General features: G+C 59.7%; 46 protein-coding genes and 1 pseudogene. 15 read left to right on the top strand and 32 right to left on the bottom strand.

The annotated features are described in order from the left end of the window. The coding region (locus F8N62_RS24235; protein WP_150713036.1) for a TonB-dependent receptor at window positions 1-1101 on the top strand (1101 nt) is incomplete at its 5' end. A gap of 57 nt (window positions 1102-1158) precedes the next feature. On the opposite strand, the gene F8N62_RS24230 is transcribed toward F8N62_RS24235, so the two are convergent. From F8N62_RS24230 to F8N62_RS24215, 3 genes are all read right to left on the bottom strand, one after another. Further along, window positions 1159-2088 (bottom strand): SdiA-regulated domain-containing protein, encoded by a 930-nt coding sequence (locus F8N62_RS24230; RefSeq protein WP_150711347.1) that lies wholly within the window; start codon window positions 2086-2088, stop codon window positions 1159-1161. A gap of 267 nt (window positions 2089-2355) precedes the next feature. After that, window positions 2356-3021 (bottom strand): fumarylacetoacetate hydrolase family protein, encoded by a 666-nt coding sequence (locus F8N62_RS24220; RefSeq protein ID WP_150713034.1) that lies wholly within the window; start codon window positions 3019-3021, stop codon window positions 2356-2358. Between the two features lie 37 nt (window positions 3022-3058). Further along, window positions 3059-4453: an FAD-binding oxidoreductase gene (locus F8N62_RS24215; protein ID WP_150713041.1), complete on the bottom strand. Its 1395-nt coding sequence runs from the start codon at window positions 4451-4453 to the stop codon at window positions 3059-3061. A gap of 203 nt (window positions 4454-4656) precedes the next feature. Here F8N62_RS24215 and serA point away from each other — a divergent pair, with 203 nt between their 5' ends. Beyond that, window positions 4657-5886: a phosphoglycerate dehydrogenase gene (gene serA, locus F8N62_RS24210; RefSeq protein ID WP_150713033.1), complete on the top strand. Its 1230-nt coding sequence runs from the start codon at window positions 4657-4659 to the stop codon at window positions 5884-5886. A 63-nt stretch (window positions 5887-5949) separates the two neighbouring features. Here serA and F8N62_RS24205 read toward each other — a convergent pair whose 3' ends face one another. Beyond that, entirely contained in the window at window positions 5950-6375 is a 426-nt protein-coding gene (locus F8N62_RS24205; RefSeq protein WP_150713032.1) for a DUF4399 domain-containing protein, read from the bottom strand. 136 nt (window positions 6376-6511) lie between these two features. Between F8N62_RS24205 and F8N62_RS24200 the strand changes: the two genes are divergently transcribed. After that, window positions 6512-7099 (top strand): transporter substrate-binding domain-containing protein, encoded by a 588-nt coding sequence (locus tag F8N62_RS24200; RefSeq protein WP_150713031.1) that lies wholly within the window; start codon window positions 6512-6514, stop codon window positions 7097-7099. 144 nt (window positions 7100-7243) lie between these two features. Here the strand turns inward: F8N62_RS24200 and F8N62_RS24195 are convergent, their stop codons facing one another. Beyond that, entirely contained in the window at window positions 7244-7729 is a 486-nt protein-coding gene (locus tag F8N62_RS24195; RefSeq protein WP_150713030.1) for a DUF523 domain-containing protein, read from the bottom strand. Between the two features lie 2 nt (window positions 7730-7731). Beyond that, window positions 7732-8364 carry a 2OG-Fe(II) oxygenase gene (locus F8N62_RS24190; RefSeq protein ID WP_150713029.1) on the bottom strand — a complete coding sequence of 211 codons (633 nt, stop codon included), beginning with the start codon at window positions 8362-8364 and terminating at the stop codon, window positions 7732-7734. A 108-nt stretch (window positions 8365-8472) separates the two neighbouring features. Here F8N62_RS24190 and F8N62_RS24185 point away from each other — a divergent pair, with 108 nt between their 5' ends. Then, window positions 8473-9225 (top strand): DUF2059 domain-containing protein, encoded by a 753-nt coding sequence (locus F8N62_RS24185; RefSeq protein WP_150713028.1) that lies wholly within the window; start codon window positions 8473-8475, stop codon window positions 9223-9225. Between the two features lie 130 nt (window positions 9226-9355). On the opposite strand, the gene F8N62_RS24180 is transcribed toward F8N62_RS24185, so the two are convergent. Next, window positions 9356-10303: an alpha/beta hydrolase gene (locus F8N62_RS24180; RefSeq protein WP_150713027.1), complete on the bottom strand. Its 948-nt coding sequence runs from the start codon at window positions 10301-10303 to the stop codon at window positions 9356-9358. 97 nt (window positions 10304-10400) lie between these two features. Here F8N62_RS24180 and F8N62_RS24175 point away from each other — a divergent pair, with 97 nt between their 5' ends. Beyond that, a complete protein-coding gene (locus tag F8N62_RS24175; RefSeq protein ID WP_150713026.1) occupies window positions 10401-10982 on the top strand; it encodes a DUF6436 domain-containing protein in 582 nt (193 codons plus the stop codon). Window positions 10983-11096: 114 nt separating this feature from the next. Then, window positions 11097-13508, top strand: coding sequence for a penicillin acylase family protein (locus F8N62_RS24170; protein ID WP_150713025.1), 2412 nt, complete (start codon window positions 11097-11099; stop codon window positions 13506-13508). Window positions 13509-13666: 158 nt separating this feature from the next. Here F8N62_RS24170 and F8N62_RS24165 read toward each other — a convergent pair whose 3' ends face one another. Next, window positions 13667-14632, bottom strand: coding sequence for a GlxA family transcriptional regulator (locus tag F8N62_RS24165; protein ID WP_150713024.1), 966 nt, complete (start codon window positions 14630-14632; stop codon window positions 13667-13669). A gap of 270 nt (window positions 14633-14902) precedes the next feature. Here F8N62_RS24165 and F8N62_RS24155 point away from each other — a divergent pair, with 270 nt between their 5' ends. Then, window positions 14903-15544 (top strand): HD domain-containing protein, encoded by a 642-nt coding sequence (locus F8N62_RS24155; RefSeq protein ID WP_150713022.1) that lies wholly within the window; start codon window positions 14903-14905, stop codon window positions 15542-15544. Between the two features lie 91 nt (window positions 15545-15635). Here F8N62_RS24155 and F8N62_RS24150 read toward each other — a convergent pair whose 3' ends face one another. From F8N62_RS24150 to F8N62_RS24135, 4 genes are all read right to left on the bottom strand, one after another. After that, window positions 15636-16529 carry an ABC transporter permease subunit gene (locus tag F8N62_RS24150; RefSeq protein ID WP_150713021.1) on the bottom strand — a complete coding sequence of 298 codons (894 nt, stop codon included), beginning with the start codon at window positions 16527-16529 and terminating at the stop codon, window positions 15636-15638. Continuing rightward, window positions 16526-17446 (bottom strand): ABC transporter permease subunit, encoded by a 921-nt coding sequence (locus F8N62_RS24145; RefSeq protein ID WP_150713020.1) that lies wholly within the window; start codon window positions 17444-17446, stop codon window positions 16526-16528. Before F8N62_RS24145 ends, F8N62_RS24150 begins: the two co-directional genes overlap by 4 nt. Next, window positions 17443-18585 carry an ABC transporter ATP-binding protein gene (locus tag F8N62_RS24140; RefSeq protein WP_150713019.1) on the bottom strand — a complete coding sequence of 381 codons (1143 nt, stop codon included), beginning with the start codon at window positions 18583-18585 and terminating at the stop codon, window positions 17443-17445. Before F8N62_RS24140 ends, F8N62_RS24145 begins: the two co-directional genes overlap by 4 nt. 72 nt (window positions 18586-18657) lie before the next feature. Beyond that, window positions 18658-19755: a polyamine ABC transporter substrate-binding protein gene (locus tag F8N62_RS24135; RefSeq protein WP_150713018.1), complete on the bottom strand. Its 1098-nt coding sequence runs from the start codon at window positions 19753-19755 to the stop codon at window positions 18658-18660. Here F8N62_RS24135 and F8N62_RS24130 point away from each other — a divergent pair. Next, on the top strand, window positions 19730-20008 hold the full coding sequence (locus F8N62_RS24130; RefSeq protein WP_150713017.1) for a hypothetical protein: 279 nt from the start codon (window positions 19730-19732) through the stop codon (window positions 20006-20008). The genes F8N62_RS24135 and F8N62_RS24130 overlap by 26 nt on opposite strands. Here F8N62_RS24130 and F8N62_RS24125 read toward each other — a convergent pair. The 4 genes and pseudogenes from F8N62_RS24125 to F8N62_RS24110 all read right to left on the bottom strand — a co-directional run. After that, window positions 19992-21089: a polyamine ABC transporter substrate-binding protein gene (locus F8N62_RS24125; protein WP_150713040.1), complete on the bottom strand. Its 1098-nt coding sequence runs from the start codon at window positions 21087-21089 to the stop codon at window positions 19992-19994. The genes F8N62_RS24130 and F8N62_RS24125 overlap by 17 nt on opposite strands. Before the next feature lie 181 nt (window positions 21090-21270). Then, the gene (locus F8N62_RS24120; RefSeq protein ID WP_150713016.1) at window positions 21271-22635 is read right to left on the bottom strand and encodes an aspartate aminotransferase family protein; all 1365 of its coding nucleotides are present in this window, start codon (window positions 22633-22635) and stop codon (window positions 21271-21273) included. A 58-nt stretch (window positions 22636-22693) separates the two neighbouring features. After that, window positions 22694-24052, bottom strand: a complete 1359-nt coding sequence (locus tag F8N62_RS24115; protein WP_150713015.1) for a glutamine synthetase family protein — start codon at window positions 24050-24052, stop codon at window positions 22694-22696. 144 nt (window positions 24053-24196) lie between these two features. After that, window positions 24197-24469, bottom strand: a pseudogene (locus tag F8N62_RS24110) (glutamine amidotransferase); the annotation flags it as partial. A gap of 278 nt (window positions 24470-24747) precedes the next feature. Here F8N62_RS24110 and F8N62_RS24105 point away from each other — a divergent pair. Both F8N62_RS24105 and F8N62_RS24100 read left to right on the top strand, forming a co-directional pair. Further along, window positions 24748-26124, top strand: coding sequence for a glutamine synthetase family protein (locus F8N62_RS24105; protein ID WP_150713014.1), 1377 nt, complete (start codon window positions 24748-24750; stop codon window positions 26122-26124). Window positions 26125-26351: 227 nt separating this feature from the next. Further along, window positions 26352-26987, top strand: a complete 636-nt coding sequence (locus tag F8N62_RS24100) for a TetR/AcrR family transcriptional regulator (protein WP_150713013.1) — start codon at window positions 26352-26354, stop codon at window positions 26985-26987. 84 nt (window positions 26988-27071) lie between these two features. Here the strand turns inward: F8N62_RS24100 and F8N62_RS24095 are convergent, their stop codons facing one another. The 9 genes from F8N62_RS24095 to F8N62_RS24055 form a co-directional block, all read right to left on the bottom strand. Further along, window positions 27072-27287, bottom strand: a complete 216-nt coding sequence (locus tag F8N62_RS24095) for a TOBE domain-containing protein (protein ID WP_003229256.1) — start codon at window positions 27285-27287, stop codon at window positions 27072-27074. Between the two features lie 33 nt (window positions 27288-27320). Beyond that, the gene (gene ssuB, locus F8N62_RS24090) at window positions 27321-28127 is read right to left on the bottom strand and encodes an aliphatic sulfonates ABC transporter ATP-binding protein (RefSeq protein ID WP_150713012.1); all 807 of its coding nucleotides are present in this window, start codon (window positions 28125-28127) and stop codon (window positions 27321-27323) included. Further along, a complete protein-coding gene (gene ssuC, locus F8N62_RS24085; RefSeq protein WP_150713011.1) occupies window positions 28124-28906 on the bottom strand; it encodes an aliphatic sulfonate ABC transporter permease SsuC in 783 nt (260 codons plus the stop codon). The genes ssuB and ssuC overlap by 4 nt, the downstream gene beginning before the upstream one ends. 8 nt (window positions 28907-28914) lie before the next feature. Then, on the bottom strand, window positions 28915-30063 hold the full coding sequence (gene ssuD, locus F8N62_RS24080) for an FMNH2-dependent alkanesulfonate monooxygenase (protein ID WP_150713010.1): 1149 nt from the start codon (window positions 30061-30063) through the stop codon (window positions 28915-28917). Between the two features lie 25 nt (window positions 30064-30088). Then, window positions 30089-31054, bottom strand: coding sequence for a sulfonate ABC transporter substrate-binding protein (locus tag F8N62_RS24075; protein WP_150713009.1), 966 nt, complete (start codon window positions 31052-31054; stop codon window positions 30089-30091). Window positions 31055-31137: 83 nt separating this feature from the next. Next, window positions 31138-31731 carry an NADPH-dependent FMN reductase gene (ssuE, locus tag F8N62_RS24070; protein ID WP_150713008.1) on the bottom strand — a complete coding sequence of 198 codons (594 nt, stop codon included), beginning with the start codon at window positions 31729-31731 and terminating at the stop codon, window positions 31138-31140. 274 nt (window positions 31732-32005) lie between these two features. Further along, complete coding sequence (locus tag F8N62_RS24065; RefSeq protein WP_150713007.1) at window positions 32006-32644, bottom strand: peroxiredoxin; 639 nt, start codon at window positions 32642-32644, stop codon at window positions 32006-32008. A gap of 190 nt (window positions 32645-32834) precedes the next feature. After that, a complete protein-coding gene (locus tag F8N62_RS24060; RefSeq protein ID WP_150713006.1) occupies window positions 32835-34193 on the bottom strand; it encodes an OprD family porin in 1359 nt (452 codons plus the stop codon). Between the two features lie 378 nt (window positions 34194-34571). Continuing rightward, window positions 34572-35939, bottom strand: coding sequence for an OprD family porin (locus tag F8N62_RS24055; protein ID WP_150713005.1), 1368 nt, complete (start codon window positions 35937-35939; stop codon window positions 34572-34574). Between the two features lie 348 nt (window positions 35940-36287). Between F8N62_RS24055 and tauA the strand changes: the two genes are divergently transcribed. Continuing rightward, window positions 36288-37277: a taurine ABC transporter substrate-binding protein gene (tauA, locus tag F8N62_RS24050; protein ID WP_150713004.1), complete on the top strand. Its 990-nt coding sequence runs from the start codon at window positions 36288-36290 to the stop codon at window positions 37275-37277. Between the two features lie 122 nt (window positions 37278-37399). On the opposite strand, the gene argA is transcribed toward tauA, so the two are convergent. After that, complete coding sequence (gene argA, locus F8N62_RS24045; protein ID WP_150713003.1) at window positions 37400-38698, bottom strand: amino-acid N-acetyltransferase; 1299 nt, start codon at window positions 38696-38698, stop codon at window positions 37400-37402. A gap of 223 nt (window positions 38699-38921) precedes the next feature. Further along, window positions 38922-40094 (bottom strand): acetylornithine deacetylase, encoded by a 1173-nt coding sequence (gene argE / locus F8N62_RS24040; protein WP_150713002.1) that lies wholly within the window; start codon window positions 40092-40094, stop codon window positions 38922-38924. A gap of 156 nt (window positions 40095-40250) precedes the next feature. On the opposite strand from argE, the gene F8N62_RS24035 reads away from it, so the two are divergent. Continuing rightward, window positions 40251-41618 (top strand): inorganic triphosphatase, encoded by a 1368-nt coding sequence (locus F8N62_RS24035; protein ID WP_150713001.1) that lies wholly within the window; start codon window positions 40251-40253, stop codon window positions 41616-41618. A gap of 84 nt (window positions 41619-41702) precedes the next feature. Here the strand turns inward: F8N62_RS24035 and F8N62_RS24030 are convergent, their stop codons facing one another. Then, window positions 41703-42173: an Lrp/AsnC family transcriptional regulator gene (locus tag F8N62_RS24030; protein WP_150713000.1), complete on the bottom strand. Its 471-nt coding sequence runs from the start codon at window positions 42171-42173 to the stop codon at window positions 41703-41705. A gap of 126 nt (window positions 42174-42299) precedes the next feature. Between F8N62_RS24030 and F8N62_RS24025 the strand changes: the two genes are divergently transcribed. The 3 genes from F8N62_RS24025 (at window position 42300) to F8N62_RS24015 (ending at window position 44912) form a co-directional block, all read left to right on the top strand. Further along, the gene (locus F8N62_RS24025; RefSeq protein ID WP_150712999.1) at window positions 42300-42638 is read left to right on the top strand and encodes a hypothetical protein; all 339 of its coding nucleotides are present in this window, start codon (window positions 42300-42302) and stop codon (window positions 42636-42638) included. 90 nt (window positions 42639-42728) lie between these two features. Further along, window positions 42729-44513 carry a GspE/PulE family protein gene (locus tag F8N62_RS24020; protein WP_150712998.1) on the top strand — a complete coding sequence of 595 codons (1785 nt, stop codon included), beginning with the start codon at window positions 42729-42731 and terminating at the stop codon, window positions 44511-44513. 81 nt (window positions 44514-44594) lie between these two features. Beyond that, window positions 44595-44912: a DUF2388 domain-containing protein gene (locus tag F8N62_RS24015; protein WP_150712997.1), complete on the top strand. Its 318-nt coding sequence runs from the start codon at window positions 44595-44597 to the stop codon at window positions 44910-44912. Between the two features lie 141 nt (window positions 44913-45053). On the opposite strand, the gene gcvP is transcribed toward F8N62_RS24015, so the two are convergent. The 4 genes from gcvP to F8N62_RS23990 all read right to left on the bottom strand — a co-directional run bounded on the left by gcvP (window position 45054) and on the right by F8N62_RS23990 (window position 51461). Beyond that, a complete protein-coding gene (gene gcvP, locus F8N62_RS24010) occupies window positions 45054-47927 on the bottom strand; it encodes an aminomethyl-transferring glycine dehydrogenase (RefSeq protein WP_150712996.1) in 2874 nt (957 codons plus the stop codon). Between the two features lie 244 nt (window positions 47928-48171). Beyond that, a complete protein-coding gene (gene gcvH / locus F8N62_RS24000) occupies window positions 48172-48555 on the bottom strand; it encodes a glycine cleavage system protein GcvH (protein WP_150712995.1) in 384 nt (127 codons plus the stop codon). 50 nt (window positions 48556-48605) lie between these two features. Continuing rightward, window positions 48606-49688: a glycine cleavage system aminomethyltransferase GcvT gene (gene gcvT, locus F8N62_RS23995; RefSeq protein ID WP_150712994.1), complete on the bottom strand. Its 1083-nt coding sequence runs from the start codon at window positions 49686-49688 to the stop codon at window positions 48606-48608. A 156-nt stretch (window positions 49689-49844) separates the two neighbouring features. Then, on the bottom strand, window positions 49845-51461 hold the full coding sequence (locus F8N62_RS23990) for an ABC transporter permease (protein ID WP_150712993.1): 1617 nt from the start codon (window positions 51459-51461) through the stop codon (window positions 49845-49847). Between the last annotated feature and the right edge of the window lie 48 nt (window positions 51462-51509).

Here is a 51509-nt window from a genome sequence, read left to right as displayed (position 1 = left end):
ATCGAACACAGCCTGGTGACCGGTATCGAGTTTTCTTATCAGGACACGCATAACCGCCCGTACGTCCTGACCTCGGCGGCCAGCGGTACCACCTGCAACCCCGCACTCTTCGGCTCGGGCGATTGCACCAGTCTGTACAACCCGACGCCTGGGGATAACTGGAACGGCTCAATCACCGACAGCGTCGCGTTCACCGACACCGATACGAAAACCGGCGCCGCGTACGTCTTCGACACGTTGAAGTTCAACGAACAATGGTCCCTGAACCTGGGCCTGCGTTATGACAACTACAAGACCAAGTCCAGCGGTTACAGTACGGGTGGTCGTGGTGCCGTCGCGGGTAATTTTTCCCGGGAGAACACCAGCGATCTGGTCAACTACCAGGTCGGTGTGGTCTACAACCCATTGCCGAACGGCAGCATCTACGCGGCCTACTCGACCTCGAGCAACCCGGCGGGCGAATCCAGCGGTAACGGCAGCCTGGAACTGGCAGCCAACAACAGCGATCTCGATCCGGAAAAGAACCGCAACTACGAAATCGGCACCAAGTGGGACTTCTTCGGTGACGACCTGTCGTTGACCGCCGCGCTGTTCCGCACCGAAAAAACCAACGCCCGTATCGATGATCCCGACGGCGCCACCACGCAAGTGCTGGATGGCGAGCAGCAGGTCAATGGCCTGGAACTGACGTACACCGGCAAGCTGACCCGTAACTGGAAGGTCTATGGTGGCTACACCTACATGGAAAGCGAAGTGGTCAAAACCACTCTCTCCGCCGATGAAGGCAACCATATGCCGAGCACTCCCCGGAACAACTTCACCCTGTGGTCGACCTATGACCTGGTACCCGACAAGTTGACGATTGGCGCCGGAGCCACCTTCGTTGACTCGCAGTTCGGCAACGTCGCCAACTCGGTGGAGATCCCGTCCTACTGGCGTTACGACGCGATGGCGAGCTATCGCCTGACCAAGAATGTCGACCTGCAACTCAACGTGCAAAACCTGACCGACAAGCGTTACTTCGACCAGGTGTTTCAGACGCACTACGCCCACGTGGCGGCGGGTCGTACCGCGCTGTTGAGCACCAACTTCCACTTCTGACCTGGCCCTGTAGGAGCTGCCGAAGGCTGCGATCTTTTCCGTTCGCGAGCGCGCTGATCACGGCTGCTTTTCAAAACGATAGAACAGGTTCGGTTCGCTCACCATGTACACCGTCCCCGCGTCGTCCATGGTCACGCCTTCAGCGCGAGGAATGGTTTTCTTCAGCCCGTTGAAGCCGCCAAGCAAAGTCATGAAACTCACCTGCTCGCCCTTCTCGTCGAGTTCGAGCAACAAGTGGGAATCAGCGGACAACACCAGGGTATGGCCGGTTCGAGGATCGATGGCCAGGGCCGAGAGGTTACGGATATCCAGTTCATCACTGGCCAGCTTCTGCTTGTCGCCGGTGAGGGTCTGACTGTCGGTGCTCTTCCAGGTAAACAACGCCGGCGGACGTTCTTCACCCAACAGCATCTGCTTGTTGCGCGAATCCCAGACGATGGCTTCGAACGCCTTGTTCTGGTCTTTCGACGGACCGAGGTCGTATTTCGGGAAGTTGGCGATGTTCAGCTCTCGGGTATCGGCATCAACCTTGACGATAGAAAGCACGTGTTCGCGCTCATCTACGATGGCCAGAAGACCGTTGCCCATGACCGTCACGCCTTCCGGGTTGCTCCAGCCCACCAGCGGCATCTTGCGCAATACGTCGCCCTGCAAACTCAGCTCGACCAGGAACGGATTCTTGCCCATGACCGAGAACAGGGTTTTGGTTTCAGCACTGTAGGCGAGGTCGGACGCTTCGTCCTTTTCCATTCCCGGCAATGGCTTGGCGTCGATCACTGCCCGGTAATCCGGTAGCCATATGCTCTCCTGGCGTTCGGTCGGGCTTTCGAAACGTTCCAGCACCCAGAGCGCACCCCGGTCATCCCAATGCATGACGAACGCGAGGCCATACGCGGCGGCCACCGCCAGCAAAAGCCATGAATACCAACGCATGTACACGCGCGGGCGACGGGCAGTTTTTAGCGTGGGCAGCGGTTGATTGGCCATCGAGGGATGTGTTCCAGAAATTCAGGCTATGGGTAATAGCACAATTGGGACCGGCTCAGACGCCGGAATCCGCGGAATTATCCAGACAAGATGTGAAAAAAACGGGAAATGGCGGGATTGCCCTGCATCGGCGCAGAGCTTTGAGACCACCCAATACCCTGTGGGAGCGAGCTTGCTCGCGATGGCGGCGCAACAGGCAACACAGATGTTGAATGTAACGGCCTCATCGCGAGCAAGCTCGCTCCCACAGGGTTAGCGGTGTTCCGACTAGCGCACGCTGCTGGTGAAGCTGCTAGCGCCTGGCAGTTCCAGGACGATCTCATCGCCGACATTCAGCGGACCCACGCCAACCGGCGTACCCGTGAGGATCACGTCACCGGCCTGCAGCGAAAAGCAGCCGGCCATGTGCTGGATCATTGGCACGATCGGGTTGAGCATCGCGTTGCTGTTGCCGTCCTGGCGCACTTGGCCGTTGATGGTCAGGCGAATGCCGATGTCGGTCAGATCAGCAAAGGTGCTGCCGACCACGAACGGTGCAATCACCGCCGCACCGTCGAACGACTTGGCGATTTCCCACGGCAGGCCCTTGGATTTCAGCTCGGCCTGCTTGTCGCGCAAGGTCAGGTCCAGCGCCGGTGCGAAACCGGAAATCGCATCAAGCACTTCTTCGCGGCTCGGTTTGGTGGACAACGGCTTGCCGATCAACACGGCGATTTCCGCCTCATAATGCACCGAGCCGCGTTCGGTCGGAATACTGAAACCGCCTTCAAGCGGCACTACGCAACTGCCTGGCTTGATGAACAGCAGGGGTTCGGTTGGGACCGGGTTGTCCAGCTCCTTGGCGTGTTCGGCGTAATTGCGGCCGATGCACACCACTTTGCCCAGCGGGAAGTGGATACGCGTACCGTCGACATACTGGTGCTGATAGCTCATTGACCGACTCCTGGTTCGTAGCGCTTTAATTCGAAAGTCAAACAGCGAAAATTTTGCCTGGGTTCATGATGCCGTTCGGGTCGAACACCGCCTTGACCGCTTTCATGTACTCGATCTCAACCGGGGAACGGCTGTAGGTCAGGTAATCACGCTTGGTCATGCCCACGCCGTGTTCGGCGGAGATCGAGCCGTTGTACTTCTCGACGGTTTCGAACACCCACTTGTTAACGGTCGCGCACTTGGCGAAGAACTCGTCTTTGCTCAGGTTATCCGGCTTGAGAATGTTCAAATGCAGGTTGCCGTCGCCGATGTGGCCGAACCAGACGATTTCGAAGTCCGGGTAGTGTTCGCCAACGATTGCATCGATTTCCTTCAGGAACGCCGGGACTTTCGACACAGTGACCGAGATGTCGTTCTTGTACGGCGTCCAGTGGGAGATGGTTTCGGAGATGTACTCGCGCAGCTTCCAGAGGTTTTGCAGCTGGCTTTCGCTCTGGCTCATCACGCCGTCCAGCACCCAGCCCTGCTCGACGCAATGCTCGAAGGTTTCCAGGGCGTGGTTGGCCACTTCTTCAGTGGTCGCTTCGAATTCCAGCAGTGCGTAGAACGGGCACTCCGTTTCGAACGGCACCGGCACGTCGCCACGCCCCATGACTTTGGCCAGGGCCTTGTCGGAGAAAAACTCGAAGGCCGTCAGGTCCAGCTTGCTCTGGAAAGCATGCAGCACCGGCATGATCGAATCGAAATCGGCAGTACCGAGGACCATCGCGGTGAGGTTTTTCGGCGCCCGGTCCAGACGCATCGTCGCTTCGACGACAAAACCGAGGGTGCCTTCAGCGCCAATGAACAGCTGACGCAGGTCGTAACCGGTGGCGTTCTTGATCAGGTCGCGATTGAGTTCCAGCACGTCACCCTTGCCGGTGACGACTTTCATGCCGGCCACCCAGTTGCGGGTCATGCCGTAGCGAATCACCTTGATCCCGCCGGCATTGGTGCCGATATTGCCGCCAATCTGGCTCGAACCGGCCGAGGCAAAATCCACCGGGTAATACAGACCTTTTTCTTCGGCGACGTTTTGCAAGTGCTCGGTGACCACGCCCGGCTGGCATACGGCGGTTCGGTCGGTGAGGTTCACGTCGAGGATCTGGTTCATATAGTCGAAGGACACAACGACTTCACCATTGGCGGCCACCGCTGCGGCGGACAGGCCGGTGCGACCGCCGGACGGGACCAACGCCACCTTGTGTTTATTGGCCCACAGGACGATGGCCTGCACCTGCTCGGTGGTCTTGGGAAACACGATGGCCGTCGGCGCCGGAGCGAAATGCTTGGTCCAATCCTTGCCGTAAGCGTTCAGGGAGTCGGCATCGGTCAGCACCTTGCCAGGCTCAACCAGGGTCTTCAGCTCATCAATCAGCGCAGGATTGGTCATCGACAGAACTCTCGAACAATTCATGGTCATCCTGAGAACGCTTCACGTCGCAGGAATGAGTGTTTAGCGGGGCGCCTATGCTAGCATACCGACCCCGCAGGGTAGTGCCGAAAGGCTGTTCTGCGGCGACGGCTTCTTGCCGCCCGGGTCAGCATCTGTTGACCATTTCCTGCCATTTTTCTCCGGGATACAGGTTTACGCAGATGAGCAAGACTTCTCTCGATAAGAGCAAGATCAAGTTCCTTCTTCTCGAAGGCGTCCACCAATCGGCTGTCGACGTTCTCAAGTCGGCGGGCTACACCAGCATCGAGTACCTCACCGGTTCTCTGCCGGAAGCCCAGCTGAAGGAAAAGATCGCCGACGCTCACTTCATCGGCATTCGCTCCCGCACTCAACTGACCGAAGAGATCTTCGATCACGCGAAGAAGCTCGTGGCTGTAGGGTGTTTCTGCATCGGCACCAACCAGGTCGATCTGAACGCAGCGCGCGAACGCGGCATCGCCGTATTCAACGCTCCGTACTCCAACACCCGTTCCGTCGCGGAGCTGGTGCTGGCTGAAGCGATCCTGTTGCTGCGCGGCATCCCTGAGAAAAACGCTTCCTGCCACCGTGGCGGCTGGATCAAGAGCGCGGCCAACTCCTTCGAGATCCGCGGCAAGAAGCTGGGCATCGTCGGTTACGGCTCGATCGGTACGCAACTGTCGGTTCTGGCCGAAGGCCTGGGCATGCAGGTGTACTTCTATGACACCGTGACCAAACTGCCACTGGGCAACGCGACCCAGGTCGGCAAGTTGCACGATCTGCTCGGCATGTCCGACATCGTTACCCTGCACGTTCCGGAAACCGCGGCCACCCAGTGGATGATCGGCGAGAAGGAAATCCGCGCCATCAAGAAGGGCGGCATCCTGATCAACGCGGCTCGCGGCACGGTCGTTGAACTGCAAGCCCTGGCAGACGCGATCAAGGACAAGCACCTGATCGGCGCGGCCATCGACGTGTTCCCGGTGGAGCCTCGCTCCAACGACGAAGAGTTCGAAAGCCCGTTGCGTGGCCTGGACAACGTGATCCTGACCCCGCACATCGGTGGTTCCACAGCTGAAGCGCAAGCCAACATCGGCCTGGAAGTGGCGGAAAAACTGGTCAAGTACAGCGACAACGGTACGTCGGTGTCCTCGGTCAACTTCCCGGAAGTGGCCCTGCCGGCTCACCCGGGCAAGCACCGTCTGCTGCACATCCACGAAAACATTCCGGGTGTGATGAGCGAGATCAACAAGGTCTTCGCCGAAAACGGCATCAACATCTCCGGTCAGTTCCTGCAGACCAACGAGAAAGTCGGCTACGTGGTGATCGACGTCGACGCCGATTACTCGGAAATCGCCCAAGAGAAGCTGCAACACATCAACGGCACCATTCGTTGCCGCGTGTTGTTCTGATCGCGATTTGAGCGACAAAAAAAGGAGACCTTCGGGTCTCCTTTTTCATGGGCGCTGCTAACGTTACTTGACGTTGACGGTAATTTTCTTCGAAACGATTGGCGGATCGAACGGGATGTGGCCACTGTCGCCGAGTTCCAGCTGCAAGGTGTGCTTGCCTGGCGGCAGCTTGATGGTGGCTTCGGTTTGCGCCTTGCCGAAGTGCATGTGGTTGGCATCTGTCGGAATCGGTTGCCCGGCAGCAGGAAGCTCCTTCACGTCGATCAGCAGGTGGTGGTGACCCGTGTGCTTGGTGACATCGCCCGCCGGGGCCAATGAGATGTCCTTCACGCCAAATTTGACCTTGAATTCCTGTGGCACCGTGGCACCGTCTTCCGGGGAAACAATAAACGCTTCTGCCCCCTCGGGAGCTGGCGTCGCCGCCGTCGCCATCATCGAAGCACTCAGCAACAGACCCGCCAATGCTGCTCGTGACATAAAGGTTTTCATTCTCTTCTCCAGTTTTTTCGTAAAATCCGCGTGACCATGACAACTTCACGGCCATTCGTTGTCGAAGGTTCACGACAACCATAGCAAAGCGAGCCTGAACCAGCGCATCGCGATAAATGTATTCAAAGGAGTGACCATGCGCTTTTTGCCTGGCCTGATCTGCCTGCTACCCCTTTTGAGCCCGTTGGCTCATGCCGAATTGATTGACGATGTAAACGACCGTGGCGAACTGCGCATTGCCCTTGAGGCTAATACACCGCGCTTCAATTTCAAGGACGACGGCCAGCTCGCAGGCTTCGAAGTGGAATTGGGCCACCTGCTGGCCCACGAGCTGGATGTGCGGGCCGACTTCGTCGTCACCGATTCCGGCGATCTGTTGAGCGGCGTTGAAACCGGCAAGTACGACGTCGCCATCAACCACATAGCAGTGACCCCGGAACTCAAGGATCGTTTCGACTTCAGCGAACCTTACATTCAGACCAATGCGCAATTGATCGCGCAGAAAGAAGAAGAGCCGCGTTCGATCCTGCTGGTGCAATCGCTGACGCAAGACAAGCCCAAAGACGCGCCACCGGTGAGCCTGGCGATTCCGTTTCAGAAGGGTAATCCGGCGTTCCACGCCAGCCTGGAGAATGCGTTGCAGCGGATCAAGGCGGATGGGCGGATGGCGGCGCTGGAGAAGAAGTGGTTTGGGGCGGATTCGGACGTTGCGCCCAAGCCCTGAAGGGAGTCTCCTTTTGGGAGCGAGCGTAGGAGCTGTCGAGTAAAACGAGGCTGCGATCTTTTGACTTTGCCTTTTAAAAACAAGATCAAAAGATCGCAGCCTCGTTTTACTCGGCAGCGCCTACAGGGGGTTTGTGCGGGTCCGTTAGTCTTGTGCGGCTAACGCTGCCGCCGCTTGCGGTAACTCCAGTTCACTGAACACTTGAACGCCGTGGCGCTTGAGCAACGCAGCTGTCACGCCCTCACCGCTGACCTTCACGCCACTGAAAGTGCCGTCATAAGTCTGCAGATTTCCGCATGACGGGCTGTTGGCCTTGAGCACGGCGATGCGGATGTCGTGTTTGCGCACCAGCTCCAACGCCTGACAGGCACCGCTCAGAAACTGCGCGCTGACATCTTCGCCCTCGGTAGTGATCACCGCCGCCCAACCATCCAGTACGTCACCGCCCTGCCCGCCCGGAATCTCCGCCGCCGCCCTGGGCGTCGGCAATCCGCCGGCCACCTCCGGGCACAACGGCACGACGCGACCTTCGTCGAGCCATTGCTGAAGCTGATCGAATGGCCCGCTGGCCCCGCCGTCGTAACGCACGCGGTGGCCGAGCAGACAGCGGCTTACCAGAATTTTCTGCATGGTCAGAACGGCTCGTTGCCACGGCGCCGGAACCACCCGGTCAACGACAGGCGATCGCGGGTCGCGGGCAGGACTTCGTGGGGCACTTCGCCCGACAGGAACACCACCAGGCATCCGCCGGTAGGCACTACATCGTATTCGACGCCATCCTTGAGGTACATGCGCAACTGACCGCCGTGCTCCGGCAACCAGGCGTCGTTGAGGTAGACCACCGCCGACACCGTGCGCCGGTCGTCATCGCGAAACCGGTCGACATGCTTGAGGTAGAACGCCCCGGGCGGGTACATAGCGAAATGGCTCTCGAAGTCTTCGAGCCCCAGAAACAACCCGCGATTCATCGCCTCGCGCAGGCTGTCCATCAGTTGCAGATAACTGTCGCACGCCAACGCCTGACCCGGCTCAATCCACTGGATGTGGTCGCCGCGAATCCCTTCACGCACTTCCGATGTCGGCCCGCGCCCTACGGCGGCCGGGGCCAGTTCACCCTCGGCAGCACGTTTATGGCACTCAGCCGCCAGTTCCCGGGTCAGACCCAGAGGCAGGAAGATATTCTGCTGCGACCAGCCGTGTTCGGCCAGGTCGTCGACGATACGTAACAGCAGCGGGTGATCGGAGGATATTGGCATGGCGCGCATAGTATTCCTGTGCCCGAAAAACCGACAGAGCCGTGCAGCGGCTTGATACGAATTCTCGACAAGTCCGTATGCCGCACGGAGAATAGTCGCCTGCTGACAGGAGTCCCTATGCGTCGCTTGCTTTTCTCACTGCTGATGTTCTGCGCTTTGCCCGCCTGGGCAGACGGCCACGACCAGTTGTACAAGGTCGCCGGCTGGCCAGAACAACGTGCGCATTTCAGCGATGCCCTGTCCGCCGCTCAGCAGCGCTACCAGAACAGCTTGCCGCCCGCCGTGTTTCAGGCGCTGGTGAACAACAGCAACCAGCGTTTTGCACCGCAGGCCGTGGACCAGCGCGCTGAAGCGCAGCTGCGCAAAACCCTCGCCGATCCAAACCCGGCACTGGCGTTTTTCCAATCGCCTTTGGGCAAGAAGATCGTAGCGGCCGAGTTGCTGGCGACCCGTCGTGACCAGTTGGCGAAAAACGCCAAAGGCCTGCCGAAGATTCAGGCGAGTGACACTCGCATGCTGATCATTGGTCACCTGGCTCAGGCCCTGCCTGCACGTGAGGCCGGTGCGGAAGTCAGTCTGGCGATTGCCGGCGTTGCGGCCGACAGCCTGAGTTCGATGATCCCCGGCCTGCTGGGCGGCGGTCAGGCACAAGGCTTGTTGAACGGCCAGCGCCAGCGCTTGATGGACCAGATCGGCAGCGATCTGAACAACACGTTGCTGTATGTCTATCGCGACCTGTCGGATAACGAGCTCGAGGAGTTTGCTACGTTTGCCGAATCGGCTGAGGGCAAGGCTTATTACCAGGCGGCGCTGGCGGCGATTCGGGCGGGGTTGGCGGTGGGGCAGAATCCTGCGAGCCCGACCCAATAAACTTCAGCGTGAGTTAGATCGCCATCGCGGGCAAGCCCGCTCCCACAGGTTTTTGTGTCAATCACAAAATAATGGGTTAACACCAGTCACTGTGGGAGCGGGCTTGCCCGCGATGGGGCGACAACTGCCGCTACAAATTCCTGCCCTTAATCCGCTTCGTCAAAAACCCGAAATACTCTCTACGCATCTCCAGCGTCTCATTCGCCAAATGATGCCGCCCCTGCGGCAACATCAACACCTGTGGCCGATCAAACTTGGCCTTCAACACTTCAAGGTTGTGCTGCCAGTCCACCGTCATATCCGCCTGCCCCTGCACAATCAGCGGCTGGCGCGTGCTGCCCGGCGCAGCTTCTATGCGCTTGATCCACCGCGACAACGCGCCCACCCACGCCGTGGGCAATCGCAGCGGCTGCAACGGATCGGCTTGCAGGAACGGCAAGAAATCCGGGTCGTTGGAGTTCTCGCTGAACCGCCGGGCAATGGCTTTGACGAATGGCTTGAGCAGGTAATAACTGAGCTGCGACCAGCCCCACGCTCGCGGCCTCACCAGCGGAGACAGCAGGATCACCTGGCCCTGGGCCGGACTGTTCGCGCCATGGTTGAGCACATGATCGATCACAATCGCGCCGCCGGTACTCTGCCCGCACAAGTGCCACGGCTGCGGCAGGCCCAGCGATTGCGCTTCGGCGAACAAGCCTTGCAGCGTGTCCTGATACTCGGCGAAATCCCTGATGCTCGCCTGTTCGCCGCTGGACAGACCGTGCCCCGGCAAATCGCAGGCGATCACCACAAAACCCTGATCCAGCGCCCACTCGATCACATGCCGGTAAAGGCCGGTGTGATCGTAGAAACCGTGAAACATAAACAGCGTCGCCTTGGCCCCCTCCGGCCACCAGACCTGGCTGACCAGCTCATAACCGCCCACCTCGAAACGCCCCAGGGCACTGCGCAGCTGACGCGCCGGAAAATCCAGCCCGTAGAACCGCCGGTACGCCAGCCCTTCCACGGACAGCGGCTGCCATTCGGCCAGTGGCCGCAGGCTGGCACGCAGATGATCGGGGTCGAAAGGGGTGGACATAAGCGATTCCAGAGCAAGAAGCGGACTTAATAAGCCTGCGATATTCATCTGTCGCGGCAAGCATGGCAAGCTGGGCGACCTTCGAGGATCGACACCCATGCGTTCGCCTTACCGCATCCCACTGCTTGCCACTCTGCTCGTCCTCGTGTGTGCCGGTGTTTTATGGGCGGCTTACGACTGGTTTCAGGGACGCTACTTGCGTGCCTTCAGCGACCACACGGCGCTGTTCTCCGGCGACCCGTTGCGCCTGCCCGACGACCTCGCCGGCCCCGGCGCGATTCGGCTCGTGCATTTCTGGGACCCCACCTGCCCGTGCAACGTCGGCAATCAGCAACACCTGAGCGAACTCGTCGAGCACTACGGCGCGCAAGGCGTCGAGTTTTACGCGGTACAAAAACCCGGCAGCCACGGCCAGTTGCCAAGCACGCTGAGCAGCCTGAAAACCCTCAGCGTCCTCCCAGGGGCCGAACAGATCCCGGCCAGCCCCGCCGTGGCGATCTGGGACCGTCGCGGCAAACTGGCGTATTTCGGCCCTTACAGCGAAGGCCTGACCTGCAATTCGAACAACAGCTTTATCGAGCCGATCCTGCAGGCGTTAAACGAGGGTCGCGCGGTGAATGCCACCCACACACTGGCGGTCGGGTGTTACTGCCCGTGGCCGGTCGATACACCGAAGTAGGGACAAACATCGCAACAAGAATCCCTCCTACGGGTGATGGGCCGATCCGACAGGTCGTGTTAAACAGTGTCGCCAGGGAATTGCTGCCACTCATAACAAGAACAAGGAATCACCATGAAACGTCTCCTGACTGCGCTCGTCCTGCTGATCGTCGTGCTCGCCGCCGGTGTCGGCTGGTACGTCTACAGCAAGCAGCCGACACGCCAGGGCATGGTTGAACTGCAACACCTGCAAGGTTCCGTCACCGTTCGCTACGACGAGCGCGGCATTCCGCACATCCGCGCCGACAACGAAACCGACCTGTATCGCGCCCTTGGCTACGTGCACGCCCAGGACCGGCTGTTCCAGATGGAAGTCCTGCGACGCCTCGCCCGGGGTGAACTGGCCGAAGTGCTCGGCCCGAAACTGCTCGACACCGACAAACTGATGCGCAGCCTGCGCATTCGCGAACGCGCCGAAACCTATCTGGCCGGCCTGGACAAACAGTCGCCAACGTTCATCGCCCTGCAAGCCTACCTGGACGGCATCAACCAGTATCAGGACAGCCACGCCAAGCCTGCGGAATTCGATGCACTGGGCATTTCAAAACGCCCGTTTACCGCTCAGGACACCATCAGCATCGCCGGTTACATGGCCTACAGTTTTGCCGCGGCATTTCGCACCGAACCGCTGCTGACTTATGTGCGCGATCAACTGGGCACCGACTATCTGAACGTCTTCGATCTCGACTGGCAGCCCAAGGGCGTGCTGGCGAAAAACCCGAGCGGCCCCATGCTGCCCCTCGCCAGCGCCGACTGGAAGGACCTCAATGCCCTCGCTCGCCTGAGTGAACAGGCTCTGGCCGAGAACGGCCTGCCGCAGTTCGAGGGCAGCAACGCCTGGGTCGTTTCCGGCAGTCGCACCAAAAGCGGCAAGCCACTGCTGGCGGGTGACCCGCATATCCGCTTTTCCGCGCCGTCGGTGTGGTACGAAGCCCATCTCTCGTCACCCGGTTTTGAACTCTACGGTCACTATCAGGCGTTGATGCCCTTCGCCTCGCTGGGAATGAACCGCGACTTCGGCTGGAGCATCACCATGTTCCAGAACGACGACCTCGACCTGATCGCCGAGAAGGTCAACCCGGACAACCCGAATCAAATCTGGTATCGCGGCCAATGGGTGGACATGGTCACCAGCGAACAGCAGATCGCGGTCAAGGGTCAGGCGCCGGTGACGCTGGTGCTGCGCCAGTCACCGCACGGTCCGATCGTCAACGATGCGTTGGGCACCAGCGCCGGCAAAACGCCGATCGCCATGTGGTGGGGTTTCCTCGAAAGCCAGAACCCGATCCTCGAAGGCTTCTACCAGCTCAACCGCGCCGACACCCTGGCCAAGGCGCGCAGTGCCGCCGCAAAAGTCCAGGCACCGGGCCTGAACATTGTCTGGGCCAACGCCAAGGGTGACATCGGCTGGTGGGCGGCGGCGCAGTTGCCGAAACGCCCGGCGGGTGTGCGTCCGTGGTTCATTCTTGACGGCGGCAGCGCTGAAGCGGACAAGGACGGTTTCTACCCGTTCAGCGCCAACCCGCAGGAAGAAAACCCGGCTCGCGGTTACATCGTCTCGGCCAACTTCCAGCCCGTGTCGCCGGTCGGTATCGAGATCCCGGGTTACTACAATCTGGCGGATCGGGGCCAGCAGCTCAATCGCCAGCTCAGCGACAAAACCGTCAAATGGGATCTGGAGGCCAGTCAGAAACTGCAATTGGGCACCACCACCGCCTACGGCCCGCGCTTGCTGGCGCCGCTGTTGCCAGTTCTGCGTGAAGTGGTGAGTGATCCAGCGGAACTGAAACTGGTGGAGCAACTGGCCCAGTGGACAGGCGACTACCCGCTGGATTCCACCAGCGCCACGCTGTTCAACCAGTTCCTGTTCAACCTGGCTGACGCAACGATGCGCGATGAACTGGGCAACGACTTTTTCGAAACGCTGCTCTCGACCCGAGTGATCGACGCTGCGTTACCGCGGCTGGCGGCGAACGCCGACTCGCCGTGGTGGGACAACCGCAACACCCCGGCCAAGGAAAGTCGTGCGCAGACGGTCAACGTGGCGTGGCAAGCGAGCCTCGCTCACCTCAAGACCACGCTGGGTGCGGATTTTGCGCAGTGGCAGTGGGGCAAGGCGCACACCCTGACCCATGGTCATCCACTGGGGCAGCAAAAGCCGCTGGATCGGGTGTTCAATGTCGGGCCGTTCGCGGCGCCGGGCAGTCACGAAGTGCCGAACAACCTGTCAGCGAAGATCGGGCCGGCGCCGTGGCCGGTGACTTACGGGCCGTCGACCCGACGCCTGATCGACTTCGCCGACCCGGCCCACAGCTTGACCGTGAATCCGGTGGGCCAGAGTGGCGTGCCATTTGACCGGCATTTTGACGACCAGGCTGAGGCGTATGTCGAAGGGGTGTACTTCCAGGCGTATCTGAATGAAGAGGAAGTGGCGGCGAATACGCGCAGTACGTTGAAGCTGTTGCCGGCGCGGGCTGCGCAGTAGATCTTTGTTGTCTTGGCTGCCGCCATCGCGAGCAAGCTCGCTCCCACAGGGGGACGCATTCCAATGTGGGAGCGAGCTTGCTCCCATAGGGGGACGCATTCCAATGTGGGAGCGAGCTTGCTCGCGATGGCGGCCTGACAGGGAACATCAATGCATGTTCAAACCATCGCCGCAAAATTCAACCTGAACTGCTGCGGCGTCACCCCCAGCCGCCGGTTGAACACGCTACGCATGTGCTGGGCATCACGGAACCCGCACTGATAGGCCACGGTCTTCAGCGGCGCACGGGTGCTTTCCAGCATCACCCGCGCCGCATCCACCCTCGCCCGCTCGACAAATTCTGCCGGAGTGATTTTCGCCTCTTTGGCAAACACTCTGGAAAAGTTGCGGGCGCTCATGTTGGCGGCGTTGGCCAGATCAGCAATGCTCAGATCGCCCGTGAGATTGGCCAGCACATAAAGCTGAACCAGTGCCACCGCCGATGTCGGTTCGGCATGGGGCGTAAGGAACGGGCTGAACTGCGATTGCCCGCCTGAGCGTTGCGTGAACACCACCAGTCGCTTGGCCACGCTCAATGCCACTTCCGGCCCGTGATCGCGCGCCAGCAGGTACAACGACAAATCAATCCCCGCCGTCACCCCCGCCGAGGTGTAGAGCTCGCCGTCCTGCACGTACAAGCGATCCGCGTCGACCTGCGTCGTCGGGCACAACGCCGCCAGCGCGGCTGCATCGCCCCAGTGAGTCGTCACCGTCCGCCCTTCGAGCAAACCGGCGCGGGCGAGCATGAACGCGCCGTTGCAGATCGAGCCAAAACGTTGCGCCAACGCGCTCGCATCGCGCAACCAGGCATCGAACGCCGCACCGAAATCCATGAACGGCAACTGCGGTCCCCCGGGCACCAGCAACAAATCGTAGGCCTCCAATGCCTCGCTGTAATGTCGATGGGCATTGAGCGACAAACCGTTGGAGCACGGCATCATCCCGCGCTCCACGCCGATCACTTCCAGCCGATAGTGATCCTGGGGTGCCAGGAAACGATTGGCCTCGGAAAACACATCCATGGGACCGGTCACGTCCAGCGACTGGACGCCGGCGAAGACCACGATGGCGACGGTTTTTTGCATGGTTCAAATTCCGACCTTGAATGTGAAAAAGATCGCAGCCTTCGGCAGCTCCTACATTGGATCGCGTGCCTTTGTAGGAGCTACCGAAGGCTGCGATCTTTTTGGGCCGCGCATCGCCACCCTAGCCAATCCGCACCCAACAAGCGAGGTTGGCGCGATATGCATCCTCATTGGCAAGGATCGCAGCCATGCAGCGATTGTCCGGTGTCGGGGCCGGGAACAGACTGGTTCCATCAGCGCCGCCACGGCGTTCCCCACGAGGACAGCACCATGAGCAGCACCATCGCCGGTATCAAAATTCCCGACAGCGCACTGGCCCGTGCCACCACGGAATACATCCGCGACGTCGAATCCGACCTGCTTTACCACCACTCGCGCCGGGTGTTTCTGTTCGGCGCGTTGAGCGGCGAACGCAAGCAACTGGCGTACAACCCGGAGCTGCTGTACGTCGGTGCGATGTTCCATGACGTGGGCCTGGTGGAAGGTTATCGCAGCGACGCTGAGCGTTTTGAAGTCGATGGTGCCAACGCAGCGGCAGCGTTCCTCAAGCCTTACGGGCTGAGCGATGATGATATCGAGCAAGTCTGGTTATCGATTGCCCTGCACACCACGCCGGGTGTCCCGCAACACCTGCGGCCCACCGTCGCGCTGGTGACTGCCGGGGTTGAAATGGACGTGCTGGGCATGGATTACGCGGCTTTTTCCAACGTGCAGCGTGAAGCGGTGGTGCATGCGCATCCACGGGGTGAAGGGTTCAAGGAGTGCATCATCTGCGCCTTTGCCGACGGCCTGCGCCATCGCCCGCAAACCACGTTTGGCAACGTGAAGACCGATGTGCTGATGGATCAGGAGCCAGGGTTCAAACCGATGAACTTCGTCGAGGTCATCCGCAAATCCCCTTGGGCAGCGTAGGCCCAAAAATCAAAAGATCGCAGCCTGCGGCAGCTCCTACAGGAGAATTCATTTCTCTGTAGGAGCTGCCGCAGGCTGCGATCTTTTGCAGTCAAGCCGCTTCCGGCGCCTGCTGTGCGCGACGCACGTCCGGTTGCTTCCATGAGTCGGCAGCGCTTTCTTCGATGGCCTGCTGGATCGCGCGTTTGCGCGCTTCTTCGGCGCGGCGGCTGAAGAACCAGACGAGGAAGGTCATCAGCGACACCGCCAGCAGAATCAAACTGGCCACGGCGTTGATCTCAGGCTTCACGCCCAGGCGCACCGCCGAGAACACTTCCATCGGCAGGGTCGTCGATCCCGGCCCCGACACGAAGCTGGCCAACACCAGATCATCCAGCGACAGCGCGAACGACATCATGCCGCCCGCACCGAGCGAGGGCGCGATCATCGGGATGGTGATCAAAAAGAACACCTTCCACGGCCGCGCGCCAAGGTCCATGGCCGCCTCTTCGATGGACAGGTCCAGCTCACGCAAGCGCGCCGAGACCACCACCGCCACATACGCCGCACAGAACGTGGTGTGGGCGATCCAGATGGTGACGATGCCGCGTTCCTGTGGCCAGCCGATCATCTGCGCCATCGCCACGAACAGCAGCAACAGCGACAGACCGGTGATCACTTCGGGCATGACCAGCGGCGCCGTGACCAGACCACCGAACAGCGTGCGACCCTTGAAGTGGGTGATGCGAGTCAGGACGAACGCCGCCAATGTGCCCAACGCCACCGCTGCCACCGCCGTGTAGCAGGCGATTTCCAGCGAGCGCACCACCGAGCCCATCAATTGCGTGTTGTCCATCAAGCCGACGTACCACTTGATCGACCAGCCGCCCCACACCGTCACCAGTTTCGAGGCGTTGAACGAGTAGATCACCAGGATCAGCATCGGCGCGTAGATGAACAGCAGCCCCACTACCAGCATAAAACTCGAGAAACGGAAGCGCTTCATTCCTTGCCCTCCATTTCTTTGGCCTGGCTACGGTTGAACAGGATGATCGGCACGATCAGGATCAGCAGCATCACTACGGCGAGAGCGGACGCCACCGGCCAGTCACGGTTATTGAAGAATTCTTGCCAGAGCACTTTACCGATCATCAGGGTTTCCGGACCGCCAAGCAGTTCCGGGATCACGAACTCCCCCACCACCGGGATGAACACCAGCATGCAACCCGCGACGATGCCGTTCTTGGACAGGGGAATGGTGATTTTCCAGAAGCTGTTGAAGGTACTCGAACCCAGGTCCGACGCGGCTTCCAGCAGGCTGTTGTCGTGCTTCACCAGGTTGGCGTAGAGCGGCAGGATCATGAACGGCAAGTACGAATACACAACACCGATGTACACCGCGAGGTTGGTGTTGAGGATTTGCAGCGGTTCGTCGATCCAGCCCATGGTCATCAGGAAACCGTTGAGCAGGCCGTTGTTGCTGAGGATGCCCATCCACGCGTACACGCGGATCAGAATCGCGGTCCAGGTCGGCATCATGATCAACAGCACCAGCACCGTTTGCATCTCTTTACGGGCGCTGGCGATGGCGTAGGCCATCGGGTAGCCGATCAGCAGGCACAGGACGGTGCTGATCAGCGCCATCTTCAGCGAGCCGAGGTAGGCGGCGATGTACAACTCATCGTCACCGAGCATGGCGTAGTTGCCGAGGTTGAGCAGCACCTGCAGCTTCTGGTCAACGAAGGTGTAGATCTCGGTGTACGGTGGAATGGCCACATCGGCTTCGGCGAAGCTGATCTTCAGGACGATGAAGAACGGCAGCATGAAGAACAGGAACAGCCAGATGAACGGAACCCCGATGACCAACTGGCGGCCACCGGGAATTATTCGGTTGAGACGGCGTTTGAATTTGCGCATGTTCATGAGCGCAGTACCACGCCGCTGTCGTCTTCCCAGTACACGTAAACCTGGTCGCCCCAGGTCGGGCGCTGGCCACGGCGTTCGGCGTTGGCCACGAACGACTGAACGATCTTGCCGCTCGGCAACTCGACGTAAAACACCGAGTGACCACCGAGGTAGGCGATGTCATGCACCTTGCCGCTGGACCAGTTGTATTGGCAGGTCGGCATGGTCGGAGTGACCAGCAGTTTTTCCGGACGAATCGCGTAAGTCACGGATTTGTCCTGCACCGACGTGCTGATGCCGTGGCCGACGTAGATCTGCCGGTCGAGGTCCTTGCAGGTGATGATTGCGTGGCCTTCGGCGTCGTCGATCACTTCGCCGTCGAAGATGTTGACGTTGCCGATGAATTCACAGACCAGGCGGCTGGTCGGGGTTTCGTAGATGTCGATCGGGCTGCCGATCTGGGCGATCCAGCCCAGGTGCATGATCGCGATGCGCTCGGCCATGGTCATGGCCTCTTCCTGGTCGTGGGTCACCATGACGCAGGTCACGCCGACGCGCTCGATGATCTCGACCAGCTCCAGCTGCATTTGCGAGCGCAGCTTTTTGTCCAGCGCGCCCATTGGCTCGTCGAGCAGCAACAGCTTCGGACGCTTGGCCAGGGAGCGCGCCAGCGCCACACGCTGGCGCTGGCCACCGGACAATTGATGCGGCTTGCGCTTGGCGTACTGCGACATCTGCACCAGCTTGAGCATGTCTGCGACACGGGCATCGACCTCAGCCGCGGGCAGCTTATCCTGCTTGAGGCCGAAGGCGATGTTCTGCGCCACAGTCATGTGCGGGAACAAGGCGTACGACTGGAACATCATGTTGATCGGACGCTCGTACGGCGGCATGTCGGTGATGTCGACGCCATCGAGGAAAATGCGCCCCTCCGTGGGCCGTTCGAAGCCTGCGAGCATGCGCAGCAACGTGGACTTGCCCGATCCCGAACCGCCGAGCAGGGCGAAGATCTCGCCTTTCTTGATTTCCAGGGACACATCGTCCACGGCAATCGTCTCGTCGAACTTCTTCGTGACCCGGTCGATTTTGACCAACACCTGTTTCGGTGTCTGGTCGCCCTCGAGGGCTTTCTTATAGGCGCCGGAGGCAACTGCCATTTACGAAACTCCCAACAAAAAGAGTGCAGTTCGCTCAAGGTGAGCCAACCTTGGATAGTTTGAGCCTTGAAGCTATTTCCCCGACTTGACCTTGGTCCAGCTGCGGGTCATCAAACGTTGAATGTTTGGTGGTAACTCGATCGACACGTAAGTCTTGTCGAGGACTGCTTGCGGTGGATAAACCGACTCGTCGGTGCGGATGGACTGGTCCATCAGTTTGTCCGAGGCAGGGTTGGGGTTCGCATAGCCAACCGAATCACTGACCTGTGCGATCACCTCGGGTTTCAACAGATAGTTGATGAACGCGTGGGCCTCTTTGACGTTGCTCGAATCCTTCGGAATCGCCAGCATGTCGAACCACAGCGCACCGCCCTCTTTGGGAATGCTGTAGGCCACGTCCACGCCTTTGCCGGCTTCGGCCGCGCGCGCCTTGGCCTGGAACATGTCGCCGGAAAAACCGATGGCGATGCAGATGTCGCCATTGGCCAGGTCGGCGATGTATTTGGAAGAATGGAAGTACGTCACGTAAGGCCGCACTGCGAGCAACTTGGCTTCGGCCTTTTTGTAATCTTCGGGGTTGGTGCTGTTGGCGTTGAGGCCCATGTAGTTGAGGACGGTGGGCATCATTTCATCGGCGGAATCGAGGAACGCGACACCGCAGCTGTGCAGCTTTTTGATATTTTCCGGCTCGAACACCGTCGCCCAGGAATCGATCTTGTCGACGCCCAGCACAGCCTTGATTTTCTCGACGTTGTAACCGATGCCGTTAGTGCCCCACAGGTACGGCACGGCGTACAGGTTACCCGGATCGTTTTGCTCCAGACGCTTGAGCAGCACCGGATCGAGGTTGGAATAATTCGGCAACTTCGACTTGTCGAGCTTCTGGAACGCGCCCGCCTTGATCTGCTTGCCAAGGAAGTGGTTGGACGGCACGACCACGTCGTAACCGGTACGCCCGGCCAGCAACTTGCCTTCCAGGGTTTCGTTGGAATCGAAGACGTCATAGACCGGCTTGATGCCCGTCTCTTTCTGGAAGTCGGCCAGGGTGGTCGAACCGATGTAATCCGACCAGTTATAAATATGCACGGTACCCGCGGCCTGGACACTGACAGCCATTGTCAGCCCGGCGCCCGCCAGGAATGCATTGCGCAACAAAGAAGAAATAGGCAAGTGGAGGTCCTCTAAAATTAGTTGGGCCCAAGTTGCCCCGCGTTACATGACAGTCGTAGCTGCCCAGCAACAAACCGGCGCGCAACTTACCCTCGAAAAACCGATCCAGCAAAACTTTTATGCATTTGTATCTGTAGGAGCGAGCTTGCTCGCGATGGTCGTCAACGTTAACGCGGGGAACCTGATGCCCCGCGTCGCTCTTGAGTTCTTCGCGAGCAAGCTCGCTCCTACAAAGGTTATTTACCCGATTTGATCTTGGTCCAGCTGCGCGTCAGGATGCGTTGGGTTGCGGCCGGCAAATCGGCAATCGCGTACAGCTTGGCCAACACGTCCGCAGGTGGGTAGATGCCCGGGTCGCCGGTAATGTCTTTAGCAACCAGCGGGGTGGCCGCCGCGTTACCGTTCGGGAAGCGCACGGCGTCGGTGATTTCAGCCATGATTTCCGGCTTCATCAGGAAGGTCATGAACTTGTAGGCGCCTTCGACGTTTTCGGCATCTTTAGGGATGGCGACCATGTCGTAGAAGCTGCCGGCACCTTCCTTCGGAATGTTGTAGCTGACTTTCACCTTGTCACCGGCTTCAGCCGCGCGGGACTTGGCCTGGTAGATGTCACCCGAGTAACCGATGGCCACGCAGATGTTGCCGTTGGCCAGGTCGGAGATGTACTTGGACGAGTGAAAGTAACCGATCGAAGGACGAACTTTCAGGAACAGCGCTTCGGCTTCGGCCAGTTGTTTTTTGTCCTGGCTGTCGGTTGGATAGCCCAGGTAATGCAACGCCACCGGAATCATCTCGGTTGGCGAATCGAGGACGCTGATCCCGCACGATTTCAACTTCGCGGCGTTTTCAGGTTTGAAGATCAGGTCCCAGGAATTGGTCGGTGCATCGGCACCCAGTGCAGCCTTGACCTTCTCGGCGTTGAAACCGATACCGATCGAACCCCACATGTACGGGAACGCATGTTCGTTGCCCGGGTCACTCACCGACACCGCTTTGAGCAGGTCTGTGTTCAGGTTTTTCCAGTTAGGCAGCTTGGACTTGTCGAGCTTCTGGTAAACGCCGGCCTTGATCTGCTTGGCCAGGAAGTTGTTCGACGGTACGACGATGTCGTAGCCGGACTTGCCTGCCAGCAACTTGGCTTCCAGGGTTTCGTTGCTGTCGAATACGTCGTAGACAACCTTGATCCCCGACTCGGCTTCGAACTTCTTGACGGTGTCCGGTGCGATGTAATCGGACCAGTTGTACACGTGAAGAACCTTGTCATCCGCCTGAACTGCGCCCGCCATCACGCCCATCAGGGACATGGCGAGGAGGGTCTTGCCAGCTATCTTCATACCTAATGCCTTCATGGGTAATGCTCCGATTATTCTTTTTAACCACGTGCCGGCGGCCACTTCCCGGGCTTCCGAACGGTGGGTAGTCTGGCAAGATCCAAGGCAGGCTTTCAAGGAAAGTCCGATCCTTTATTTGCCCCGAGCGACATGCAAACTTCACACCCCGCTCAGAGCCTAGCACTTAGCCCTGCAATGCACTCAGGGTCAGGTCCAGACACTTGCGTGCCTTGGTCACCAGCTCATCGATTTCAGCCTTGGTAATCACCAGCGGCGGAGCAATGATCATGGTGTCGCCCACGGCACGCATGATCAGGCCGTTGTCGAAGCAGAACGTGCGGCAAATCATGCCGACGCCCTTGCCTTCATAACGCTTGCGCGTGGCCTTGTCCTGAACCAGTTCGATGGCCCCCAACAGACCGACCCCACGCACTTCCCCCACCAACGGGTGATCGCTCAGCTCCCGCAGACGCTTTTGCAAATAGGGTGCCGTTTCCGCATGAACGCGCTCGATAATTTTTTCTTCGCGCAGGATGCGGATATTTTCCAGCGCCACCGCAGCGGCCACCGGGTGCCCGGAATAGGTGAAGCCATGGTTGAAATCGCCGCCCTCGTTGAGCACTGCGACCACCTCATCACGCACGATCAACCCACCCATCGGGATGTAGCCGGACGTCAGGCCTTTGGCGATGGTCATCATGTCGGGCTTGAGGCCGTAGAAATCAGTACCGAACCACTCGCCGGTGCGGCCGAAGCCACAGATCACTTCGTCCGCCACGAACAGGATGTCGTACTTGGCGAGGATTTCCTTGATGCGCGGCCAGTAGGTCTCTGGCGGAATGATCACGCCGCCGGCGCCCTGAATCGGCTCGGCAATAAACGCACCGACGTTGTCCACGCCGACTTCGAGAATTTTTTCTTCCAGCTGATTCGCCGCCCACACACCGAACTCTTCCGGTGTCATGTCGCCGCCTTCACTGAACCAGTAAGGCTGGGCAATGTGGACGATGCCCGGGATCGGCAAGTCGCCCTGTTCGTGCATGTAAGTCATGCCACCCAGGCTCGCGCCGGCCACGGTGGAACCGTGATAGCCGTTCTTGCGGCTGATGATGACTTTCTTGTTCGGCTGACCCTTGATCGCCCAATAATGGCGGACCATGCGCAGCATGGTGTCGTTGCCTTCGGAACCGGAACCGGTGAAGAACACATGGTTCATGCCCTCTGGCGCGATATCGGCAATGGCTTTGGCCAGTTCCAGCACCGGCGGGTGAGCGGTCTGGAAGAACAGGTTGTAGTAAGGCAGTTCGCGCATCTGTTTGCTGGCAGCATCCGCCAGTTCATCGCGACCGTAGCCAATCGCTACGCACCACAGGCCGGCCATGCCGTCGAGGATCTTGTTGCCTTCGCTGTCCCAGAGGTAAACGCCTTTGGCGCTGGTGATGATCCGCGGGCCTTTCTCTTTCAGCTGCTTGAAGTCGCTGAACGGCGCCAGGTGATGATCATTGCTCAGGGCTTGCCATTCACGGGTTTGCGGGTTGTTGCTGGTCATGCGAATTCTCCTAAAGATTTCGGTGAAAGCGCCGCTAGCGTCAGCGGCGCCCGGCGCATCAGACGGCGAAGAGCAGGAATTCCCGCTCCCATGAGCTGATGACGCGCTTGAAGTTTTCATGCTCGGCCCGCTTGACCGCGACGTAGCCAGTGATGAATTTCTTGCCCAGGTACTTCTCGATGGTCGCGCTGTTTTCCATGCGTTCCAGCGCGTCTTCGATGGTCAGTGGCAGGCGCAGGTTGCGGCGTTCATAGCCGCGCCCCACCACCGGCGCACTCGGGTTCAGGCCTTCGACCATGCCGATATAGCCGCACAGCAGGCTCGCGGCAATCGCCAGGTAAGGGTTGGCGTCGGCACCCGGCAGGCGGTTTTCCACCCGACGGTTTTGCGGCCCGGCATCCGGAACCCGCAGGCCCACGGTGCGGTTCTCTTCGCCCCACTCCACGTTCACCGGCGCCGAGGTATCCGGCAGGAAGCGGCGGAACGAGTTCACGTTCGGGGCGAACAGCGGCAACAGTTCGGGGATCAGTTTCTGCAAGCCACCGATGTGGTGCAGGAACAACTGGCTCATGGTCCCGTCTTCATTGGAGAACACGTTTTTGCCGGTCTCCATGTCGATGATGCTCTGGTGCAAGTGCATCGCACTGCCGGGCTCGCCGGTCATGGGCTTGGCCATGAAGGTCGCCGCCACATCGTGCTTGAGCGCAGCTTCGCGCATGGTGCGCTTGAAGATCAGAATCTGGTCGGCCAACGACAGGGCATCGCCGTGACGGAAGTTGATTTCCATCTGCGCCGTGCCGTCCTCGTGGATCAGCGTGTCGAGGTCCAGCTCCTGCAATTCGCACCAGTCGTAGACGTCTTCGAACAGCGGATCGAATTCGTTGGCCGCTTCAATGGAGAACGACTGACGGCCGGTTTCCGGGCGCCCGGAACGGCCAATCGGCGGTTGCAACGGGTAGTCCGGGTCGTCGCTGCGCTTGGTCAGGTAAAACTCCATTTCCGGCGCCACGATCGGCTGCCAGCCCTTGTCGGCATAGAGTTTCAAGACTTTCTTGAGCACGTTGCGCGGCGACAGCTCAATCGGGTTGCCTTGCTTGTCGTAGGTGTCGTGGATCACCTGAGCGGTCGGCTCGATGGACCACGGCACCACGTACACTGCGTTCTGGTCGGGGCGGCAGATCATGTCGATGTCGGCCGGGTCGAGCAGTTCGTAATAGATGTCGTCTTCGACATAGTCGCCGGTCACGGTCTGCAGCAGAACGCTCTCGGGCAGGCGCATGCCCTTTTCAGCAATGAACTTGTTGGTCGGCGAAATCTTGCCCCGGGTGATCCCGGTCAAGTCGGCGATCATGCATTCGACTTCTGTGATCTTGTGGTCTTTCAACCAATCGGTGAGCTGGTCGAGGTTGTTACTCATAAATGCCTCTTAGGCTGAGTTTCCTGACTCTTATAAGTCAGGCGTTGTTTGACGCATCGGCGTCGCTTGGTACAGATTGACACTGCAACTGCCGCGTACCAATACCCGTCAGGGCAGCGGCGCAGCGAGCGAAAATTTAGTCGTGCGTGCAGAATCATGAGCAGCCGCCGACGCGTTGGTCGGGCTGCCAAGGTAAAACAGTTCTATATTGGAAGGATGAGCCGTAAACAGATTGTCGTGCAGACCGTCCAGAATATCGGACGGAGCCAGCAGGAACGCCGGGGAAGGCAGAGTCGACGGCACGCCTTGGGCAATACGGGCCTTGGCGTGAGCGTTACGATCGCCACTGATGTGATAAGCATGCAGACCGATCTGCCTGGAGCAGATGGCGACGCCGATTAACGGCAGGCGAGACATGAAGCACCCCGGTATTATTGCTGTTATGGGTTTGAATCGAGCTTAGCCTTGTTCATTTTTTTACACAACACCCCCGTAAAAAATACAACACGGCCCGCTCAAGCCCGCGGACGGCAAAGCGCTCAATGGCATAAAAACGCCCCAAAGTGCCTCAAAAAAGCCTCACGGGCGCTTTTTTAGGGCAAAAAAGGCCTCGCTTGACTTCGGCATGCCGTTCGGGTTGACTGAAACCCGAAGAGATCAATGATTGATATTTTTAACAACAAAGGTGTTGCATCATGTCGGTACCCCCGCGTGCCGTTCAGCTTAACGAAGCGAACGCGTTCCTTAAGGAACATCCTGAGGTTCTGTACGTTGACCTTCTGATTGCGGATATGAATGGTGTGGTGCGCGGCAAGCGCATTGAACGCACCAGTCTCCACAAGGTTTACGAGAAAGGCATCAACCTGCCGGCCTCTCTATTTGCTCTGGATATCAACGGTTCGACGGTGGAAAGCACCGGCCTGGGCCTGGACATCGGCGATGCTGACCGAATCTGCTATCCAATCCCTGACACCCTGTGCAATGAGCCCTGGCAGAAGCGCCCGACCGCGCAACTGTTGATGACCATGCACGAGCTCGAAGGCCAGCCGTTCTTTGCCGACCCGCGAGAAGTGCTGGCCAATGTCGTGCGCAAGTTCGACGAAATGGGCCTGACCATCTGCGCCGCATTCGAACTGGAGTTCTACCTGATCGACCAGGAGAACGTGAACGGTCGTCCGCAGCCGCCACGCTCGCCAGTGTCCGGTAAGCGCCCGCATTCGACACAGGTCTACCTGATCGACGACCTCGACGAATACGTCGACTGCCTCCAGGACATTCTGGAAGGTGCGAAAGAGCAAGGCATCCCGGCCGACGCGATCGTCAAGGAAAGTGCCCCGGCGCAGTTTGAAGTGAACCTGCACCACGTGGCCGACCCGATCAAGGCGTGCGACTACGCAGTCCTGCTCAAGCGCCTGATCAAAAACATCGCCTACGACCATGAAATGGACACCACGTTCATGGCCAAGCCTTACCCGGGCCAGGCGGGCAATGGTCTGCACGTGCACATCTCGATTCTTGATAAAGATGGCAAAAACATTTTTGCCAGCGAGGATCCCGAGCAGAACGCCGCACTGCGTCACGCGATCGGCGGTGTGCTCGAGACCCTGCCCGCGCAGATGGCTTTCCTCTGCCCGAACGTCAACTCCTACCGTCGTTTCGGCGCACAGTTCTACGTGCCGAACTCGCCGTGCTGGGGCCTGGACAACCGCACCGTGGCGATCCGCGTGCCGACCGGTTCCTCCGATGCCGTGCGTATCGAGCATCGCGTGGCCGGCGCCGACGCCAACCCGTACCTGTTGATGGCTTCGGTGCTGGCGGGCGTGCACCACGGCCTGACCAACAAGATCGAGCCGGGCGCGCCCGTGGAAGGCAACTCCTACGAGCAGAACGAGCAAAGCCTGCCGAACAACCTGCGCGATGCACTGCGCGAGCTGGACGACAGCGAAGTCATGGCCAGGTACATCGATCCGAAATACATCGATATCTTCGTGGCCTGCAAGGAAAGTGAGCTGGAAGAGTTCGAACACTCCATCTCCGACCTTGAGTACAACTGGTATCTGCATACCGTTTAACGCGATTGCAGTAAAAAAGAACGCCGTCGGCTGATAAGGCCGACGGCGTTTTTTTATGGCCGCCTGCGGCGGATCGCGAGCAAGCTCGCTCCCACAAGGACTTCCTGCTTACTCAAATTTCATTTCGCTGAAGATCAACTGTGGGAGCGAGCTTGCTCGCGATGGCGGCCAGGCAGACAACACAGGTGCCTGCTCGTACAATGCCCGCTGCCCCGCAGGAGACTTCAATGACCCGACTCGCCACCGTTCGCAAACCCCGCGCCCGCAGCCAGGCCCGGATCGATTCGATACTCGATGCCGCCCGCACGCTGCTGGCCGCCGAGGGCGTGGCCAGTCTGTCGATCTACAGCGTCGCCGAGCGCGCGGAGATTCCGCCCTCCTCCGTCTACCACTTCTTCGCCAGTGTCCCGGCCCTGCTCGAAGCGCTGACCGCCGACGTCCATGCCGCCTTCCGCGCTTGCCTGCAAGCGCCCATCGACCACCACGCGCTAAGCGGTTGGCGCGACCTCTCGCGGCTGGTGGAACAACGCATGCTCGACATCTACGACCAGGACGCCGCCGCCCGCCAACTGATCCTCGCGCAACACGGCCTGACCGAAGTCACCCAGGCCGACCGCCAGCACGACATTGAACTGGGCGACCTGATGCACAAACTGTTCGATCATCATTTCGAACTGCCGAAGCTGCCGACCGATGTCGATGTGTTTGCGCTGGCCATGGAGTTGGGTGATCGGGTGTATGCGCGCTCGGTGCAACAGCATGGGCAAATCACGCCGCGCATGGCCGAGGAAGGGATGCGTGTGTTTGATGCTTATCTGGGGCTGTATCTGCCCCCGTATCTGCACAAGCGCGGCGCGCTTTGAAAGATCGCAGCCTTCGGCAGCTCCTACAGGTGTAAGCATCCTCTGTAGGCGCTGCCGAAGGCTGCGATCTTTTGACTGACGCCCTTACAACTTGGCGATCGATACCTCGGTGGATTTCACAAACGCGATCACTTCGCTGCCGACGACCAGCTCCAGCTCTTTCACCGAACGAGTGGTAATCACCGAAGTGACGATGCCGGAAGCGGTCTGCACGTCGATTTCCGACAGCACGTCACCCAATACGATTTCCTTGATCGAGCCTTTGAACTGGTTACGAACGTTGATGGCTTTGATAGTCATGATGTTGATTCCTGTCGTTGGATGAGGCTTGAGTTATTGAGCCCAGCGCAATTGCGTAGGCAAGGGTGAAACGGGTTCCGGTTCCGGCGGTTGGCCGGGTAACGCGAGGACGCGATTGAGGACTTCGGTCTCCAGCGCCGCCAGCCGATGGGAGCCACGAACCCGAGGGCGCGGCAGCTCCACGTGCAGGTCGAGGCCAACTTCGCCCTCTTCGATCAGGATCACCCGGTCGGCAATCGCCACCGCTTCACTGACGTCGTGGGTCACCAGCAGCACGGTGAAACCATGCTTCTGCCAGAGCCGCTCGATCAGTTGCTGCATTTCAATCCGGGTCAGGGCATCCAGCGCGCCCAGTGGCTCGTCGAGCAACAGCAGACGCGGCTGATGGATCAGCGCGCGGGCCAGGGCCACGCGTTGCTTCTGCCCACCGGACAGCGCCGCCGGCCACTCATTGGCGCGGTCCGCCAGGCCAACCGATTCCAGCGCGTCCAGCGCTTGCGGACGCCAGTTGCCCTTGAGCCCGAGACCGACGTTGTCGATGACTTTTTTCCACGGCAGCAGACGCGCTTCCTGAAACATCAATCGCGTGTCTTGTCGCGCATCGCCCAGCGGCGCGGAGCCGGCCAGCAGCTCACCACCGGTGGGTTTATCGAGACCGGCGAGCAAGCGCAACAGGGTGCTTTTACCGCAACCGCTGCGCCCTACCACGGCAACGAATTGACCGGCCGGAATGTGCAGATCGATCTCGCGCAACACCTGCCGCGAGCCGAAGGTCTTTTGCAGTTTGCGCACCACCAGCGGTATCCCGCGCAGCAGGCGTGGAGGTTGTTGAGCGGTCATGCGGCACCTCCTTTGGCAACCTGGTACGCCGGATGCCAACGCAGCCAGACACGTTCCAGTCCACGGGCCGCAAGGTCGGCAAGCTTGCCAAGCACTGCGTACAACAGGATCGCCAGCACCACCACGTCGGTCTGCAAAAACTCTCGGGCATTCATGGCCAGGTAGCCGATACCGGAGCTGGCAGAGATGGTTTCGGCGACGATCAAGGTCAGCCACATGAAGCCCAGGGCGAAGCGCACGCCGACCAGAATCGAAGGCAACGCACCCGGCAGGATCACCTGACGGAACAGGCTGAAACCGGACAAGCCATAACTGCGCGCCATCTCCACCAGCGCCGGATCGACGTTGCGGATGCCGTGATAGGTGTTGAGGTAAATCGGGAACAACGTGCCCAATGCCACCAGAAAAATCTTCGCCGATTCGTCGATGCCGAACCATAGGATCACCAGCGGAATCAGCGCCAGGTGCGGCACGTTGCGGATCATCTGCACCGAGCTGTCGAGCAGGCGTTCGCCCCATTTCGACAGGCCGGTGATGAACCCCAGCACCAGACCAATACTGCCGCCGATCGTGAATCCCAGCGCCGCGCGCCAGCCGCTGATTGCCAGGTGCGTCCAGATTTCGCCGCTGCGCACCAGGCTCACGCCGGCTTCGATGACCGCGATTGGCGCCGGCAGAATCCGCGTCGACAACCAGCCCGCCGACACCGACAACTGCCACACCGCCAACAGCAGAATCGGCAACGCCCATGGCGCCAGAGTGTGAATGGTTTTCTTCATGGCGCGCCTCAGCTTTGGGACGCGGCTTTGGGAAGAATGTCGTTGGCGACCATCTCGCCGAACGGGCTGACGTAGTTGGCGCCCTGAGGCAGCTGCGGACGCTCGATGTCCAGATGCGGAAACAGCAGCTCGGCGACCCGATACGACTCTTCAAGGTGTGGATAACCGGAGAAGATGAAGGTGTCGATGCCCAGGTCCGCGTATTCCTTCACGCGGGCAGCCACGGTCGGACCGTCGCCGACCAATGCCGTACCGGCACCGCCACGCACCAGACCCACACCGGCCCACAGATTGGGGCTGACTTCGAGGTTGTCGCGACTGCCGCCATGCAGCGCTGCCATGCGTTGCTGACCGACGGAATCGAAACGCGCCAGAGACGCCTGGGCGGGAGCGATGGTGTCATCGTCCAGGTGCGAGATCAGTCGATCCGCTGCTTGCCAGGCTTCGGCATTGGTTTCACGCACGATCACATGCAGACGAATGCCGAAGCGCACGGTGCGCCCGAGTTTCGCGGCTTTGGCGCGCACTTGCTCGATCTTCTCGGCCACCGCTGCCGGCGGTTCGCCCCAGGTCAGGACCATTTCCACTTGCTCGGCAGCCAAGTCCTGCGCCGCCTCCGACGAGCCACCGAAGTACAGCGGCGGACGCGGTTGCTGGATCGGCGGATAGAGCAGCTTGGCGCCTTTGACGCTGATGTGCTGACCGTCGTAATCAACGGTCTCGCCTTCCAGCACGCGGCGCCAGATGCGGGTGAATTCCACCGAGGCCTGATAGCGTTCTTCGTGGCTGAGGAACAAGCCGTCGCCAGCCAGTTCCTCCGGATCACCGCCGGTGACCAGGTTAAACAGCGCCCGCCCGCCGGACAAGCGATCGAGTGTTGCCGCCTGACGTGCTGCCACTGTCGGGGAAATGATCCCGGGGCGCAGGGCGACGAGGAATTTCAGGCGCTGGGTCACCGGGATCAGCGACGCCGCCACCAACCACGAGTCTTCGCAGGAGCGGCCGGTGGGAATCAACACCCCGCCGAAGCCCAGACGATCCGCCGCTTGCGCGACTTGTTGCAGGTAACCGTGATCGACGGCGCGAGCGCCTTCGCTGGTGCCAAGGTAATGGCCGTCGCCGTGGGTGGGCAGGAACCAGAAGATGTTGAGGCTCATGGAGTGGTCTCCTTGGGGGTTCGAATTAGTGCGCTTTGGCAACGGCTGCCGGCGGCGTCCAGATCACGTCTTTGATGCTCAACGGTTTCGGAATCAGCTTGAGCTGATAGAAGCTGTCGGCAATTTTCTGTTGCGCGGCGACCACTTCCGGGGTCAGGAACAGCGCTCCATAGCCTTGGCGTTTCATCGAGGTCAGGGTGATGTCTGCCGGCAGGCCGAGCAGTGGCGAAACCTGTCTGGTTACGTCTTCCGGGTTGGCCTTGGCCCATTCGCCAACCGCGCGCACTTCTTCCACGAGGGTCTTGATCACCTCGGGATTTTTCTGTGCATAGGGCTTGGTGGCGAGGTAGAACTGGTGGTTATCGACAATGTCCTGGCCATCGCGCAGGGTGCGCGCTTGCAGTTGCTGTTCGGCGGCCGCCTGGTATGGATCCCAGATCACCCAGGCATCGACACTGCCACGCTCGAAGGCGGCGCGGGCATCGGCCGGCGGTAGGAATACGGTCTGGATGTCGGTGTATTTGAGGCCGGCGTCTTCCAGAGCGCGAACCAGCAGGTAGTGCACGTTGGAGCCTTTGTTCAAGACGACTTTCTTGCCCTTGAGCTCCTTCACCGATTGGATCGACGAGTCCTTCGGCACGAGGATCGCTTCGCTGTGCGGCGCTGGCGGTTCGTAGGCCACGTAGAGCAGATCGGCGCCGGCGGCCTGAGCAAATACCGGAGGCGTTTCGCCGGTGACACCGAAGTCGATGGAGCCGACGTTCAGGCCTTCAAGCAGTTGCGGGCCGCCGGGGAATTCAGTCCATTGCACGTCCACGCCTTGGGCGGCGAGGCGTTTTTCCAGGGTGCCTTTGGCTTTGAGCAGCACCAGCGTGCCGTACTTTTGATAACCGATCCGTAGGGTCTCGGCCTGAGCTTGAGTAATGGCGCCGAAGGACACAGCCGCAGCAAACAGAGCGACCAGACCACGACGCAAAATGACAGTGCGCATAGCGCTCTCCTTTTTGCAGTTGGGTTTTGGCTGCACCTGCTTGCCCGTTAGCGGGCCAGTAAGGTGAGTACATCAATTCGGGCTTAAATGCTCCAGCGAGCACTCAACAAACGTTCGTTCAACAGGTTCGGATCAATCGGCTTTGGCCGTCGCGCCATGGCGCTGAAAAACAGCTCCAGTGATTCGTTCAGTCGTTCTTCCAGCTCCGGCGCCAGCTGTGCCTTGGCGCTGCCCTCACCGTAGCTGATCTGGCTGTCGACGGCGAAAATCCCGTGGAGCATTTCCTGCGCTTTCAAGGCCGACAGCACCGGCTTGAGCGCGTAATCCACCGCCAGCATGTGCGCGATGCTGCCACCGGTGGCCATCGGCAATACCACTTTGTGGGCCAGGGCGCGTTCAGGCAGCAAATCCAGCACGGTCTTCAGTGCGCCGGAGAACGAGGCCTTGTAAATCGGGGTGGCGATCAGCAGGCCGTCGGCGTTTTCAATCTGTTGCAGCAGGTCGATGACCTTCGGGCTATCGAAGCGGGCGTGCAGCAAGTCTTCAGCCGGGAAGTCCCGCACCTGGTAACTCACCACTTCCACACCTTGCTCCTGCAACCAGCGCTGGGAGCGTTCCAGCAGCACCCCGGAGCGGGAGCGTTGGCTGGGACTGCCACCGAGTGAGACAACCAGCATTCAGGCGATTCCTTGAACGGTGTTGGCGATTCGCGGTTTGCGATCTCGCTGAGGTGGATGTGACCTTAACAGGTGATTTATATATCTATAAATCATATTTATTCATTTGGTTATGCGTTTAAGAGATATAAAAAATTTTATTCCAGGCAAAAAAAGGGCCATCTAAATGGCCTGAAATTTCCCTGCTTTGGTGGATGCCTTAAAGATCGCAGCCTTCGGCAGCTCCTACCTGGATCGGTGCGTAGGAGCTGCCGAAGGCTGCGATCTTTTGATCTTAACGATTCGGCTGGGGCGTCAAACGCAGGTACGGCTTCACTGCGCGATAGCCCTTGGGAAAGCGTTTCTCGATTTCCTCCGGATCCTGGAGCGACGGCACGATCACCACTTCATCGCCGTCCTTCCAGTTGGCCGGGGTCGCTACTTTGTAGTTGTCGGTGAGTTGCAGCGAGTCGATCACCCGCAGGATTTCATGGAAGTTACGCCCGGTGCTCGCCGGGTAGGTAATGGTCAAACGAACCTTTTTGTTCGGGTCGATCACGAACAGCGAACGCACGGTCAGGGTGTCGTTGGCGTTAGGGTGAATCAGGTCGTACAGGTCCGAAACCTTGCGATCAGCGTCGGCCAGGATCGGGAAGTTGACGACAGTGTTCTGGGTTTCGTTGATGTCCTCGATCCACTTGTGGTGCGAGTCCACCGGGTCCACGGACAGCGCGATGGCCTTGACCCCGCGCTGGGCGAATTCATCCTTGAGCTTGGCGGTGAAGCCCAGCTCGGTGGTGCACACCGGGGTGAAGTCCGCAGGGTGGGAAAACAGCACGCCCCAGCTGTCGCCCAGCCACTCATGGAAACGGATTGTGCCAGCGCTGGATTCCTGCTCGAAGTCGGGGGCGATGTCGCCGAGTCTGATGCTCATGGTGGGCTCCTGAGGAGTGGGTGGTAGGAATCAACTGTAGCTTGGCTTTCAGATTTTATAAAAAGAATAAATAAAGAGTTTATTAGATCGATAAGAAATATAAACATCGATTCACCCAACCCCGAAAACGCAAAAGCCCCGCCCGGCGTGATGCCGGGCGGGGCTTTTTTCAGCGATTACGCGAGCGCTGTTACAACAGCGGGATCGAGTAGCTGAGGATCAGGCGGTTTTCATCCTGGGAGCGAACGCCCGGGATGTTGGTCCGCCAGGTAGCGTTTTTCCACATGAAGCCAACGTTTTTCAGCGGGCCTTCCGGGACGACGTAACCGACAGTCAGGTCGCGTTCCCATTCAGTGCTGTTGTTACCTGCAGGCACTGTGGCGCTGACACGGTTGGTATCGATATCGTCGCCGCGCAAGTAAACCAGGCCGGCGGTCAGGCCAGGCACGCCTACTTTGGCGAAGTCATACGAATAGCGTGCTTGCCAAGTGCGCTCGCCGGCACGGCCGAACTTCTGGATTTGCATGTCGGTGATGGTGTAGTTCGACGAACCGTCGCCCTGGTTCAGCCAAGGGAAGTCGCTGCTGCCGTTGCTGACCTGATAACCGCCACCGAAGGTGTGACCGGCCACGGAGTACAGGAACAGGCCGCTGTACAGGTTGTTGTCGACCTTGCCTTTACCAGTTGAAGTGTTGCTGTAGTTGCCCGAGCTGAAGTACAGCGGGTCGTGACCGTTGGCACCGTCATCCGAACTGTTGAAGTAACGCAGGTCAGACTTCAATACGCCTGGACCGATTGCCCAGTTGTGCACCAGACCCAGGAAGTGTTGCTTGTAGAAGTCTTCCAGGTTGCCGTAGTAGTACTGGGCGGTCAGGTCTTTGGTGATTTTGTAGTCACCACCGGCGTAGATGAACTTGTTGCTGTTGGTGATACGCGGTGACGCACCATTGATCGACAGATTTTCGTTGTTGCTGGAGTTGCGACCTTTCACAGCCTCAATCTGACCGCCAACCAGGGTCAGGTCCTTGATTTCGCCAGAGGTGATCTGACCACCCTGCCAGGTTTGTGGCAGCAGACGACCGTCGTTGGTCACGATTACCGGGTTCTTCGGCTGCAGCGTACCCAGCTTCAGTTCGGTCTGCGAGATCTTGGCTTTGGCGGTCAGGCCCAGGCTGGAGAAGTTATCCACCGCTTGGCCGTTAGACTCGCTCGGAAACACAGTGCCACCGTAAGCGGTGCCAGGGTTGCCATTCGCGGCAACGTTGCCGTTAGTGCCGCCGCCGGAGTCCAGCCGTACACCCAGCAGGCCGATGGCGTCGATACCGAAACCGACAGTGCCTTGGGTATAGCCGGAAATGAAACGCAGATCGAAGCCTTGGCCCCACTCTTCGTTTCGACTTGGTTGGGCAGTACCGTCACGGTTATCCGTGTTGATGTAGAAGTTACGCAGCCCCAATGTTGCCTTGCTGTCTTCGATGAAACCGGCGGCGCTTGCCTGCTGCGCCAAAACCCCAACGGCCACAGCCATGGCCAAGGTGGACTTGTTCATTGTTTCGCTCCTCTCGTTTCTAATTTTTTCGGTCCTGAGTCGAATGCTCCGGATCCTGAAATGTGCAGTCAAAGCAAAATCGTGCCCCATGGTCCATCCCTTCCGATGCGTCTAGATCAAGGGTCTGGCCACGGTGTTATGGGCCCGCATGGTAAACCTATAACAATTTATTTCACTGCTTTTTCATGCCATTTGGAAATAAAAACCGGCACTTATATCGCTAGGGACACAGGGTATCGGCCCCGATGGCATGCACTTTAGGGGTTTTGATTAAAAGCTAAAAAGAATAATAAATTCCTATGTAAGGTCGAATTGGAATATTAAAAAAAGAATGAAAAAAAGCCCCGCCCGCCGGCGAGGCTCTCTCGGTGAAGCGTGTTACAGGAAGCTGTAGGTGTAGTTGAAGATCAGGCGGGTTTGGTCCTGGGAGTTGATGCGGGAAGAGTCTGTAAGCGCGTTCGGAGTGTCACCACGGTAAGTGCCGTGACGCAGCGTGGCACCGAAGCCTTTCAATGAACCCGTCTGGATCACGTAATCCACTCGCAGATCTCGCTCCCACTCGGTCAAGTCTTTACCCACGCCATTGGCCGCTTTGATGTTCTCGCCGCGCAGATAGGCAGCCGAGGCCTTCAGGCCTGGAATCCCCAGCGAAGCGAAGTCGTACGTGTACTGACCGAAAGTGGTGTTCTCGCCAGCACGGACGAAGCCGTTGATCATGGCGTCTGTAAATAGATAGAAGCTCGAGCCGCCCGCGCCTTCATTGCGGCCATTGCCGTCGACTACGTTGCCCTGGTTCAGATATACGAAGCCACCGTCATCGCTGACGCGTTGGTGACCGACCAGGAAGGCGTTGCCACCCAAGGTGTAGGTGAACATGGCGCTCCAGGTGGTGTTATCAACCTCGCCCGGGGTCTTGGCGTAACCATTGTTGTTGTTGAAGCGATAACCAGCATCACCATTCTTGCCGTCGGAGCTGCTGTCAAAGTAGCGCAGGTCGGTCTTGAAAGACTGGGTAGCGCTGATCGGGAACACATGCACCAGGCCAAAGAAGTTTTGCTTGTAATAGTCTTCCAGGTTGGCGTGGTAGTACTGCAGCGTCAGGTCTTTGGTCACTTTCCAGTCGGCACCGGCATAACGGAACTGGTTGCTTTCTTTCGCAGTGCCAAGGGTAGAGATGGCCAGCCCGGTGGTGTTGGACGAGGCACGGCCCTCGGCATGTTCGAGTTGACCGACGTTGAACGTAAAATTGTCGATCTCTTTCGAGGTGATGGTGCCACCTTCGAAAGTCTGAGGCAGCAGACGGCTGTCGTTCGCAACCAGGATCGGCATGTTCGGTTGCAGCGCGCCACCCAGGTGGGCCTCGGTCTTCGAGATGCGTGCCTTGACGTTACCGGCTACGCGGCTCCACGGGTCGGAGGCCGAACCGTCGCTGTCGCTTGGGAAGAACGTGTTGTTATCCGGGTGATGGCCCTTGCCACCGTCCAGATGGATCCCGACCAGCGCCTGGGCGTCAAAACCAAAACCGACTACGCCCTGGGTGAAACCCGACAGGAAATCGAACTTGAAGCCCTGCGCGGTCTCTCGCTGATTGTTCGCAGGAGTAGAAGGACCTTCGCGGGAATCGGCGTTGTAATACATCGTGCGAGAACTGACGGAAGCCTTACTGTCTTCGATGAAACCTGCGGCGCCTGCCTGCTGCGCCAAAACCCCTACGGCCACGGCCAAGGCCAAGGTGGACTTGTTCATTGTTAAGCTCCTCTCGTTTCTAATTCTTGTGTTCCTGGCCCTGAGTCAAGTGCCCGGGATCCTAGGATTTGCGATTAGCGCCGGACCGTGACCTTCAAGTCAATCGTAACCTTGTGTGTCTACGACCATGGTCTAACCCCCATCAATTCGGTCCTTGCAGGGCTATGAACGCCTCATAAACCTAAAAAGAAGCACTCCACTTTTTTTCATTCCATTTCGGTATTGCGCCAAGCGATGCCTCATCACAAGAGCCGCTCATAAGCTAATTCCCAAAAGGTATTTATTGGCCGTTTTTTAGATCGATTAGATTCAATGCACCCCGCATCTCATCTCATCGAAGGCTCCGCCATGACGACCAAGCGCGCACTATCCAGCCCAATTGTTACAGTTTGTGTATCGGTTTTATTTTCTTTGAGCGCTCAGGCAGCGGACCTCACAGTCGGCTACCAGACCGGCATCGACCCGAGCAAAGTCCCGCAGGCGGATGGACTGTACGAGAAAACCATTGGCCAGAAAATTGACTGGCGTCGTTTCAATAGCGGTCCTGAAGTGGTTACGGCGATTGCCTCTGGCGACGTGCAGATCGGCAACCTCGGCTCAAGTCCGCTGGCCGCAGCGGCCTCGCGCAATCTGCCGATTGTCGCGTTCATTGTTTCTGCGCAGATCAATGCCGCCGAAGCTTTGGTGGTGCGCAATGGCAGCGGGATTGATAAACCGCAAGATCTGATCGGCAAGACCATCGCCACGCCTTTCGTTTCGACCTCTCACTACAGCTTGCTGGGCGCGCTGAAGCACTGGGGCCTGGATGCCTCGAAAGTCAAAGTGGTGAATTTGCAGCCGGCGGAAATCGCCGCGGCCTGGAAGCGCGGCGACATTGATGGCGCGTTCGTCTGGTCACCGGCGCTGGGGGAAATTCGCAAGACCGGCAAGACCTTGACCGACGCTGCACAGGTCGGCCAATGGGGTGCACCGACGTTCGAAGTCTGGGTAGCGCGCAAGGATTACGCCGAGAAGCACCCGGACGTCGTGGCGAAATTCGCCAAGGTCACCCTGGATTCGTTCGCCGAATACGCCGCGCACAAAGACAGCTGGACCGCCGATTCGGTACCGGTGCAGAAAATCGCCAAACTGACCGGTGCCAATGCCGCCGATGTGCCGGAGCTGCTGGCCGGTTCTGCCTTCCCGGACGCCAAGGCCCAGCAAACCACCGCACTGCTGGACGGCGGCACGGCGAAAGCGATTGGGGAAACGGCGAAGTTTTTGAAGGAACAAGGCAAGGTTGAAACGGTGCTGGCGGATTACTCGCCGTATGTCAGTGCGAAGTTCGTCACCGAGTAACACACCGACCTGTAGGAGCGAGCTTGCTCGCGATGGTCGTCAACGATAACGCTGGAAACCTGACACCCCGCGGCGTTCTCAAGTTTTTCGCGAGCAAGCTCGCTCCTACAGGGTCCGTGTGATTACAGGGTTTTTTCGAAGATCTTCGAATTACGCTGATAGTTGTACAGCGAAGCCCGCGCCGACGGCAGGCGCTCGACGCTGCTCGGCACAAACCCGCGCTCACGGAACCAGTGGGCAGTGCGGGTGGTGAGGACGAACAAGGTGTTCAAACCCTGCGCCCGGGCGCGGGTTTCGATTCGCTCCAGCAACTCGTCCCCACGACCACCATGACGGTACTCCGGGTTTACCGCCAGGCACGCCAACTCTCCAGCATCCGAATCGGCAATCTGATACAGCGCTGCGCAGGCGATGATCATGCCTTCGCGTTCGACCACGCTGAATTGCTCGATCTCGCGCTCCAGCACCTCGCGCGAACGACGCACCAGAATCCCCTGCTCTTCCAGCGGGCTGATCAAATCCAGCAAACCGCCGACGTCCTCGATCGCCGCTTCGCGTACGATCTCGAATTGCTCCTGCGCCACCAGCGTCCCGCCACCGTCGCGGGTGAACAGTTCGGTGAGCAGCGCGCCATCTTCGGCGTAACTGACGATATGACTGCGCGCCACACCGCCCCGGCAAGCCTCGGCCGCGGCATCCAGCAGTTCGCCCTGATAGTTGCTGCCCAGACGCTGCAAATGCGCCGGCACTTGTTGCGGACGCAGCTCACGCACCAGGCGCCCGTTCTCATCGATCAAGCCCGGGTCGGCGCCAAACAGGAGCAACTTATCTGCACCCAGATCGATGGCCGCGCGGGTGGCCACGTCTTCACAGGCGAGGTTGAAGATCTCACCGGTCGGCGAGTAGCCCAGCGGCGACAGCAGCACAATCGAGCGCTCGTCCAGCAGACGGTTGATGCCCTTGCGGTCGACCCGGCGCACTTCGCCGGTGTGGTGATAGTCGACGCCTTCGAGCACGCCGATCGGCCGAGCGGTGACCAGATTGCCGCCCGCCACCCGCAGGCGCGAGCCCTGCATCGGCGACGAGGCCATGTCCATCGACAGCCGCGCTTCGATGGCGATGCGCAACTGGCCGACCGCATCGATCACACATTCAAGGGTCGCGGCATCGGTGATGCGCATCCCGTGGTGGTAATGCGGGGTCAGGCCACGTGCGGCGAGGCGGGTTTCAATTTGCGGACGGGAACCGTGAACCAGCACCAGTCGCACCCCCAGACTGTGCAACAACACCAGGTCGTGGACGATATTGCCGAAGTTCGGATGCTCCACGCCGTCGCCGGGCAGCATGACGACGAAGGTGCAATCGCGGTGGGCATTGATGTAAGGCGAAGCGTGACGAAGCCAATTAACGTATTCGGGCATGAACCTGGGCCTGTAATAAATAGCAGCCAAAAAATGGGCGAAGCGGAAAACGCACAACGGGCTGATGGTTATCGTCGGAACAGGCTTGGCGACACGCGCGCTCTCCTCATGGATACGGGTTTGAACACCGGCAATTTAAACGCGACCCCGGTAGGAGCTGCCGAAGGCTGCGATCTTTTGATCTTGAGAATAAAAGTCAAAAGATCGCAGCCTTCGGCAGCTCCTACGGGGCTTGCGTTCGATCAACAGAGGCCGGGGTCAGGCAGTAATGTTCAATCAACTGTCGTAATAGATGCACGGTAGGCTGCAAACGTGACATTTCGAGGTATTCCCCCGGTTGGTGAGCGCAGGCGATGTCGCCCGGGCCAAGCACCAGTGTCTCGCAGCCAAGTTGCTGAAGATAAGGCGCTTCGGTGCCGAACGCTACTGCTTCGGCGCGATGGCCGGTGAGCTTTTCCGCGATGCGCACCAATTCGGCGTCTTCGGCCTGCTCGAAGGGCGGCACTTCGGGAAACAGCGGCGCGTAATCGATCTTCACCTGATGCCGTTCGGCTACCGGTTTGAGTCTCTGCAGAATCTCCGCGCGCAGCGCCTTGGGGTCCATGCCGGGCAACGGACGCAGATCGAACTCGAGCGAGCACTGCCCGCAAATCCGGTTGGGGTTGTCGCCACCATGAATGCAACCGAAATTCATGGTCGGCATCGGCACCCCAAATTGCGGATTGCGAAATTCGCGCTGCCACAACAGGCGCAAGCCGCGCAGTTCACCGATGGCATCGTGCATGGCTTCGAGGGCGCTATGACCCAGGCGCGGGTCCGAGGAATGGCCGCTCTGACCGAGAATGTCGATGCGCTCCATCATGATGCCCTTGTGCATGCGGATCGGCTTCAGGCCAGTCGGCTCGCCGATCACCGCTGCCCGGCCCAGCGGACGGCCGGCTTGGGCCAAGGCGCGCGCGCCGGACATCGAGCTTTCTTCATCGCAGGTGGCGAGGATCAGCAACGGCTGCTTGAACGGCTGGTCGAGCAAGGGCAAGACGGCTTCGATGGCGAGGGCGAAAAAGCCTTTCATGTCGCAACTGCCCAAACCGACCCAGCGGCCATCGACCTCGGTCAGTTTCAGCGGATCGGTCTGCCACAACGCTCCATCGAACGGCACGGTGTCGCTATGCCCGGCCAGCACCAGACCACCCGGGCCGGAACCGAAGCTGGCCAGCAGGTTGAATTTGCCAGGGCTGACCTGCTGGATGTCGCAGGCAAAACCCAGATCGCCGAGCCAGGTCGCCAGCAAGTCGATCACCGGGCGGTTGGTTTGATCGAGGCTGGCCTGGGTACAGCTGACAGACGGTGCGGCGATCAGCGCAGCGAACTGATCTTTCATGGAAGGCAAAGGCATCGCTGACTCCAACTCCGAATTGAAGTCCATCATAGAGCCATCCAGTGACAGGAATAAACCGTCGCGCCGCATAGGGCCTGTTGAGTCCTGTACACTGCACGACCTTGGCAGCCACACATTTCCCCGGCTGCGCTCCCGATCCTGGATTTTCCGGCCATGCAGAAAGAAACTGAAATCAAACTCCGCGTCAGCCGCGAAACCCTCGCTGCCCTGCGCGAGCACCCGCTACTGAAAAAGCGCAACAAAAATGGCTGGGAACGCCGTGAACTGATGAACCAGTACTTCGACACGCCTGAGCGCGACCTGGCCCGCGCCAAGGTTGCCTTGCGCCTGCGCCGCGATGGCGAAGAAGTGATTCAGACGCTCAAGACCCGTGGCCAGAGCGTCGCCGGTTTGTCCGAGCGTAACGAGTACGACTGGAACCTGCCCAAAGCCAAGCTTGACGTGAAAAAGCTCGACGGCGAATGCTGGCCAGAAGAATTGGCCGAGCTGGACAAGAAAACCCTGAAGCCGATCTTCACCACCGATTTCGTCCGCGAACGCGCTGAAATCGCCTGGGGCCGTGGCAAGGCCAAAGTGGTCATCGAAGCCGCGCTGGACCTGGGTCACGTTGTGGTCGGCAAGCAGAAAGAAGAGATCTGCGAGCTGGAACTGGAATTACGCGAAGGCGAGCCGGCCGCGCTGCTGGAACTGGCCGCCGAACTGGCCGCGACCCTGGCCCTGATGCCGTGTGACATCAGCAAGGCCGAACGTGGTTACCGTTTGTACGACGCCAACAGCTACTCGCTGAGTCTGCCAGCCCCGCAGATCAGCGCCGAAACGCCGCTCGACGACGCGTTCGCCGCGCTGAGCTGGCACTTGTTGGGCAGCAGCCAGCGTCTGGCCGAGCAGTATCGCTTCAATGGCCACTGGCGCCTGTTGCAGGACTGGGTCGAAAACCTCGCCGAATTGCGCGCGCTGCTGAGCAGCCTGGGCCAGGCCGCGCCGCGTCAGTCGACACACGATCTGCGCATCGCGCTGGACGCCTTGCTCGAAGACTGGCGTCCACTGGTTCAAGCCGGTCTGGACGATGAAGACGTGCGCAAAGCCGCGCCGGAGCAGTTCCTCGAAGAACTGGAAGACCCGCGTTGGGGCCTGTTCTCGCTGAACACTTCGCGCTGGTTGCTGGCCCGTACGTGGGCGGCCGATCGCAACGTGCGCGGCAATCGCCAGGGCGCCGCTCAATTGGGCAGCTGGCTGCCGCGCCTGTTGGGCGAGGAAGCGACGTCTCTACAATTGCAGCGTTATCAGCAACAGCCGGAAGACCTGGCCGAACAGCTGCCGCGCATCGAACGCATCCAGGCCTGGATGCACCATGCCCGCGGCGTGCTGGACATCCCGGAAATGGATCGCCTGTACGGCGAGCTCAAGCAACTGGCGCTGCTGGCTAACGAGCCGATCACCGAAGAATCGCTGGATGCTCGCAAGCAGCAGGCGATTGCGGTCTACCAGAATCGTGCCTGGAAAATGCTGCTGCGTATGTAACGCCGCCAAAAGATCGCAGGCTTCGCCAGCTCCTACGGATGTACGCAACTCTGTAGGAGCTGCCGAAGGCTGCGATCTTTTGCTTCACCGCAACACCGGCAAACTCGTCGTCGACTTGATCTCCGACAGCGCCACAATCGAGTTCACCTCCTGTATCCCCGGCACCATCGACAGCTTCTCGAAAAAGAACCGCTCATACGCCTCGATATCCGCCGTCACAATCCGCAGCAAAAAATCCACCGACCCCATCAGCACATAACACTCCAGCACTTCGGGAAAACCGCGAATCGCCTCGGTGAATTCGGTGAAATTCGACCGCCCATGGGCATTGAGTTTGACCTCGGCAAAGATCTGCGTGTTTAGCCCGATTTTCTTTCGGTCGAGCAGCGTCACCTGAGCGCGAATGATCCCCTCTTCCTTCATCCGCTGAATCCGCCGCCAGCACGGCGATTGCGAGAGCCCCACCTGTTCGGCGATTTGCGCGCTGGACAGCGAAGCGTCCTCTTGCAGCAACGCGAGAATCTTGCGGTCGTAGCCATCCAGCTCGCTTTGCATAAAAAAACCTTTGATTGATGCCTGATTGAATTACATGATTCGGCAAATCGCCAATACGCCCCATGATAGATAAGAAATACCCGGCCTCGAATGTAAAAATTCCTTCAGTGAATTTGGAGACCGATCATGCCGCACCTCGAAGCCGTCAATACCCCGCCCACCCGCGCCGATGTCTGGAACGTCAGCAACGCCCACTGCCGAGTCCACTATCAACTGCTGGCCGAAGCGGAACCGGATCTGCTGTGCCGGGCGCTGAATCTGTTCGCGTTGCAATGTCTGACGCCGCAGCAGCTCAACGTACAGCGCACCGACGATCTGCTGGCGATCGACCTTGTCATCGACGGGCTGAGCTGGCACCGCGCTCAAGTGCTCGCGGACAAATTGCGTAACCTGATCAGCGTCTGCTCGGTGGACCTGCAAGCGGCTGATTCCGCATGGGTTGAAGCGACGCAGGCGGCCGGCTGAAAAAACCTGATACGGCTTCGTCGGGTAGTGGCCCAACGGTTGGCGGGTCCGCGACTATCCTTGGCGAACTGTTGTTCACGAGGAGCCCGCATGTCCGTTCAACTTGCCATTCAGGACCGCTGGCTGGATCTCAATGATTTGCTGCGCGAACTGGTCGCCCAAGGCTTCATCAGCCAGGACTCGGCCGAGCACGCGCTCAACGCCCGTCGTCGGCATGCCGCCAACGGCCAGATGCACCCACTGGAATTTGTCGCCAGCCAGCAGCTGGACGACCTCAGCCGAGCAGGCAAACATCTGGACCTGGAAAGCCTGACCCTATGGTTGTCGCAGCAGGCCGGTCAGCCTTACCTGCGCATCGATCCGCTGAAAATCAACGTCGCCGCCATTACCCCGCTGATGTCCTACGCCTTCGCCCAGCGCCACAAAATTCTTGCGGTGGCCGTTGATCGCGACGCGGTGACGGTGGCCAGTGCCCAGCCCTACGTCACCGGTTGGGAAGCCGACCTGACCCACGTATTGAAACTGCCGATCAAGCGCGTAGTGGCCAATCCGGTGGATATCCAGCGCTTCAGCGTGGAGTTTTTTCGCCTGGCGAAATCGGTCAGCGGCGCGACCACCGCCGATGCGCAGAGCAACTCCCTGGGCAACTTCGAGCAACTGCTCAATCTCGGTGCCAGCGACCAGGAGCCGGACGCCAACGACGCGCACATCGTCAATATCGTCGACTGGCTGTTCCAGTACGCCTTCCAGCAACGCGCCAGCGATATCCACATCGAACCCCGGCGCGAGCAAGGCACCGTGCGCTTTCGCATTGACGGCGTGTTGCACAACGTCTATCAATTCCCGCCGCAGGTGACCATGGCGATTGTCAGTCGCCTGAAAAGCCTGGGGCGAATGAACGTCGCGGAAAAACGCAAACCCCAGGACGGCCGGGTGAAAACCAAGACCCCGGACGGAGGGGAAGTCGAGCTGCGGCTGTCGACGTTGCCAACGGCGTTTGGCGAAAAAATGGTCATGCGGATCTTCGACCCTGAAGTGCTGCTCAAGGACTTCGATCAGTTGGGCTTCTCCGCCGAAGACCTGCGACGCTGGCAGGACATGACCAGCCAGCCGAACGGCATCATTCTGGTGACCGGCCCGACCGGTTCGGGCAAAACCACCACGCTCTACACCACGCTGAAGAAACTGGCGACGCCGGAGGTCAACCTCTGCACCATTGAAGACCCGATCGAAATGGTCGAGCCGGCCTTCAACCAGATGCAGGTGCAACACAACATCGACCTGACCTTCGCCGCCGGGGTGCGCGCACTGATGCGCCAAGACCCGGACATCATCATGATCGGCGAGATTCGCGACCTCGAAACCGCCGAAATGGCGATTCAGGCGGCGCTCACCGGCCACCTGGTGCTTTCGACGCTGCACACCAACGATGCACCCAGCGCGATCAGCCGCCTGCTGGAACTCGGCGTGCCGCATTACCTGATCAAGGCCACGGTACTCGGCGTCATGGCCCAGCGCCTGGTGCGAACCTTGTGCCCGCACTGCAAGGCACCGCTGACACTGAGCGAGGAAGACTGGCAAACCCTGACCAAACCCTGGCAGGCGCCGCTGCCCGGCAATGCGCAGCGCGCCATCGGCTGCCTGGAGTGCCGCGACACCGGCTATCGCGGTCGCGCCGGGGTTTACGAGATCATGCAGCTGACTGACAGCGTCAAAGCGCTGATCCATTCCGACTCCGATTTGCTGGCGATCCGCCGTCAGGCGTTCAAGGAAGGCATGCGCAGCTTGCGGCTGTCGGGCGCGCAGAAAGTTGCCGCGGGTTTGACCACGATTGAAGAGGTGCTGCGAGTGACCCCGCAGAGTGAGCAGAGATAGTGTGATGACTTGTATAGAGGGCATGGAACCCAATGGGTACTTGGCAATCCAAGCCCGTAGTTAATCCAGTGGAGTCACCTTATGCGTCTCAAACTTGCTGTTGCTACCATCGCCCTGTTGTCCCTTCCAGTCGGTTCGGCGATGGCCGACAGCTTTTGGCGTAACGTCCTTTCGTCCGGTGCGACCACCGGTTCGACCTACCTGACTTTCAAGGATCACAAACTGATCATTGCCGCCCAGGACGATGCTGGCAGTTTCGTTGCCAGTGACGGCGGTATCCGTGGGCCGTACCTGGAAGCCGCGATGCAGAAAGTCCGCGCTGATAATCCAGGCCTGCAGGCCACGGACATGGAACTGGCGAATGCGATTTTGGCGAAGAATGCCGTTGCTTCCGAGTAAGTTTGTCCGCTGAACAAAATGCCGCTCACATGAGCGGCATTTTTTTGTCCATTGAAAAGCAAAGATCGCAGCCTTCGGCAGCTCCTACGGGAGGGCGCATTCCAACGTAGGAGCTGCCGAAGGCTGCGATCTTTTGATCTTTCAGCGGTAATCGTCCACCGGAACGCAGGCGCAGAACAGGTTCCGGTCGCCATAAACGTTATCCACCCGATTCACCACCGGCCAGTACTTGTGCGCCTTGGTGTGCGCATCCGGCGTCACGGCCTGCTCGATGGTGTAAGGCCGCTCCCAGACTCCGGTGATATCGGCCAATGTGTGCGGCGCGCGTTTCAGCGGGTTGTCTTCGGCCGGCCAGTTGCCGTTCTGCACCTCGGTAATCTCAGCGCGAATGCTCAACATCGCGCCGATAAACCGGTCCAGCTCTGCTTTCGATTCACTTTCGGTGGGCTCAACCATCAAGGTGCCCGGTACCGGGAACGACATGGTCGGCGCGTGGAAGCCGTAGTCCATCAGGCGCTTGGCGACGTCCTCTTCGCTGATCCCGGTCAGCGCCTTGAGCGGCCGCAGGTCGAGAATGCATTCATGGGCCACCCGTTCGTTGCGACCGGTGTAGAGCACCGGGAATGCCCCGGACAAATGCTGCGCCAGGTAATTCGCGGCGAGGATAGCCACCTCGCTGGCGTCCGCCAGTTGCGGCCCCATCATGGCGATGTACATCCAGCTGATCGGCAGAATGCTCGCGCTGCCCCAAGGTGCCGCGCTGACCGCACCGTTCTGCGGCAGCGGTCCTTCAATGGCCACCACCGGGTGATTGGCCACAAACGGCGCGAGGTGCGCGCGCACGCCAATCGGGCCCATGCCCGGCCCGCCGCCGCCATGGGGAATGCAGAAGGTTTTGTGCAGGTTCATGTGCGAGACATCGGCGCCGATGTCCGCCGGCCGCGCCAACCCGACTTGCGCGTTGAGGTTGGCGCCATCCATGTAGACCTGTCCGCCGTGGCTGTGGATAACTTCGCAGATTTCGCTGATGCCTTCCTCGTAGACGCCGTGGGTCGAAGGATAGGTCGCCATCAGGCAGGCGAGTTTGTCCCCGGCGTGGGCGGCTTTTTCCTTCAGGTCATCCAGATCGACGTTGCCCGCTTCGTCACACTCGACGATGACCACGCGCATTCCGGCCATCTGCGCGGAAGCGGGGTTAGTGCCGTGGGCCGAAGACGGGATCAGGCAGATGTCCCGCGCGCCCTCGTGGCGACTCTCGTGGTATTTGCGGATCGCCAGCAGCCCGGCGTATTCACCTTGGGCGCCGGAGTTGGGTTGCATGCAAATCGCATCGAAACCGGTAATCGCGCACAGCCAGCGCTCAAGCTCCTCGATCATCAGCGAATAACCGACCGCCTGTTCTTTTGGCGCAAACGGGTGCAGGTTGGCGAATTGCGGCCAGGTGATGGGGATCATCTCGCTGGTGGCGTTGAGCTTCATGGTGCAAGAGCCCAGCGGAATCATCGACTGGTTGAGCGCAAGGTCCTTGTTCTCCAATTGTTTGAGGTAGCGCAGCATCTCGGTTTCGCTGTGGTGCGCGCTGAACACCGGGTGACGCAGGTACGGGGAAGAACGCAGCAGCCCGTCGGGGATACCGGAAGGCAGTGTCTCTGCGTCCAGTCCGTCGACGTTGAGCCCATGATCGGCACCGAGGAACACATCGAACAGTTTCGCCACGGTGGTTTCGTCAGAGGTTTCGTCGAGGCTCAGCCCCAACTGCCCGCGCCCGAGAATACGCAAGTTGATCTGCGCGGCCTGGGCGCTTTCGATGATCGCGGTCTGAGTACCCCCGACCTCCAGCGTCAGCGTGTCGAAAAAATGCTGGTTGAGGCGAGTAATGCCGTGGCGCTCCAGGCCCGCCGCGAGAATGCAGGTCAATCGGTGAACGCGCTGGGCAATTCGTTTCAAGCCTTCCGGGCCGTGGTAGACCGCATAAAAACTGGCGATGTTGGCCAGCAGCACCTGCGCGGTGCAGATGTTTGAATTGGCCTTCTCCCGACGGATATGTTGCTCGCGGGTTTGCAGGGCCATGCGCAACGCCGTGTTGCCGCGGGCATCTTTCGAGACGCCGATGATCCGCCCCGGAATCGCTCGTTTGTACTCATCGCGACTGGCAAAAAACGCCGCATGCGGCCCGCCATAACCCATCGGCACACCGAAGCGCTGGGACGAGCCGAACACCACGTCGGCGCCCAACTCTCCCGGCGGCGTCAGCAACAGCAGGCTCAGCAGGTCGGTGGCGACGCAGGCCAGCGCTTGTTGCGCATGCAGATGATCGATCAACGGACGAAGGTCGCGGATTTCTCCGTGGGTGTCGGGATATTGCAGCAGCGCGCCGAACACCTGGTGCTGTTTCAGGTTGTCCACCGTGTCGATGATCAGCTCGAAACCGAAGCCTTCGGCGCGGGTTTGCACCACGGAAATGGTCTGCGGATGACAGTTTTCATCGACGAAGAACAGGTTGCTTCTGGATTTGGCGACTCGCTTGGCCAACGCCATGGCTTCCGCCGCCGCCGTGGCTTCATCCAGCAGCGAAGCGTTGGCCAGCTCGAGTCCGGTCAGGTCGATGGTCAATTGCTGGAAGTTGAGCAGCGCTTCAAGCCGGCCTTGGGCGATCTCCGGTTGATAGGGTGTGTAAGCGGTGTACCAACCGGGGTTTTCCAACACGTTGCGCAAGATGACGGTCGGCGTCAGCGTGCCGTGGTAACCCATGCCGATCAGGCTGGTCCAGACCTGGTTCTGCTCGGCGTAACCGCGCAGTTTGGCGAGTGCGGCTTCTTCGTCGAGGGCCGGCGGCAGGTCGAGCGCCCGGTTCAGGCGGATTCCCGGCGGTACGGTCTGCTCGATCAGCTCGACCCGACTACCGACGCCAAGGCTGTCGAGCATGGCCTGCTGCTCGGCGGCATCGGGGCCGAGGTGGCGGCGGAGGAAGACATTGGGGTCGCGTAACTGGCTCAGGGACGGCAACTGGGACATGACGGGCTCTCTCTGGACTGGCGCTCTGCGTCGATGCGATACGGTCAAAACAGCATAGCAGTCGATATCAGACGCAAATCCTGTAGGAGCGAGCTTGCTCGCGATGGTCTTTAACGATGACGCTGTAAGCCTGCCACCCAGCGTTGTTCTCTGGTTCATCGCGAGCAAGCTCGCTCCTACAGGGGGGCAATCTGCGGGCAATAAAAAGCCCCGACAGGTCGGGGCTTTGGGTGACGCGCAAGGCTTACTCGCCGATATGGGCCTTGTAGCCAGCCGCATCAAGCAGCTTTTCCAGATCAGCCGTGTTGCTTGGCTTGAGCTTGAAGATCCAGGCGCTGTACGGATCGGAGTTGAGCAGTTCCGGATTAGCGCTCAGTTCCTCGTTGATCACAATCACTTCACCGGCCACCGGGGAATAGATATCGGACGCCGCTTTGACCGACTCCACCACACCGGATTGATCACCGGCTGCGAAGACTTTTCCAACCTCAGTCAGCTCGACAAACACCACATCGCCCAAGGCTTCCTGAGCGTGATCGCTGATGCCCACGGTGACGGTGCCATCGGCTTCCAGGCGGGCCCATTCGTGACTTTCGGCAAAACGCAGGTCGGCAGGGATATCGCTCATGTTCTGTGTCCTCAAGGAAATTGTCAGCGGTCGTTGCCCGCCAGAAAAGGTTAGATCAAGGTTTTGCCGTGGCGTACGAAGGTCGGTTTGACCACTCGGACGGGGTACCACTTGCCACGGATTTCCACTTCCGCGCGGTCGGCAGTTGCCATCGGCACGCGCGCCAGTGCAATCGACTTGCTAAGCGTAGGAGAGAAACTACCACTGGTGATCTCTCCTTCGCCAACATTGGCGATACGGACCACTTGATGAGCGCGCAAAACCCCACGCTCTTCAAGGACCAGGCCGACCAGTTTGTGCTGTACGCCCTGAGCCCGCTCGGCTTCCAGGGCAGCGCGGCCGATGAACTGACGAGTGGCCGGCTCCCAGGCAATGCTCCAGGCCATGTTCGAGGCCAGTGGCGAAACGTCTTGATGGATGTCCTGGCCGTACAGGTTCATGCCGGCTTCGACCCGCAGCGTATCCCGCGCACCCAGCCCAATGGGCGAGATGCCGGCACCGACCAGATCGTTGAAAAACCCGGGGGCCTGATTGGCTGGCAGAATGATTTCCAGACCGTCCTCGCCCGTGTAACCAGTGCGGGCGATAAACCAGTCACCGTCCGCCTGGCCTTCAAACGGCTTGAGCAGCTGGATCAGGTTGCCGCGAGACTGGGTGACCAGTTCGGAGATTTTGTGTCGGGCATGCGGGCCCTGGATGGCCAGCATCGCCATTTCCGAGCGCTCGTGGATTTGAACCTCGAAGCCATCAAGGTGTGCCTGCATCCACGCCAGATCCTGGTCGCGAGTGGAGGCGTTGACCACCAGTCGATAACCCTCATCGAGGCGATAGACAATCATGTCGTCGACGATGCCGCCGCGCTCATTGAGCATGGTGCTGTACAAGGCACGGCCAGGGCTGTGCAGGCGTTCGACGTCATTGGCCAGCAAATGCTGGAGCCAGTCCTTGGCCTGGGGGCCGCCGACATCGATCACGGTCATGTGGGATACATCAAAAACCCCGCAATCTCGGCGCACCTGATGGTGCTCCTCAACCTGCGAGCCGTAATGCAAAGGCATATCCCAACCGCCAAAATCGACCATCTTCGCGCCGAGGGCGAGATGAAGGTCATACAGAGGCGTACGCTGTCCCATGGGTTTCTCCTTCCGGGCGTGGCGAAGATGCGGGCCGGTGCTGCACGGGGTAAAAGCCTTTGAATTAAAGGCTTTCAGCCGATTTAAGCGACCAGGTCTGTAGGACGGACCGCACCGAATGCCGCGCATTGTAGCCGCAAGGTGTAGGACTGACACCTAGGTGTTTCGATGCGCCGAACGTCGAATCAATCCGATGACTGGTAACAGCCCGACCAAAACCAGGGTCAGGGCCGGCAGCGATGCTCTCGCCCACTCGCCTTCGCTGGTCATTTCGAAGATGCGCACGGCCAGCGTGTCCCAGCCAAACGGGCGCATCAGCAGGGTCGCGGGCATTTCCTTAAGCACGTCGACAAATATCAGCAGCGCTGCGCTCAACGTCCCGGGCAACAGCAACGGCAGATACACTTTGAAAAACAGTCGTGGCCCACTGACGCCAAGGCTACGTGCCGCTTCGGGCAAAGAGGGCCGTATTCGCGCCAGGCTGCTTTCGAGCGGCCCGTAAGCCACCGCAATGAAGCGCACCAGATACGCCAGCAACAAGGCCGACAGGCTGCCCAACAGCAAGGGTTTGCCGGCGCCGCCGAGCCAGCCCGAGATCGGGATGACCCATTGTCGATCCAGATAGCTGAACGCCAGCATGATCGACACCGCCAATACCGAGCCCGGCAAGGCGTAGCCGAGATTGGCCAGGCTGACTCCGGAACGGATCGCCCGGGTCGGCGCCAGACGCCGGGCAAACACCAGCACCAGCGCAACACTGACGGTGATCAGCGCCGCCATGCTGCCCAGGTACAGGGTGTGAACGATCAACCCGGCGTAACGCTCATCCAGATCGAAGCGCCCACGCTGCCAGAACCACACCACCAGTTGCAGCATGGGAATGACAAATGCGCAGGCGAACACCAGACCACACCAACTCGTCGCCGCCAGCGCTTTGAAACCGCGCAGGTGGTACAGCGCCTTGACCCGTGGTCGTTCGTTGCTCGCCCGGTTCGCCCCGCGAGCACGGCGCTCGCCGTACAGCACCAGCATTACCACCAGCAACAACAGGCTAGCCAGTTGCGTAGCGGTGGAGAGGCTGAAAAATCCGTACCAGGTCTTGTAGATGGCCGTGGTGAACGTGTCGAAGTTGAACACCGACACCGCGCCGAAATCCGCCAGGGTTTCCATCAGCGCGAGCGCTACACCCGCGCCAATGGCCGGACGTGCCATCGGCAAAGCGACTCGCCAGAACGCCTGCCAAGGGGATTGGCCGAGGACTCGCGCCGCTTCCATCAGGCCTTTGCCCTGCGCCAGAAACGCCGTGCGCGCCAACAGGTAAACGTAGGGATAAAAAACCAGCACCAGAACGAGGATGACGCCACCGGTCGAGCGCACTCGCGGTAGCCGCAAGCCCGTGCCAAACCATTCGCGCATCAACGTTTGTACGGGACCGGCAAAATCCAGCAGCCCGACGAAAACGAAGGCCAGTACGTAGGCGGGGATCGCGAACGGCAACATCAACGCCCAGTCCAGCCAGCGTCGACCGGGAAATTCGCAGAGGCTGGTGAGCCAGGCAAGGCTGACGCCCAACAGCGTGACGCCGACACCGACGCCAAGCACCAGAGTCAGCGTGTTGCCCAGCAGCCGTGGCATTTGTGTGTCCCAGAGATGGGACCAGATTTGCTGATCGATGGTTTGCCATGACAACAGCAAAACACTGAGGGGCAGCAGGACCAGCGCAGCGATGGCGAAGACCAGGGGGTACCAGCGGCGTTGGGCGGGGTGGGCCAAGGACAAGCTCTCTGCGCAAAATCAACGAATGTACGTTAAACGCAAAAA

The organism is Pseudomonas fluorescens (assembly GCF_902497785.1).
In the GTDB taxonomy this organism is placed as follows: Bacteria; Pseudomonadota; Gammaproteobacteria; order Pseudomonadales; family Pseudomonadaceae; genus Aquipseudomonas; species Aquipseudomonas fluorescens_BO.
This window is presented reverse-complemented; position numbering and strand designations above follow the sequence as displayed.

Coding starts and splice junctions, on each gene's coding strand:
- F8N62_RS24230 (WP_150711347.1), bottom strand. CDS start 2,088: ATGGCCAATCAACCGCTGCCCACGCTAAAAACTGCCCGTCGCCCGCGC.
- F8N62_RS24220 (WP_150713034.1), bottom strand. CDS start 3,021: ATGAGCTATCAGCACCAGTATGTCGACGGTACGCGTATCCACTTCCCG.
- F8N62_RS24215 (WP_150713041.1), bottom strand. CDS start 4,453: ATGACCAATCCTGCGCTGATTGATGAGCTGAAGACCCTGGTTGAGCCT.
- serA (WP_150713033.1), top strand. CDS start 4,657: ATGAGCAAGACTTCTCTCGATAAGAGCAAGATCAAGTTCCTTCTTCTC.
- F8N62_RS24205 (WP_150713032.1), bottom strand. CDS start 6,375: ATGAAAACCTTTATGTCACGAGCAGCATTGGCGGGTCTGTTGCTGAGT.
- F8N62_RS24200 (WP_150713031.1), top strand. CDS start 6,512: ATGCGCTTTTTGCCTGGCCTGATCTGCCTGCTACCCCTTTTGAGCCCG.
- F8N62_RS24195 (WP_150713030.1), bottom strand. CDS start 7,729: ATGCAGAAAATTCTGGTAAGCCGCTGTCTGCTCGGCCACCGCGTGCGT.
- F8N62_RS24190 (WP_150713029.1), bottom strand. CDS start 8,364: ATGCGCGCCATGCCAATATCCTCCGATCACCCGCTGCTGTTACGTATC.
- F8N62_RS24185 (WP_150713028.1), top strand. CDS start 8,473: ATGCGTCGCTTGCTTTTCTCACTGCTGATGTTCTGCGCTTTGCCCGCC.
- F8N62_RS24180 (WP_150713027.1), bottom strand. CDS start 10,303: ATGTCCACCCCTTTCGACCCCGATCATCTGCGTGCCAGCCTGCGGCCA.
- F8N62_RS24175 (WP_150713026.1), top strand. CDS start 10,401: ATGCGTTCGCCTTACCGCATCCCACTGCTTGCCACTCTGCTCGTCCTC.
- F8N62_RS24170 (WP_150713025.1), top strand. CDS start 11,097: ATGAAACGTCTCCTGACTGCGCTCGTCCTGCTGATCGTCGTGCTCGCC.
- F8N62_RS24165 (WP_150713024.1), bottom strand. CDS start 14,632: ATGCAAAAAACCGTCGCCATCGTGGTCTTCGCCGGCGTCCAGTCGCTG.
- F8N62_RS24155 (WP_150713022.1), top strand. CDS start 14,903: ATGAGCAGCACCATCGCCGGTATCAAAATTCCCGACAGCGCACTGGCC.
- F8N62_RS24150 (WP_150713021.1), bottom strand. CDS start 16,529: ATGAAGCGCTTCCGTTTCTCGAGTTTTATGCTGGTAGTGGGGCTGCTG.
- F8N62_RS24145 (WP_150713020.1), bottom strand. CDS start 17,446: ATGAACATGCGCAAATTCAAACGCCGTCTCAACCGAATAATTCCCGGT.
- F8N62_RS24140 (WP_150713019.1), bottom strand. CDS start 18,585: ATGGCAGTTGCCTCCGGCGCCTATAAGAAAGCCCTCGAGGGCGACCAG.
- F8N62_RS24125 (WP_150713040.1), bottom strand. CDS start 21,089: ATGAAGATAGCTGGCAAGACCCTCCTCGCCATGTCCCTGATGGGCGTG.
- F8N62_RS24120 (WP_150713016.1), bottom strand. CDS start 22,635: ATGACCAGCAACAACCCGCAAACCCGTGAATGGCAAGCCCTGAGCAAT.
- F8N62_RS24115 (WP_150713015.1), bottom strand. CDS start 24,052: ATGAGTAACAACCTCGACCAGCTCACCGATTGGTTGAAAGACCACAAG.
- F8N62_RS24105 (WP_150713014.1), top strand. CDS start 24,748: ATGTCGGTACCCCCGCGTGCCGTTCAGCTTAACGAAGCGAACGCGTTC.
- F8N62_RS24100 (WP_150713013.1), top strand. CDS start 26,352: ATGACCCGACTCGCCACCGTTCGCAAACCCCGCGCCCGCAGCCAGGCC.
- F8N62_RS24095 (WP_003229256.1), bottom strand. CDS start 27,287: ATGACTATCAAAGCCATCAACGTTCGTAACCAGTTCAAAGGCTCGATC.
- ssuB (WP_150713012.1), bottom strand. CDS start 28,127: ATGACCGCTCAACAACCTCCACGCCTGCTGCGCGGGATACCGCTGGTG.
- ssuC (WP_150713011.1), bottom strand. CDS start 28,906: ATGAAGAAAACCATTCACACTCTGGCGCCATGGGCGTTGCCGATTCTG.
- ssuD (WP_150713010.1), bottom strand. CDS start 30,063: ATGAGCCTCAACATCTTCTGGTTCCTGCCCACCCACGGCGACGGCCAT.
- F8N62_RS24075 (WP_150713009.1), bottom strand. CDS start 31,054: ATGCGCACTGTCATTTTGCGTCGTGGTCTGGTCGCTCTGTTTGCTGCG.
- ssuE (WP_150713008.1), bottom strand. CDS start 31,731: ATGCTGGTTGTCTCACTCGGTGGCAGTCCCAGCCAACGCTCCCGCTCC.
- F8N62_RS24065 (WP_150713007.1), bottom strand. CDS start 32,644: ATGAGCATCAGACTCGGCGACATCGCCCCCGACTTCGAGCAGGAATCC.
- F8N62_RS24060 (WP_150713006.1), bottom strand. CDS start 34,193: ATGAACAAGTCCACCTTGGCCATGGCTGTGGCCGTTGGGGTTTTGGCG.
- F8N62_RS24055 (WP_150713005.1), bottom strand. CDS start 35,939: ATGAACAAGTCCACCTTGGCCTTGGCCGTGGCCGTAGGGGTTTTGGCG.
- tauA (WP_150713004.1), top strand. CDS start 36,288: ATGACGACCAAGCGCGCACTATCCAGCCCAATTGTTACAGTTTGTGTA.
- argA (WP_150713003.1), bottom strand. CDS start 38,698: ATGCCCGAATACGTTAATTGGCTTCGTCACGCTTCGCCTTACATCAAT.
- argE (WP_150713002.1), bottom strand. CDS start 40,094: ATGCCTTTGCCTTCCATGAAAGATCAGTTCGCTGCGCTGATCGCCGCA.
- F8N62_RS24035 (WP_150713001.1), top strand. CDS start 40,251: ATGCAGAAAGAAACTGAAATCAAACTCCGCGTCAGCCGCGAAACCCTC.
- F8N62_RS24030 (WP_150713000.1), bottom strand. CDS start 42,173: ATGCAAAGCGAGCTGGATGGCTACGACCGCAAGATTCTCGCGTTGCTG.
- F8N62_RS24025 (WP_150712999.1), top strand. CDS start 42,300: ATGCCGCACCTCGAAGCCGTCAATACCCCGCCCACCCGCGCCGATGTC.
- F8N62_RS24020 (WP_150712998.1), top strand. CDS start 42,729: ATGTCCGTTCAACTTGCCATTCAGGACCGCTGGCTGGATCTCAATGAT.
- F8N62_RS24015 (WP_150712997.1), top strand. CDS start 44,595: ATGCGTCTCAAACTTGCTGTTGCTACCATCGCCCTGTTGTCCCTTCCA.
- gcvP (WP_150712996.1), bottom strand. CDS start 47,927: ATGTCCCAGTTGCCGTCCCTGAGCCAGTTACGCGACCCCAATGTCTTC.
- gcvH (WP_150712995.1), bottom strand. CDS start 48,555: ATGAGCGATATCCCTGCCGACCTGCGTTTTGCCGAAAGTCACGAATGG.
- gcvT (WP_150712994.1), bottom strand. CDS start 49,688: ATGGGACAGCGTACGCCTCTGTATGACCTTCATCTCGCCCTCGGCGCG.